Source organism: Amycolatopsis marina (assembly GCF_900111885.1).
Classification (GTDB): Bacteria; Actinomycetota; Actinomycetes; order Mycobacteriales; family Pseudonocardiaceae; genus Amycolatopsis; species Amycolatopsis marina.
On the sequence record NZ_FOKG01000001.1, the window covers coordinates 282017 to 335987 of the forward strand.

Sequence of the window (53971 nt, forward strand, 5' to 3'; positions counted from 1 at the left end):
CTGGCCGTCACCGGAGCCTCCGCAATCCTCGTCGCGGGACTGGGCGGTGCCGCTGCCGCTGAACCACCGGGCATTCCCAGCGGACCCACGGCCGAAGCGCAACTCGCCGAACTCACCGTGGCCGCCGACGGCCCGATGACCGGATACGACCGGGACAAGTTCCCGCACTGGGGCAGCCAGGGCGACAACTGCAACACCCGCGAAGTGGTCCTCGAGCGCGACGGCACGAATGTGCGTACCGGCACGGACTGCTATCCGACCTCGGGCAGCTGGCGCAGCGCCTACGACGGAGCCACCTGGTCGCAGCCGTCCGATGTGGACATCGATCACGTCGTTCCGCTCGCCGAGGCATGGCGGTCCGGCGCGGCGGAATGGACCACGGACAAGCGGAAGCAGTTCGCCAACGACCTCTCCGGCCCGCAGCTGATCGCCGTGACGGACAACGTCAACCAGGAGAAGGGCGACAAGGCGCCGGAGGACTGGAAGCCGCCGACGACGAGCTACTGGTGCACCTACGCCAGCATGTGGGTCGCGGTGAAACACAAGTGGGAACTCACGATCAGCACGGCGGAGAAGTCAGCACTGAGCGGCATGCTCGACCGCTGCTGAACGGGCACGGTCAGCGCATCCGCTCGATGATGTGCGCACCGTGCTGATAGAGCCGTTGCACACCGCCGATGGTGAACTCCGTGAGTAGTTCGACCAGTGCCTCCCGCTCCGGGGGATCACCGTCGGCGGTGAGCTTGACCAGCGCCTCGGTCATCGCGATGTACATCGCGGCCAGCGCGGTGTCAGTGCGGCCGGGGTCGATGCCGTGCTCGGCCCACCGCTTCCGGCTGGCCTCGGTGTAGAGCCCGGCCAGCTGGGAGCGCACCCGCGTCATCGCTGGATCCCCACCACGCTCGGCCTCCTGCAGCACCGGAAGTGCGTCGGGATACTCCTCGACGAAGTCGAATATCGCACCGAAGTTCGCGCGCGCCCACATACGCAGATCGGGTTCGTCGTTGCCGAGTGCCTGCGCTCCCATCCACTCGACCGCGAGTTCCTCGACCTCGGCGACGACGGCGGCGAACAGCGCCGATCGGTCACCGAAGGTCTCGTAGACGCTCTGCCTGCTCACGCCGGCCGCACGCGCGATCTGCTCGATCGTGGCCGACCGCTGTCCATGTGCGGCGAACTCCGTCCTCGCCGCACTCAGGACCAACTCCCGCAGTTCCTCCGGGGGAAGTTTTCGAGGCCGCCCTGGACGGCGACGATCGGCAGTTGACATCGTGCGCCACCTCACATAGACATATTTTCGACATCGCTGTCGAAAACTAAGCTCGACGAGGAGCAAGTATGCGCGCACCCGGCCGTGCCCATCGCCTTCTCGGCGCCCTGCTCAGCACGGCCGTGGGGTTCGCCCTGCTCACGGTCGCTGCGGCACCGGTTTCCGCCGAGCCATCCTTCTACGATCCTCCCTCACCGTTACCACCGGGCCAGCCCGGTGACGTCATCAAGAGCGAGCCGTCGGAGTTCTTCATCGACCCGGTCAAGCTCATCCGCGCCCCGGCACAGGTGCAGCGGATCATGTACCGCAGCAAGAACACCCACGGCGAGCCGATCGCGGTGACCGGCACCGTCCTCACCCCGGACGCCGAATGGTCCGGCGCAGGGGAGCGGCCGATCGTCGGCTACGCACCGGGGACCCAGGGTGTCGGCGACAACTGCGCGCCCTCCAAGGCACTCGCGGCGGGCCTGGAGTACGAGGGCCCGTTCATCGCGGGGATGCTCACCCGCGGCTTCGCGGTCGTGGTCACCGACTACGAGGGCCTCGGCACTCCGGGCATGCACACCTACGTCAACCGGGCAGCCGAAGGACACGCGGTACTCGACGCGATCAGGGCGGCGCAGCGGCTGCCGCAGGCGGACCTGCCCGACGCGGGACCGGTGGGCATCGCGGGCTACTCGCAGGGCGGCGGCGCCTCCGCCGCCGCGGCCGAACTGGCCCCGGAGTACGCGCCCGAACTCGACATCAAGGGCGCGTACGCGGGCGCGGTGCCCGCCGACCTCGCGAAGGTGGCGGGTGTGCTCGACGGGCACTATGCGGCCGGCTTCCTCGGCTACTCGGTGCTCAGCCTGGACGCGGCATACCCGGAGCTGAACCTTCCCGACCTGCTCAACGAGAAGGGGCGGCAACTGCTGGCCGAGGTCGCGACCCAGTGCACGCCGGAGGCGATCACCGCGCACGCGTTCACGAAGACGGCGACGCTGACGAAGGACGGCCGTCCGCTGGCCGCCTATCTCGACGAGGAGCCCTACGCCTCGCGGGTGGCGGAGCAGCGGATCGGCGAGCGGAAGCCGGAGGCGCCGACGCTGGTCGTGCACAGCGCGCTGGACGACATCGTGCCCTACGGCCAGGGCAGGCAGATGGCCAAGGAGTGGTGCGCCCAGGGCGCCACCGTGCAGTTCAGCACCTCGTTGGTGCCGTCCCACGTCGGTGGCGCGATCCGGGCTTACCCGGAGGCGTTCGCCTGGCTGGATGCACGGTTCGCAGGCAAGCGCGCACCGGACAACTGCGGTCGGTTCTGAGCTTGCAGGACCGGCCTCAGCTGAGGCCGGTCGCCGCGGCCGCGGCCGGGTCGGAATCGGCGAGGAACTTGGTGCAGCGCTCGTACTCCTCGCTCTCCCCGATCCGGCCCGCGGCCTTGGCAAGTACGGCGAGCGAACGCAGGAAGCCCTGGTTGGGGCGGTGCGACCACGGCACCGGGCCGAAGCCCTTCCAGCCGGCGCGGCGCAACTGGTCGAGTCCCCGGTGGTACCCGGTACGGGCGTAGGCGTAGGCGGCGACCGTCTCGCCCGCCTCGAAGGCATTGTGGGCCAGTGCGGCCCACGCCTCGCTGAAGTCGGGGTACTCCGCGGCGACCTCGGCGGGGTCGGTGCCGGAATCCATGGCGGCTTCGGCTTCGGTTCGCTCGGGCAGGTGGGTCGGCTCGGGGCCGAGCAGGTTGGCGTGCGTCATGCCACCATTCTGCGCCGACGTGGGGCACGGAGTTCCGTGCGGGGGTGAGCAGCGGCTACAGCAGCAGCAAGGCGAGCGTGGTGCTCGCGGCGGCGAGCACCAGTGCACCGACGAGAACGGCGGCGACCAGACGTTTGGGCATCATCGGGCGACACCCTGCCCGGCACTCAGCACGGCAGACAAATCCACCACTCCTATGGGTGAAGGGTCGGATGTCCCCAATGCCACATTGGGGAACTTGAAGTTCCCGAATGTGGCATTGGGGACAACCTGAAGGGCTGGCTCAGCTGAGTTTCTGGCCCGCGGACTTGAGGGACTCGGCCGCCTCGACCACGCGAGCCGCCATGGCGCCCTCGGCGGCCTTGAGGTAGCTGCGGGGGTCGTAGACCTTCTTGTTTCCGACCTCGCCGTCGATCTTCAGCACGCCGTCGTAGTTCTTGAACATGTGATCGGCGATCGGGCGGGTGAACGCGTACTGCGTGTCGGTGTCGACGTTCATCTTCACCACGCCGTACGACAGCGCGGCGTGGATGTCCTCGATCGACGAGCCGGACCCGCCGTGGAACACCAGCTCGAACGGCTTCGAGCCCTCGGCCAGCCCGAGCTTCTCGGCGGCGACGCGCTGACCGCCCTTGAGCACCTCGGGACGCAGCTTGACGTTGCCCGGCTTGTACACGCCGTGCACGTTGCCGAAGGTCGCCGCCAGCAGGTAACGGCCCTTGTCCCCGGAACCGAGCGTCTCGATGGTGCGGACGAAGTCACCCTCGGCGGTGTAGAGCTTGTCGTTGATGTCGTTAGCGACACCGTCCTCCTCGCCGCCGACGACGCCGATCTCGACCTCAAGGATGATCTTCGCGGCGGCCGCCTTCTCCAGCAGCTCCGCCGCGATCTCCAGGTTCTCCTCCAGGTCGATCGCCGAGCCGTCCCACATGTGCGACTGGAACAGCGGGTTCTGCCCACGGTTCACCCGCTCCTGCGAGATGTCGATCAGCGGCCGGACGAAGCCGTCCAGCTTGTCCTTCGGGCAGTGGTCGGTGTGCAGCGCGATGTTCACCGGGTACTTCTCGGCGACCACGTGGGCGAACTCGGCCAGCGCGGTCGAGCCGGTGACCATGTCCTTCACCTTCTGGCCGGACGCGAACTCCGAACCACCGGTGGAGAACTGGATGATCCCGTCGCTCTCCGCCTCGGCGAAGCCGCGCAGCGCGGCGTTCAGAGTCTCCGACGAGGTCACGTTGATGGCCGGGTAAGCGAACTCGTTCGCCTTCGCCCGGTCCAGCATTTCCGCATAGACCTCGGGGGTCGCGATGGGCATCGTTGTCCTCCTCGAAAACGCGGCAGCTTGTGCCCGCATCCTACGAGGCCCGGGTCGCGACCCCCTCAGCAGTCAGCGCAGCACCTTCGCCAGTTCCCGGTAGGCGGGCAGCGGGTCGGCGCCCTCCTCGGTGAGGACCTGGATGTTGACGTGGTCCGCGCCCGCGTCGAGGTGCGCGGTGACGCCGGCCGCGACGGTCTCGGCGTCGCCGTGCAGGGCCAGTGCGTCGATCAGGCGGTCGCTGCCACCGTCGGCGATGTCCTCCTCGCTCCAGCCGAGACGGCGCAGGTTCTTCACGTAGTTGACCAGCATCAGATAGGGGTAACGCACGGCCGGCCTGCCGATCGCACGAGCGCGTTCGGGGTCGGTGTCGAGGACGACCTTCTGTTCCGGCGCCAGCAGCGGGCCCGCGCCGAGGATCTCGCGCGCCTGCCGGGTGTGCTCCGGGGTGGTCAGGTACGGATGGGCTCCGGCGGTGCGCTCACCGGAGAGGCGCAGCACCTTCGGACCGAGCGCGGCCAGCACGCGACCTTCGACCGGGACGCCCGCCGCGTCCAGCTGGTCGAGGTACTCCACGATCTTGTCGTAGGGGCGGGTGTAGGTCTGCTGTGCCTCGGGGTGGCCGATGCCGACGCCGAGCAGGAACCGGTCGGGGTGCTTGGCGGCGATGCGCTGGTAGCACCGGGCCACGGTGTCCGCGTCGTCGGTCCACATGTTCACGATCCCGGTCGCGACCGTCAGTGTGCTGGTCGCGTCGAGCAGGCTCTCGGCGAGTTCGAGGTCACCGGGAGGCGAACCGCCGATCCACACCGCGCCGAAGCCGAGCGCCTCCAACTCGGCGGCCAGCTCCGGGGAGAGCCCACCCGCGAAACGCCAGATTCCGTACCTACCCAGATCAACAGCCATGTTCCAGCCAACCCGGGAACCCGTCGACGAATTCCCCGGGGAGCACGGTCTGTCGCACTTTCCCGGGAAAGTGCGACACCCGGCGTGTGCAAGTACAGCACTTTCCCGGGAAAGTGTTCTTACCGACGAGTAGCCTACCGGGAGTAAGTTGAGGTACGGTCCTGGTCATCAAGCACGACGGCGTGTCGAGGAGGCACCAGATGGCGAATCCGCTCTCCCTGCTGACCGGTGGCGGCAAGAACAAGGTCAAGGGCAAGGTCGTCCTGATCACCGGGGCGGCGCGCGGAATCGGCGCGGGCCTCGCCGAGCGGCTCGCCGCCGACGGCGCCAAGGTCGCCCTCGTCGGCCTGGAGGCCGAGGAACAGCGCGCGGTGGCGGAGAAGATCGGCCCCAGCGCCCACTCCTGGGAGGCCGACGTCACCAGCTGGGAAGCCCTCGAATCCGCGACGGCAGGCGTGGTCGAACGCTTCGGCGGGATCGACATCGTGATCGCCAACGCGGGCATCGCCACCACCGGCTTCGTCCGGTCGGTCGACCCCGCCGCGTTCGAGAAGGTGATCGAGGTCGATCTGCTCGGTGTCTGGCGCACGTTCCGTGTGACGATGCCGCACGTCATCGAACGCAAGGGGTATCTGCTGGCGATCTCCTCGCTGGCCGCTATCACCCACGCCCCGGGCATGGCCAACTACTCGGCGGCCAAGGCAGGCGTGGAGGCGTTCTGCAACAGCCTGCGCGCCGAGGTGCACCATCTCGGCGTCAAGGTCGGGGTCGCGCATCCGACCTGGATCCGCACCGACCTCGTGGACAGCGCCGACGCCCACCCGGTGTTCGGCAAGATGCGCGCGGGCATGCCTGGCCTGATCGGCAAGACCTACCCGTTGACGGTCGCACTCGACTGCCTGGAAGCCGGGATCAAACGCCGCGCCAGGACCATCCACGTCCCGCGCTGGGTCGGCGGGCTCAAGCTCATCCGCGCGTTCCTGCCGCCGATCATCGAGATCGGTTCGCGCAAGCTCGTGCCGGAGGCCGACCGGGGCGCGCTGGAGGACATCCGGACCCGCGGCGCACGCGAAGCCGCCGTGACGGGCCACGGCGGCCGCGCGGCCATCAGGTAACCCTGGTCAGACCGAGGCCGGGGGCACCCATGCGCCGATCAGCGGGGTGAACTCCCGGACCGTGCGCTCCTCGATGGCGCCCTCGATGTGGTACGGATCGGCGTCGATCACGGCCTGGAGGGCCTCGCGGTCCTCTGCCTGGCAGAGGAACATGCCGCCAGTTCCGTCCGCCAGCGGTCCGGCGACGGCGATGACGCCCTGCTCGGCCAGGTCCTCGAGGTAGTCCCGGTGGCGCGGACGCACCTCGGCGAACTTGTCCTGCACATAACGGATTTCCACCACAAACCAGGCCATCTGTCCTCCAGAATCGACGTGCGGGTGCCAGCGAACCGTAAGCGATCGAGGGACACCCGCGATCATCACGGTTCAACCACTAGCGCGCGCATGGGCACCCGATACGCTTTGCTGATGGGCAGACGGTCGCCCAGGACAGGTAGCGGACACAGGCCAGGGACGGGGACGTAGATGCAGGGCAGCGCGGAGAGCAGCGTCGAGCAGACGCTCGGCCACCTGCGCACGATGGACGCGCCGGTGCCGCCGGTCAGACCCACGGCACCGCTGACCCTGGAGGACCTCTACCGGACCCATCGGATGCGCCTCGTCCGGCTGGCGATCCTGCTGGTCGACGAGCCCGCCACCGCCGAGGACGTCGTGCAGGAGGCGTTCACCGGCCTGCACCGCAACTGGGGCAACCTGCGGGACGCCGCCGCGGCCGTCGGTTACCTCCGCACCGCGGTGGTGAACGGGTCCCGCAGTGTCCTGCGCAGGCGCAAGACCGCTCGCGAGTACGTCCCCCCGCACGCGGTCAACGCACGCTCCGCCGAAAGTCTCGCGATGCTCTCGACGGAGCACCAGTCCGTGGTGAACGCGCTGTCCAAGCTCCCACCACGGCAGCGCGAGGTGCTCGTGCTGCGCTACTACGGCGGGCTTTCGGAGGCCGAGATCTCCGAGGCGGCCGGCATCTCCAAGGGAACGGTCAAGTCGACCGCGAGCCGGGCACTCGAAGCCCTGCAGAAGGTGATGCGGGAACAGGGTCGTAACTAAGTAACGAGATAGCCTCGAAACGTGGTGGGTTGCCCACGTCCTGGTCTGGACCAATATGATGGCTGTCGTGAGTGGTGTCGAAGATTTCGTGCTGACCGGCGCTCGAATCGCCGGCCCGGATGGACTGATCGATTCCGGCTGGATTTCGGTCGCTGGTGAATTGATCACCGGGATCGGTTCCGGTCCCGCCCCTGCGGGCCGTCGAATCGATGTCTCGGGCTCCCTGATCGTCCCCGGATTCATCGACACCCACTGCCATGGCGGGGGCGGGGGCTCGTTCTCCACCACCGATCCCGCGGAGGCGAGCAACGCCATCGCCGCGCACCGCAGGCACGGCACCACAACTCTGCTGGCCAGCCTCGTCTCCGACCCCGTTCCCGTGCTGAACAGCCAGGTCGGGGCGCTGACCGAGCTGGTCGAGGACGGTGACCTCGCCGGAATTCACCTCGAGGGCCCGTTCATCGCGAAGTCCCGTTGCGGTGCGCACGACCCGGGAGCGCTGCGCGAGCCCGACACCGACACCGTCGACGCACTGCTGCAGGCGGGCAAGGGTCACGTCCGGATGGTCACCCTCGCTCCCGAACTCCACGGCGGCATCAAGGCCGTGCGCCAGCTCAGCGAGTCCGGCGTGCTCGTGGCGATCGGGCACACCGACGGCGTCGAGGAGCAGATTCGCCCCGCCATCGACGCTGGCGCCACCGTCGCCACCCACCTCTTCAACGGCATGCGCCCACTGCACCACCGGGAGCCGGGGCCGATCGGCGCGATGCTGGACGACGAACGGGTGACGATCGAGCTCATCTGCGATCTGGTCCACGTCCACCCGACCGTGCTCCGGCTGGCCGCCAAGCACGCCGGACTCGGCCGGACCGTGCTGATCACCGATGCGATGTCCGCCACCGACGCGGCCGACGGCACCTACACCCTCGGCAGGCTCGACGTCGACGTCACCGCCGGCGTGGCGACCCTGGCCAGCAACGGATCACTGGCGGGCAGCACGCTGACCATGGACGTCGCATTCCGGAACCTGGTCACCGGCGCGGGCCTGAGCATCACCGACGCCGTGCGCGCGACCTCGGGCAGGCCGGCCGAGTTGCTCGACCTCACCGGTACGACGGGTTCGCTGACCCCGGGCCTGCGCGCCGACCTGGTGGTACTGAACGACGAACTCCGCCCGGTCCGCGTGCTGCGCAGGGGAACGTGGATCGACGGAGTCGCGGCGTCGAAGTAGGCAGCTACGGACTGGCGCTCCGCAGCACGTTACCGAGGAGTGTGCGGATGTGGTCCTCGTCGGCCTGCCGTTCCCCGAGCAGGATGGCCGCGCACAGACCGTCAGCGAGCGCGATGAGGGCTTCGACCGCGTCGGGGTCGTCCGTCTGTGTCCTGGCGAGCTCCGCGACGTGCTCCCGCCAGCGCCAGGCCGCGGGCCGCAAGGCCGGGCGCCGTGCGGCCAACGTCGACAGCTCGCGTTCGGCGAGTGCGCGTTCCCGTCCCGGCCCGTCGGATTCGGCGATGAGCTGGGCCAGTCCCCGGAGTTTGTCCTCTTCGGAGTCGATGATCCGCCGGATGTGCTCGGTGTACGCGTCCGTGATGCTGGTCAGGGCCGCTACCAGCAGGTCGTCGAGGGTGGCGAAGTAGTAGAGCGTCAGGCTCGCCGGGATCCCGGCCTCCTTGGCGACGGTTCGGTGGGTCACCCCGGCAGCACCGTCGCGGCGGACGACGGCGAGCGTCGCGTCGATGATTTCCGCACGTCGGCGTTGCCCGCGCAACTTGCGTCCGTCGACCACGTGCCCCTCATCGGCCATCGCCTCTCCCATGGCTAGAGGGTATTGGCCCACTGTCGGGCGCGGCCGAGCCGAGTGGGCGGATGTGTCGCAGTGTCGTGAAACTGAGCAGCGACACGGCCGCGATGGCGATACCGGCGATGACAGCAGAAGCGTTGAGCCCGCTGACGAACGCGACGCGCGCGTGCTCGACAGCCGCGGCGGTCAACTGGTTCCCAGCCGACAGTGCCCCGGGGAGGCTGTCGGTGTACGCCTCGGCGGCAGCTGTCGGCAGGCCGGGTGGCGCCTCGATCGTTGTCCGGTAGATCGCCGTGGTCAGGCTGCCCAGCAGCGCCACTCCCACCGCGACACCCAGTTCCTGCACGGTTTCGGACAACGCTGCCGCCGATCCGGACTTCTCCGCCGAAACGGCCCCCACGACGATGTCGGTACCCAGGGCGGCGATGGCCCCGAGCCCGAGGTACACGAAGGCGAACCCGGCGGCCACGCTCAGCTTGCTGTCGGTGTCGGCGAGGGCGAGCAGGGCGTAGCCGACCAGCGACAGCACCAGGGTGGCGAACATGACGATTCCGGGTGACACGCGCCGGGCCAGCAGGGGCGCGCCGATGGCCGCGAGGAGCATGGCCAGAGCCGGAATTCCCGTCCACATGCCCGCGGTCGTGGGTGAAAGACCGCCGACGAGCTGCAGGTACTGGGTGACCAGGAGCATCACTCCACCCACGCCGACCAGGCCGATCAGCAGGACCGAAAGGGCGGCGACGAAAGCCCGGTTCGTGAAGAGTTTCATGTCCAGCAACGGCGCATCCAGCAGCAGTTGGCGGCGGACGAAGACCACCGCGGAACCACCGCCGAGCAGGACGGCAACCAGCACCCGGAGGTCGGGACCGTGCTCGGCGATGTGCTTGATCGCGTAGACGATCGCCAGCACCGCTGCCAGCGACAACCCGACACTGAGCAGGTCGAGCCTGCCGGCCGCGCGTGCCCGGAACTCCGGCAGCAGCACCGGGGCAACGGCCAGCACCAGCACCGCGACCGGAACCGCGAGCAGGAAGGCCGCACCCCACCAGAAGCTGCCGACCAGTAGCCCGCCCACCACCGGACCAGCGGCCATTCCCAGACCGAACATCGTGGCCCAGACCCCGATCGCCACAGCACGCTGCCGGACGTCGGTGAACATGGTGCTGATCAGCGACAGGGTCGAGGGCATGAGGGTCGCCCCGGCCACACCGAGCAGGGCCCGAGCCACGATCAGCCACGTGGTGGTCGGCGCGAACGCCGCGAGGACCGAGACCGCGCCGAACGCGGCCATCCCGATCATCAGCAGGCGCCTTCGGCCGATCCGGTCGCCCAACGTGCCCATGGTCAGCAGGAATCCGGCGATGAAGAAGCCGTAGGCGTCCATGATCCACAAGGCTTCTGCCGCATTGGGGCGCAGGTCCGCGGACAGACTCGGCAGGACGAGGTAGAGCGCCGTCACGTCGAGCCCCAGCACCAGCGTCGGCAACGCCAGCAACCCGAGGCCGCTCCACTCCCGCCACCCGGCCCGCACGGGCTCCCCCTGGCTCATCACGCCTCCTGAGATAAAATTGAACGTATGTACTACTTGTACCATAGTTCAACTTCATGGCCGGTCGTGCCGAGTGCGCAGTACTGATCGGCATGTCGCCCCCACTCCCTAGACTGCCCCGATGTCCGAATACCGGGTCGACGACCTCGCCCGCCTGGCGGGCACCACCGTCGGCAATGTGCGCGTCTATCAGGACCGCGGCCTGCTCCCGCCCCCGGCCCGGCGCGGGCGCATCGCGGTTTACACCGAGGCGCACCTCGCGCGACTCCGCCTGGTGCTCAACCTGCTCGAACGCGGCTACACGTTCGCGCAGATCCACGAGATGGTCTCCGCGTGGGAGGCCGGACGGGACCTCGGCGATCTGCTGGGGCTCGAGGAGGTGCTCACGCAGCCGTGGTCCGATGAGGTCCCGCTACAGCTGACGCTCGCCGAGCTGGCCACCGAGTTCGGCGGCCTCGCCGATGCGTCGACCCTGGACCGCGCACTCAAGCTGGGCATCTTCGAGCGCAAGGGCTCCGCGATCGTCGTCCGCAGTCCCCGGCTGCTGCAGGCGGGCCGCGAACTACTGGCCGCGGGTGTGCCGATGCCGACGGTGCTGGACATCGCGGAGCAGGTGCTCCGGCACACCGACGAACTGGCGGCGCTGTTCCTGCGCCTTGTCGACGACCACGTGCTGCCATCCAGCGAACCGGGCTGGACGCCGAGCGTCGCGGAGGTCCCCGAACTCACCGAGCAGGCCAAGCGCCTGCGACCACAGGCGCAGGCAGCGGTGTCCTCGGCCCTGGCCCAGTCGATGAGCCGGGAGCTGTCGGACTGGCTGGCCCGGCGCTTCGGCCCGCTACTGAGTCAGGAGGAAGACAAGACCGTTTAATCTTCCATTCTTTCATTGGCCGTTCTAACCTTTAGTCTTACCCGGCGAGAGGAACGGCCCATGGCCAGCCACACCGCACGGACCCCACCCGGCCGCGAGATCACGGCGAAGCGCCTGCAGACCTCCTCGGCACGGCAGTTCTACGATCCCGACGTCGACATCGACTGGGACGCCCCGCTGCATCCGGACAAGTACTTCGTGCCGGAGCAACTGGTCACGCTCTACGGCACCGAGCTGTGGCAGGCGATGAGCCAGCGGCAGCGCCTCGAACTGTCCAAGCAGGAAATGATCAATACCGTCAGTGTGGGCATCTGGTTCGAGACCATCCTCATGCAGATGCTGATGCGCCTCGCATATCGCGGCGATCCGACGTCGGAGCACGTGCAGTACGCGTACACCGAGGTCGCCGAGGAGTGCAGGCACTCGACGATGTTCGCCAAACTCATCGAGAAGGCGGGCGGCAGGCCGTACCGGCAGCATCCGCGCTGGTACCTGATCGGCCACACCCTCCCGTTCGTGCTGCGTGGCCCCTCGATGTGGGCGGCGACGCTGATGGGCGAGGAGGTGTTCGACGTCCTGCAGCGCGACACGATGCGCGACGAGAGCCTGCAGCCGCTCGTGCGTGCGGTGATGCGCATCCACGTCACCGAGGAGGCGCGGCACGTGCGGTACGCCCGGGAGGATCTGCTGCGCACGCTGGAGACGAGCAACCGGCTGGACCGGGAGTTCACCAGATACGTGGCCGCCCAGGGGGCGATGCTGCTGACCCGGTCCGCGCAGTACCGCCGTGCCGGGCTCGACCCGAGGCAGGCACGCGCGCAGGCAAGGGACAATCCGCATCATCGGGAGGTCAAGCGCCACGGGGCCGAACGAGTCGTCGCCTTCCTGTCCGATGCCGGACTCATCGGCGGGCCGACCGAGCGAATCTGGCGCAGGTCGGGCCTGCTCGGCTGATCCATCTCGGGTAGGGCGATACCCTGAGCCCGATGAGCGAGTCCGCCGATTCCGATCCCGAGCGCCTGCTGGCCGAGGCCCTGCGCGCCCAGGCACGGTCGGCCCCACCGCCTCCCTCGGCCAAGGAGGCGGAAACAACGCGGACCGAGCAACAGCCCGTGACCACGGGCGGGCCGGCCGACGAGGGTCTGCCGCACGGCTACGGACTGCTGTCGGGAACCGGTGCGAGTTCGCTGGAGCGGGAACGCGCCGCCCTCGACGACCTGCCCGCCCCGGCACCGGCGGACGAGGCGATCACCGTGGAGCAGCACCTCCCAGGTGACAAGGCCAAGGATGGTGCGGCGGCCGTGCCGCTGGCCACGCACTGGATCCTGGTGCTCGCCGTGGTCCTCGGCCTCGCGGCCGGATCCGTCGTCGGCCTGCTGACGCTGCTTTAGATCCACAGTTGCGGCACGCCGTCAGTCTGGGCACCTGACGACGGGGCGCACGGAAGCCAGCGTCTCGGCCGGCACCGCTACCCGCCGTCCACCGCTGGTCAGGATCAGGGCGGGCCCGTCGGACGAGTTCAACTCCCCACACCAGACGCGACCGGTGACGTCGCGAACCTCCACCAGCATCGCGGCACTGGTCGGCTGCTTCTCCGGCCACCACCCGGACAGGGCGGACAGCGTGACGGCGACGACGGCAGCGAGAGTCACGGCAATTCCCGCGCGCAGCCGTCGCGTCAGACCCGACGGGTCGGCGCCGGTATCGGCGTCCGCATCCAACGGCCACGCCACGAGGCCGACCAGAACGGTCGCCACACAGGCGAGCAGGAGTGCCACCACGGCGAGGATCCCGGCAAGCACATCGAGCCAGAACGGGCCGTCGGTCGTGACCAGCACGCCGCAAAGGCCGATGAACCCCAGGACGCCCAGCTGGATCCCCTGCCAGCCGCGAGCCGACGCCCGGACCTGACCTACCGGGTCGTCAGCGAGATCGCTCCTGACGGCTGGCCGCATCTCTCAAGGATGCGCCTCGCCGGTCCGATCGGCACTACCGAAACGGTCACGGCATCGCGAACATCGAGCCGGGGTTGAACAGGTTCTCCGGGTCGAGTGCGGCCTTGATCTGCTGGTGCACCCGCAGCCCGACCGGGCCGATCTCGCGCTCCAGCCACTCCCGCTTGATCTTGCCGACGCCGTGCTCGCCGGTCACCGTTCCGCCGAGGGACAGCCCGACCTCGAGGATCGCGTCGAACGCCCGCTGCGCGCGGGCGAACTCGTCCGCCGAGGTGGGGTCGTAGACGATCGTCGGGTGCATGTTGCCGTCCCCGGCGTGCCCGACGACGGCGATCCGCAGGCCGACCTCCTCGCTGATCCGCTGGCAGCCCGCGATCAGCTCGCTGATGCGGGTGCGCGGCACACAGACGTCATCGGTGAGCCACGAGCCGTAGAGCTCCAGTGCCGTCAGCACCACCCGCCGGGCCTGCAGCAGCATGTTGCCCTCGGCGAGGTCGTCGGTCGCGTAGGCCATATCGGCCCCGCAGTCGTTGCAGATCTGTTCCAACGCGGCCATCTCGCGCCGGGCCACCTCACCACCGGCATCCGACTGGCACAGCAGCAACGCCTGACAGTCCGAGCCCGCGCCGATGTCGGTCTTGAGATACGCCTCCGCCGCCTTGATCGAGGCCGCGTCCATGATCTCCATCAATGACGGCACCAGACCCTCGCGCACCACCCGGGCGACGGCCTCACCCGCGGCGGCGGTGCTGGTGAACCCGGCCACGAGCGTCGCGGGAGCCTGCGGCAGCGGCTTCAGCGCCACCGTGGCCCTGGTGATGATCCCGAGCGTGCCCTCGCTGCCGACGAACAGCCGCGCCAGGTCGTAGCCCGCGACCCCCTTCACGGTGCGCCGCCCGGTGTGCAGCAGCGAGCCGTCGGCGAGCACGACCTCCAGCCCGAGCACCGAGTCCGTGGTGACGCCGTACTTCACACAGCACAGGCCGCCCGCGTTGGTGGAGAGGTTGCCGCCGATGGTGCACCAGTCGTAGCTGGAGGGGTCCGGCGGATAGAACAGTCCGTGCTTCTCGACGGCGTTGCGGAAGTCCAGGTTCACCACGCCCGGCTGCACGACCGCGAGCCGGTTGCCCGCGTCGACCTCGACGATCTCGTTGAGCTTGGTCAGCACCAGCACCACGCAGCCGTCGATCGCGTTGGCCGCGCCGGAAAGCCCACTGCCCGCTCCACGCGGCACGATCGGCACCTTCGCCTCGGCGCACGCCCGGACGGTCGCCTGCACGCCGGCGACATCGCGCGGCAGCACCACGGCCAGCGGCGTCCCGGACGGCGCAAGCGGCATCATGTCGCGCGAGTAGCTTCCGGTGACGTCGGTGTCGGTGAGCACGGCCTCCCTGCCGAGGTCGTCACGGAGTCTGGCCAGCAGGGCATCATCGCTCATGGCTCCACCGTAATACCCGCGGAACGACTGGGAACCGGTCGATGGCCACCGCGCGATACTCCATCAGGCCTCGGTGGCGGTGGGTGTCCTCGCCTGATACCGCGGATTCCGCCGCCCAGCTGCGGGTACGCCGTCCGGTATGACTAGTTTCTTGGGCATTTACCTGAATGATCAGCTCGCGCTGGGAGTGCTCTGGCGGGAACTGGCCCGTCGCGCGCAGCGCAACAACCGCGGCACCGATTTCGGTGACGCGCTGGCGCACGTGTCAGAGGGGATCGCCGAGGACGTCGACACGTTCCGGACGATCATGCGCCGGTTGGGTGTGCCGGTGAATCCGGTCAAGGTGGCGTTCGCGATCGGAGCTGAGCGGATTTCGAGACTCAAGCTCAACGGCCGGCTGACGGGTTACTCCCCGTTGAGCCGGTTCGTGGAGCTGGAGATCCTGGTGATGGGTGTACAGGGCAAGAAGCAGCTCTGGGACACCTTGGGCGACCTGGCCGATCTGGGTTCCAGGCTGCCGGACGCCGATTTCCGGCAGCTGGCCGATCGGGCCGAGCGGCAACGCGCGGAACTGGAGCCCTACCGGATGCGCGCCGGGACCAGCGCGTTCCGCGATCGCCGTTGAGGTCCGCGCCGGCTGCGCGTGCGTGCTCACTCGGAGTCCACCGCGGACACCCGTCGCAGGAACGGGAGTACCAGTACTGCCAGCTCGTGGGTGGCGCTGTAGTTGGCGTTGTGCGGGCTTCCGGGGACGACGGCGAGTTCCCCCCGCGGTAGCAGGTCAGCGGCCTGCGCTGCCCACCGTTGCGGGACGACCGGTTCGACGGCGCCCCTGGTGACGAGAGTGGGTGCCGATACCGCGGGTAGCTTGCGCTCAATGGGGTCGCGCAACGCGATCCGGAGTGTGCCCAGGGCGCGGTCGATTCCGGCGTCACGGAGGTCTCGCAGGATTATCGGTAACTGGACAGGGTCCTCGTGCCGGAGGTTGCGCAGCCAGCGCAGGGCCTGCCGCGCCGCACCGCGAGCCCACGGGTCCATGGTCGGGCCGACGAGCACCAGGCAGCGGACCAGTTCGGGGTGACGAACAGCGAGGTCAACCGCGACCTGGCAGCCGAACGAGTTTCCGATCAGCGCGGCGGAAGCGCGACCGGTGGTGACCAACCAGTCCGCGAGCCAGTCGGCCAGTTCCGCGACGTCGAGCACGTGCCCGGGTTCGCCACTGAGCCCGAACCCGGGCAGGTCGACGGCAGAAACGGGATAGCTGGAGGACAGCCGTGCCGCGAGTGGCATCAGGTACCGGTGTGACACCGCCAGACCGTGGACCAGCACCACAGGGAGGGCGCCGGGAGAAACGGGGGCGCGAGATTGCCGGGAATGCACTCGGACGCCTCGAACACTCGTCCAGTGGCTTTCGAAGTCTCGATCCGCGTGCGGCGCCCGTGTCGCGAGAACGTACTTTTCGCACCTTCGACCGGCGGTGTCGCTCACTCGTTCGCCGGTGTCTGCCAGCGGTGCACGCCCGCGCCCTGAGCGTACGTGAGGTGGCCGCCCAGAGCGCCACCCGCGCTCACTGCGGTCAGCGCGAGCAAACTGATGATCTTGCCTGCGGTGCTACGGGCACTGTGCCCGCGAGCCAGGTAGGACGCGGTGAACAGTGCGACGGCAGCGGTGTTGGCCGGCGCGTGCACCAGGCCGACCCGGCGTTGGCGTTCGTCGAGCTCGGCGTAGTCGGCCAGCCCGAGCAGCATGGCAGGTGGTGTGGTGGCGAGACCGAAGGCGATCAGCTTCCGCGCCGTTTCGGGTGTGCCCACTCCGTAGTCGAACGCGGTCGAACACACCCAGGCGCCCAGCGGCACGACGACCAGCAGTGGGTGCAGGGGGTGGCCCAGCCAGGAACCGCGCAGGACACCGTCCGTCCGGGTCCTGCGCAGAACCCGGCGGACCGTTGTCGCCACCGAGGCGGCGGGACGGTCGACCGCTCGCAACGACTCAGCGCCCCGAAGGACTCGATGAACGTTCATTCATCCCGCATACCCGCCGACCTGGCCATCCACACCCGGCGAGATGGGCGGGTGTAAGTCCGCTTTGTCTGGGTAAGCGTTGGGTTCCCCAACCCAGAGGAAGGAGCCGTGATGGCTCAACCACGCCAGCCGGTCGCTACCGGGCGGACGCCGGTCCAGTTGGCCGCGATGATCGTTTCCGCGGTGTTCCTGGTGGTGGGCATTCTCGGGTTCGTCCCGGGCGTGACCACGAACTACGATGCCATGACCTTCGCCGGTCACGAGTCCTCGGCGATGTTGCTCGGAGTTTTCGCGGTATCGATCCTGCACAACATCGTTCACCTGCTCTTCGGTGTTGTCGGGTTCGCCATGGCTCGGACACCGGCCGCCGCACGTTGGTATCTCGTCGGTGGCGGTGCGGTGTACCTGGTGCTCTGGCTCTACGGGCTGCTGATCGACCTCGACTCGGCCGCCAACTTCGTGCCCGTCAACACTGCCGACAACTGGCTCCACCTGGGGCTGGCGATCGGCATGATCGGTCTGGGTGCGTTGCTCGGCTCTCGCGTGCGCGGCGGGTCCGCTGTCGGCCGCTGACCCAGCGCACGGGTCACGGTTCGGGCGCAATCCTCGCCGGGCGACGTGCCGGAGGCGGCGTTCGTTGTCGCGCTTGCTCGGCAACGAACGCCGCCGAAGCGGACACCGCGGATTCAGAGGTTGATGACCGCCGTCGTCTCGTTCTCGTCGGCCTGTTCGGCGCGGCGTGCCTGGGCCCTGCGCTCGATCAGGATCGCCACGACCACCACGACGAACCCGAGCGCCATCAGACCGAAGATCAGCGGCGCGTTGTCGGCAGGCGCCTGCAGATTGCGGTCCTCGTCCTGCCACGGCCACAACGCCCGCAGCGACCCGGCCAGCAGGCCGGTCATGACGACCAGGGTGGTGTGGTGGTGGTGCTCCAGCAGCCACTGCAGCAGCTTCACGAAGAACGCGAGTCCGAAGATCGCCCCGAGCGCGAAGGTCGCGATGTAGCCGAGGTCGCGAGCGTTGAGCGCGTCCATCGTTACCGTGTACAGCCCGAAGGTCAACAGCAGGAACGAACCGGACAGACCGGGCAGGACCAGCGCGCACACCGCGATTGCCGCCGCACCGGCGACCAGTACCGGGTTCGGCTCCACCTCGGCGGGCGGCAGTCCCGTCACTACGAACGCGGCAGCCGCGAAAGCCAGGGCCACCAGGTAGTGCACCGGTGTCCATCGCTGGCCCGAGCCGCGGAACGGCACCCAGAGCGAGGCCAGGACCAAACCGAAGAAGATGGCATACGACGGCTCCGGATGTTCCTCCACCAGGGGCGCGATCAGGCGAGCCATGGTCAGCACAGCGATCGCCATGCCCGCGAGGACCGCCAGCACCAGCGGCCACTTCACCTTGCCGAACTCCGCGGCCGCCCGCTCGTTCCCGCGTTTGCGGGGCAGGTCGGTGACCGCCATCCGGACCCCGCTCACGAGGTGCCCTGCGGAGATGATCAGGTCGTCGTAGATGCCGACGACCAGGGCGACGGTGCCGCCGCTTACGCCGGGCACCACTTCCGCGGTACCGATGAGCCCGCCGCGAACGGCGTTGAGCAGGTGGGTGCTGACTGACTTAGCCATGGCCTACGTTTCGTGTGCGCGAGCAGGAATTCCGACGGTTCTAGGATGGCAGAGCCGCGCTCGCCGCCGGTTTCCGGTCACGGTTGCGCAGCAGGACCATCGCTTGGATGCCGGCGTAGACCAGCAGCGCGGCACCGAAGTACGCGGTGACGTGCAGGCCCTGCACGAACGCCTCCTGAGCGCTGTGCAGCAGGCCCGCCGCCTCCGCGGGCGGCAGTTGCTCGGCCACCGCGGCCGCGCCGCCGAGGGTCTCCCGCGCGGCCTCCGGGGCCCCCTGCGGGATTCCGTCCCGGTAGATCGCGGTGGCGACCGTGCCGAGCACGGCGATACCGAGCGCGCCGCCGAGTTCGTACCCGGTCTCGGACAGCGCCGACGCGGCACCGGCGCGCTCCGCTGGGGCGGCCGAGATGATGAGGTCGTTGGCCAGCGCCTCCGACAGGGAGATCCCAACGCCCACCAGCACGAACCCGGCCACGAGCGCGGCCAGCCCGGAGTCGGTGCCGAGAGTGGCCAACAGGAGATACCCGGCCGCCGAGAGCAACAGGCCACCTCCGATCAGCGACGGTAGCGGCAACCACCTGGCCAGCCGGGCCGCCGTCAGCGCGCCGATCACTCCCGCGACCGAGGCCGGCAGCATCCACAGTGCCGCCGTCATCGGCCGGAGGCCGAGCACGAGCTGCAGGTACTGCGGCACCAGGAAGAGCAGGCCGACCATGGCGAAGACCCCGAGCACGTTCGTCACCAGTGAGACGCTGAAGCGCCGGTTGGCGAACAGGGTGAGGTCGATCATCGGGTCCGCCAGCCTGCGCTGACGGCGCAGGAACAGCACACCGGACCCGACTCCCACGAATATCCCGGCCAGGGCGGTGGCCGAGAGACCGTCCTCGGCGACCGTCTTGATGCCGTAGACCACCGGCAACGCGGTGGCCATCGACAGCAACGCCGAGAGCGGGTCGAACCGGCCCGGCTTCGGGTCCCGCGCCTCCGGCAGCAGCAGCGGCCCGAGCACCAGCAGCAGCACCATCACGGGCACGTTGATCAGGAACACCGAGCCCCACCAGAAGTGCTCCAGCAGCCAGCCGCCGACGACCGGTCCGAGCGCCATGCCTCCGGAGAACCCCGCGCTCCAGATCGCGATGGCGATCCGCCGCTGCGGTGGCTCGACGAACATCGCGCGAATCAGCGACAGCGTGGACGGCATCAACGTCGCCCCGCCGACCCCGAGCAGCGCACGGGCGGCGATGAGCATCAGCGCGCTGCCCGCGAAGGCCGCGAGGACCGAGGCGAGCCCAAAGGCCACCGCACCGACCAGCAGTAGTTTGCGCCTGCCGATCCGGTCGCCGAGGGTGCCCATCAGCACCAGCAGCCCGGCGAGCATGAACGAGTAGATGTCGACGATCCAGAGCTGCTGCGCGCTCGTGGGCCCGAGGTCCTCGCTGAGGTACGGCAGGGCAAAGCCCAGCACCGTCATGTCGACGCTGATCAGCAGCACCGGTAGCACCAGCACGCCGAGCGCGACCCACTGCCTGCGATCCCCCTGACCCACGATCCACTCCCAAAGTAAACAGTCCGGACGGTACAGTTACCACCCACTTCGAAAGTAAACCGTCCGGACGGTACAGTCAAGCGCATGCCGAAGCCGTCATCGCGCGACCGCATCCTGGACGCCTACGAGAACGTGCTGATCGCCCACGGCCCAGCCGGGGTGACGCTGGAAGGCGTCGCAGCCGAAGCGGGAGTGTCCAAGGGCGGGTTGCTGTACCACTTCGGATCGAAGGACGCCCTGCTCGACGGGCTGCTGGACCGGGTGCGACGGCTGAACGACGCCGACATCGAGCAGGCGCGGAAAGCACCGAAGGGCGTGGTGCACTACTACCTGCGGTCCTCGGTCAGCGACGTCACGAAGGACGAGGCACTGCACCGGGCCACGCTGGCGACGATCCGGCTCGCGGGCAACGAACCACGGGTGGACACCGCGATGCGCTCGATCATGGAGGCCTGGCGCGAGCTGCTGGCCGAGCACGTGTCCGACCCGTTGACGGCCGAACTGATCGCGGCGATCGGTGACGCCCTTTACCTGCGGGCCGCCTTCGGCGACACGAGCGACGCGATCGTGCGCAACCTCGACGAAGTGCTGGACCGGCTGGGCACCTGAAGCGCCGTGTTCGCCGTCCGCGTTCGCCTGGAGCACTCGGCGGTGTCGTAGCCGTCCTTTACCGTCGCCACCATGGACATCGAGGTCGCGAAGGGTGACGCCGACGACGTCGACCTGCTGGCACCGCTGTGGAAGGCAATGGTCGAACACCATCGTTCGGTCGCCGCAGACGACTGGCCGGTGCGGGAGCAGGAGCTGTCGTGGGACCTGCGCCAACGTGAGTACCGGAAGTGGCTCGAGGACAGCACCGGCTTCTTGCTCATCGCCAGGACCGGCAACGTCGAAGCCCCGGTCGGCTACGCCTTCGGCCGGCTCATGGCCTCAGGACCCACCTTCGATCTCGGTGGTATTCGTGGCGAGGTGGAGTCACTGGTCGTGGCCGCCGACGTGCGCAGTCATGGAGTCGGCACCGCCCTGCTCGACGCGTGCCGGGACGAGCTGCGTCGGCGTGGCTGCGGGTACTGGTCGGTCAGCGTCATGGAAGCCAACGCGGGAGCGGTACAACTCTACGAACGCCTCGGTTTCCGTCCATGGATCCGGGAGATGCTCGGGCACCTCGACGAACGCACGGAGGGACAGTCATGACAACTGATGGCCCCGACAGCGAACTTCCGCGCGCGATAGGCCGCCCGGCGACCAGGGCGCTGACCACCGCCGGATACACCAGGCTGGAGCAACTCACCGAGGCCAGGGAGGCCGACCTCCTGGCGCTGCACGGCGTCGGCCCGAAGGCGATCCGGATCCTGCGCGAGGAACTGGCGGCCAAGGACCTGGCGTTCCGCGAGTAGCGACCTCAGCCGCCTGCCATGCCGTAGACGCGCTCGACGCGCAGGCGCAGCACCAGCCTGCCTTCGGCGACCATCGCGGCGCGGTACTCGTCCCAGTCCGGGTGCTCGCCCTGGAGATCGCGGTAGAGCTGCACGAGCTCCTCGACCGCCGCGTCCTGCGGGTCGCGAGCGACCTCCGACAGCTCGGCGGTGCCCTCGGCGACGGCGTAGGCCCAGCCGTCCGCACTGGACACGTGCAGGCTGACGCGCGGGTCGCGACGTGCGTTCTTGGTCTTCGCCCTGCCGTCCGTGAGCGAAACGCGAACGACGCCCGCGTCCCGGTCGTAGTGGTGCAGGACGTTGGACAGCTGCGGCCGTCCGTCCCGCTTGAGCGTCACCAGCACGCTGAGCATGCGCGAGGCGAGAAGGTCGTGGAGCGCCTGATCCTGTGCCATGGCTCACTCAACGCGGGAATTCGTCGACGAATTCCCGGACGTTCGGACCCGCACTTTCCCGGGAAAGTGCGGGACACCAAGGGGGAGCGCCGCAAGAAGCTCCTGGACTCAAGCCTCGAACTGGGGCCCGCTGTCACCGCTACTACGGAACGTGCACGCGAAACCCGGCCCACCCACCGTCCGGAAGGCTGCCGGGTTCACTTCCTCCAGTCTACTGACCGGTGCGTGGCAAGCATATCGTCACCAGTAATTACACCATGACGCACGCACGGCGCCGTTCCGTTCGCATCCTCAACGCAATGCCGACCTGGGACTACTGGCAACGCATCGAATACCGCCGCGAACTCGCGAAAGGACACCGCCTGCACGAGCACACCGAGCTGGTGGAGGACGCCGGATGGACACTGAAGCACAAGGGCGTCACCCGCGAGCAGTGGTTCGCGCGCTACACCCGCGCCTGCGCGGAGGACTACCTCGCTCGTGCTCGCGCGCACCACGGCACGTGGGTGGTCGCGGTGTGGCGGACCGGCGTGACGTCGGCGGGCAAGGGTGAGCTGCTCGGTTCGATCCGGATGCGCTGGCGGGGCTGAGGTCAGCCGTGGCCGTCCGTCCCTCGCGCATGCTCAGCGTGCTGGTGACGCGGACGAATTTCCCGGAGGTTCCCGGTCACCACGATTCGATCAGGGGGACGTCGTGCTCGCGCCGACGCCATTCCTCGGTGAGGCGGCCGAGCCGGGCAGGGGAAGCCATACCGTGCACGGCCGCGATCTTGTCGCCACGAACCTCGAGGATCACCGCGCCCAGAACCCGGTCGTCGAGCGTCGCGATCACCGCTGGGGAGCCGTTGACGACGGAGGCGTGGATCGCGGGCGAGCCACCGGCCAGTTTCCGCTTCGCCGGTGTCGGTCTGAAGCCAGCTCGCAAAACCGAAGCAATACGCGCGGGGCCGGAAACACGCATCAGTTTCGTGGCCAACCCGGCGCCGTCCGTGACCGCGGTCGCGTCGTCGGTCAGCAAGGCCACCAGCCGTTCTGTGCGGCCCGAGGACGCGGCGTTGACGAATGCCTCGACGATTCGGCGCGCGGCGGCGCCGTTGACTTCAGTGACGTTGCGCTCGGTGGCGACATGGCGCCGGGCCCGGTGGGCGTGCTGCTGGCTCGCGGACTCGGTGATGTCGAGGATCTCGGCGATCTCGGCGTGGCTGTAGGAAAAGGCCTCGCGCAGAACATAGACGGCCCGCTCGATCGGCGGCAGGCGTTCCAGCAGCGTCAGCATTGCCAGCGTCACTGATTCCCGCTGCTCGACGGTGTCGGCCGGGCCCAGCATCGGGTCGCCCTCAAGGAGCGGTTCGGGTAGCCATTCGCCGACCGCGCGTTCGTGCCGCATCTTCGCCGAACGGAGCCGGTCGAGGGACAGGTTGGTGACTACCTTGGTCAGCCATGCCTCGGGCACCTCGATGTGGGCTTGGTCGGCCGCCTGCCAGCGAAGGAACGCGTCTTGCACGGCGTCCTCGGCGTCAGCGGCCGAGCCGAGCAGCCGGTACGCCAACGAGGCCAACCGGTCCCGGTTGGCCTCGAAACGCTCCACGGTGGCAGTGTCCATATAGGGCACGCTAGACGGCTGCTGCCTCAGCGGAGCGATCGGACGTGGTTGCCAAATGGTGCTTGCGGGCCGGCAGACCGTAGGTCGGGTGATTCATGTTCCACGCGGTGCCTCTGAGCACGGCTGCCTTGACATGCGCGGCCGGACGGCCGCGCAGGGACCAGGACTTCGACCGCGCATCGCCATCGACCACCTGGAAGATCGCGTCCTTCTGGCCAAGACTGATGCAGTTGCCGAGGTACGCGAGCGGGGTTTTCGAGATTTTGCGACCGGTCAGCTCGCCGATGATCGCGGCCGTCGCCTGCATCCTGGTGAACCCAGCCGAAGCGCAGGACATCGGCAGCGGTTGACCGTTCTCGCCCATGGCGTAGGCGCTGTCGCCCGCGGCGTAGACCTCCGGGTGCGAGACCGACCGCATCATGCGGTCGACGGTGATCCGGCCGTCGTCCTCGACGGCGAGACCGCTGGCTGCGGCGATGGGGTGGGCGGTGAAGCCTGCGGCCCACACGGTCGCGTCGGCCAGGAAGGTAGTGCCGTTAACGGCGACAGCTCCCGTCGCCTCGACACGGTCGATGGTGGTGTGCTCGTGGACCTGGACGCCGAGCCGGTCGAAGGCCCGCAGTAGGTGACGGCGAGCCTTCAGGCCGAGCCAACCCCCCAACTCGCCGCTGGTCGCGAGGGTGACCTGGAGTCCTGGCCGGAACTCGGCGATCTCGGTCGCGGCTTCGATCGCGGTCAGGTTGCCGCCCACAACCAGCACCGTTCCTTTCTCCCCCAACTCATCCAACCGCTGACGCAGGCGCAACGCCGCCTGCCGTCCAGCGATATGGAACGCGTGCTCGTTAACCCCCGGAACACCGTGGTCGGCGGCGGTGCTGCCGAGCGAGTAAAGAAGAGTGTCGTACTCGAGCTGCTCAGTGACCTCGCCGTCGGTCACGGTGACGACCCGGTGCTCGGCGTCGACAGCGGTTACTTGCGCCACTCGCAGTCGGATGCCCGTGCTCCCGAACATCTTCGCCAGTTCATAACGGCGCGGATCCTGGCCTGCGGCGAGTTGATGCAGCCGAATCCGCTCGACGAAGTCGGGTTCGGCGTTGACGACCGTGACCTCGAAGTCGCCGGGGTGGAGGTGGCGGGCGAGGTATCCGGCGGCGGAGGCTCCGGCGTACCCGGCTCCGAGGACGATGATGCGATGCCGCATTTTCCTGCTCCTGTCTGTTCGCTCGCCCCCTGAACGAGACAGCGCCCAAATCCCTGACAGAGCTACTGTGTGACTTGTACCACCCGTCTATGAGGTACCCAGGTGAACTCAGGTTCCGGCTCTTGACGTGCCGAGCTGAGCACGCGACACCTATGTACCGGCAAGCGACACTTTCCCGAGAAAGTGCGACCAGACCGCGGACGGGAGTACAAGGGCCACGGCACGTGGGTGGTCGCGGTGTGGCGGACCGGCGTGACGTCGGCGGGCAAGGGTGAGCTGCTCGGTTCGATCCGGACGCGCTGGCGAGGCTGAGGTCAGCCGTGGCCGTGGTGGTGTCCGTCCATGTCGAGTGTGCGCGGCACCTCGTCCTCCCGGCCGGGCTCGACGATCACGAACTGGCCCATCATGCCGTTGTCCTCGTGATAGAGCAGGTGGCAGTGGTACATGTACGGAACCTCGGGGTCGACGTCCGTGCCGAACTCCACCACGAGCCTGACCCGTTTGCCCGGCGGCAGATACACGGTGTCCTTGCGCCCGGCCAGCCAGGCGGGCGGCGGTTCGCCGTCGATATCCAGGATGCGGAACGCGACGTCGTGGATGTGGAAGCTGTGCGGGTTCCCGCCCCCGCGCACCTCCCAGACCTCGATGGCGCCCGCGGGCACCACCTCGTCGATACGCGCCATGTCCATCCGCTCGCCGTTGATGCGGCTGGTTCCGCCGAGCTTGAACTCGCGCACCCGCGCGTCCGGCGGCGCCGTGAGCCGCTCGCCCTCCGCGAGCTTCTCCGGGATGTCCTGGCTGGGCTCGAGCGTCGTCGGAGCACGTAGCTGGATGAGGTCGAACGTGTCATCGCCGCCCGACAGCCGGTCCTGGGGAAAACCGGCGCCGACACCGCCGGGGAAACTGCGCAGGACGGGAGACTCGCCCGGTTCCAAGCGCACCAACAGTTCCACCCGTTCACCGGGCGACACCACGACGCGCTCCCGCTCCTGCGGCGCGGGCAGCAGGCCGCTGTCGGTACCGATCACCCGGAAGCTGCGACCGTCGTCGAAACCGAGGTTGTAGATGCGGGCGGGCGAGCCGTTGAGCACCCGCAACCGGGTCAGTGTCCGGGACGCCTGGAAATGCGGATCGTGCGTCCCGTTGACCAGAATCGTGTCGCCGAGGATGCCGGTCTCCCCGGACACCGATTCGTCCAATATGGACTCGTTGCCGGAGGCCAGTTCACCGTCCTCGGTGAATTTCTTGTCCTGAATGACCAGCGGAATGTCGTCCACGCCGTACTCGTCCGGCAGTTCGAGCCCGTCGGATTCGGCGTCATCGACGAGGAACATGCCCGACACGCCCCGGTAGACGTGCTTCGCCGTCTTCCCATGGGGATGCGGGTGATACCAGAGACTCGCCGCGGGCTGTTTGACCGTCCAGTGTGGAGACCAGGTCGCGCCGGGCGCGACCTCCTGATGTGGGCCGCCGTCCATCTTCGCGGGCAGGCGCATGCCGTGCCAGTGCAGTGACGACGCCTCGGGCAGGTCGTTGCGGACGTGCATGGTGACGTCGTCACCGGTGCGCGCACGGATCGTCGGGCCGAGGTAGGCGCCGTTCACACCCCAGGTCTCGGTACTGCGGCCGGGCAGGAGTTCACTGCGGCCGGTCTGCAGACGCAGGTCGAAGTGCTTGCGGCCGTCGGCGTCCACTCGCGGTTCGAGCACCGGCGGAACGGCTACCGGGTTGTCGAACGCCAGTTCGCCGACGTTGCTGGTCTTCGAGTTGAGGTAGGTGACGGCGAACGCCCCGGCGACGAAAACGCCGGCCGGCACGAGGGCGAGCACCAGGAGCAGGACGAGCTTGCCGAACGGGCCGCGCCGGCGCCAGACGCGCCGGGGCCATGCGGGATTCGCTTTCACCCTTTGAGAAGACCAGCCGGATCGGTCCCGTCGCTTCGGGAAAAGCCCTGGTCAAGACCCGGAAATTCGACCCCTGAATCCCCCGTACTACTGCGGTTGTACATCGCCGGGAGGTTCAGTGCCCGAGGTAGCGGCTACATCGGCTGGGCCTAACACTTGCGTGTGACAACTAACGTGGCGTCGACCACAAAGCCTGTTATTTGACTTGCGCAACCATCTCCGCCGAGGACATCCTTGCCTCAGGCAACTAGTTGTAGTCGTCAATTAAGACATTCCTCGCACGAGAGACCCGCCATGACATCTTTCGCGACGCAGGGCTACGCGCCCGCGCACCAGCCCACCGAGGCCGATCTGGCCGGCGCCGACGAACTGGGCGGCCAGCTCGTCCGCTTCGTGCGGCTCATCACCTACGTGAAGTCCCAGGTCGCGAAGCAGGGGCCGGACGGGATCGAGCGTGCGGCCTACGCACTCCTGTTCACCCTCGTGCACGACGGCCCGCAGCGGACCAGCAAGCTCGCCGAGTCGTTGCACTCCGACATCTCGACGATCAGCAGGCAGAGCAGCGCCCTGGTGCAGCACGGCCTGATCGAGCGCACCGCCGACCCCGAGGACGGGCGCGCGTGCCTGCTCGACGTGACCGATGAGGGCATGCGGGTATTCGAGGAGAACCGCAGGCAACGCAACCTGTGGCTGGCCCGAATAGTCGCCGACTGGCCGGAGGGCGATCGAGCCACGCTCAACACCCTGTTCGACCGGCTCAACAGCGACATCGAATCCAGCATCCCGCATATCGCCGAACTCGCTTCGGCACAGCAGACGGACCAGAACCAGGGGGACCACGCATGAGCACCACCGCCGAACGATCGCCGGCGGCCGCACCGGACGAGTCGGACGGGCCGAACCTGACTCACCGGCAGATCGTCGTGATCCTGATCGGCCTGATGACCGGCATGTTCCTCGCGGCGCTGGACCAGACCATCGTCGGGACGTCGATCCGGACCATCGCCGACGACCTCGACGGGCTGAGCCTGCAGGCGTGGATCACCACCGCGTACCTGATCACCGCGACCATCGCGACCCCGCTCTACGGCAAGCTGTCCGATATCTATGGCCGCAAGCCGTTCTATCTGGCGGCCATCACGATCTTCGTGGCCGGTTCCGTCGCCGCCACCTTCGCGCAGTCGATGTACCAACTCGCCGCGTTCCGCGCCATCCAGGGTCTCGGCGCCGGTGGTCTGATGTCGCTTGCCCTGACCATCCTCGGCGACGTCGTGCCGGCCCGGCAGCGGGCCAAGTACCAGGGCTACTTCATCGCCGTGTTCGGCACCTCCACGGTGCTCGGGCCGGTACTCGGTGGCTTCTTCGCCGGAATTGACTCCTTCGCGGGCATCGAAGGCTGGCGCTGGGTGTTCCTGGTGAACGTGCCGCTCGGCGCTATCGCGCTGTTCGTCGTCGCCAAGGTGCTCAACGTCCCGCACCAGCGCCAGACCCACAAGATCGACTGGTGGGGCGCGCTGGCGCTGGTGATCGCCCTCGTGCCGCTGCTGCTGATCGCCGAACAGGGCCGCGAGTGGGGCTGGGACTCCGGCCGTGCCCTTGCCTGCTACGGCATCGGCGCGTTCGGCCTCGTGCTCTTCCTGTTCATCGAGAACCGGATGAAGGACGCCGCACTGATCCCACTCCGGCTGTTCCGTAACTCCACGTTCAGCGTCGCGATCGTCGGCGGCGTGATCGTCGGCGTCGCCATGTTCGGTTCGATCACGCTGATCCCGCAGTACCTGCAGATCGTCCAGGGCTTCACGCCGACAGAGTCGGGCCTGCTGATGCTGCCGCTGATGGTCGGCATCATGTCGGCGTCGGTGATCTCCGGTCAGCTCACCTCGCGAACCGGTCGCTACAAGATCTTCCCCGTCATCGGCACCGCGCTGATGACCGTCGGGCTGGTGCTGTTCGCCCAGGTCGAATGGAACTCCCCGATCTGGCAGCCGCTGACGTACATGCTGGTGATCGGGCTCGGGCTCGGTGGCTGCATGCAGACGCTGATCATCGCCGTGCAGAACGCGGGGCCCCGCCGGGACATGGGTGTCTCCACGGCCTCCGCCACGTTCTTCCGGCAGATCGGCGGCACGCTGGGTGTCGCGGTGTTCCTGTCGATCCTGTTCAGCACACTGACCGACAACATCAGGTCCGCCTTCGCCGACGCCGGATTCCCGGCCGGGGCGATCAACAGCGCGGGCGGCGACATCATGCAGGACTCCTCGTTCCTGAGCAGCCTTCCGATCGAGCAGGCGCGGCCGTTCTTCATCGGCTTCACCGAGTCGATCAGCACCGTGTTCTACATCGGTGCGGGCGTCGCGGCGCTGGCCTTCCTGGTGCTGCTGTTCATGAAGGAGATCCCGCTGGCAGGCGGCTCGACCGCCGCAGCGGCTCCCGTGGAGGGTGGCGAGGCACTGCTCGACGGGGAGACCGAGACCGCCACCGTGACCGTCATGGACAGCGAGGACGACCGCGAGCCCGAACTGGTCGCGGCGGGCAGGCACTGGCGAGCCGAGAGCAACGGGCACGGCGAGTACCAGGCCGCGGGCGCGCCGATCACCAACGGTGCCGGCGGAAGCACTGTCGACACCGGTGGGCAGCCGATCACCGGGCACGTCCGGCGACCGGACGGCTCCTCGGTGCCAGGTGCCGCGCTGACCCTCATCGACCAGCGCGGACGCCAGGTCTCCCGGGGCACCGGGCACGCCGACGGCAGCTTCGACGTGTCCACGCCGGGACCGGGCGCCTACGTGCTCATCGTCTCCGCCACCGGACACCAGCCGCAGGCCTCCAGCATCGTCGTCGGCGACACTCCGGCAGGCGTGGACATCACGCTGACCGGCTCCGGCGGCGTCACCGGCGTGGTGCGCCTCAGTGGGCAGGGCACCCCGCTGGCCTCGGCGACGGTGACCCTGACCGACGAGCGCGGCGAGGTCACCGGCGCCTACATCACCCAGGCCGACGGTCTGTACTCCTTCCACGGGGTGAGCGCCGGTACCTACACGCTGGTGGCCAGCGGCGAGCGGTTGCGGCCGGTGGCGACAACGCTGACCGTGCCGGACACCGGCGTGCTGAACCACGATGTCGAACTGGCCGGTGCCGTACTGCTGGCGGGTGTCGCCCGGACCGGAGATGACCGGCCGGTGCCCGACGCGCGGATCACCGTGCTCGATCCCGAGGGCAATGTGGCCGCCGTGACCAGGACGGACGGCGAGGGCCGCTACGCGGTCAGCGACCTGCCGATCGGTGAGTACACCGTGGTGGCCAGCGGCTACCCGCCCGCGACCAGCCAGGTCGCACTCGGTGCGGAGTCCTCCGGTGAGGTCGTCCACGACGTCCGCCTCGGTTACGACCAGGCGCTGGACGGGCTGGGTGCGGGAGCCGACCGCTGATGGGCGACGGGCTGCGGGTGCACGTCCGGACCAGCGAGGGCTTCGCGGTCGAGAACACGACGCTGACGGTGACCGACATGAGCGGCAAGCAGGTCGCCAGGGTCCCCGCGGACGCCACGGGGGCGGTGGTCACCGAACCACTTCCCCCCGGCGTCTACACCGCGGTGCTGACCGCGGCCGGGTATCTGCCGGTCGCCAGGACGGCGCAGATCCGTTCGGACGGCGGCGGCTCGCTCGGCGAGGTCGTCCTCGAACCCGCGGCGGGGGCGGTCAAGCTCCCGCCCGCGGGGCCCTGGGTGATCGACCCGATGCACTCCTCGGTCGTGGCCACCGCCCGCCACCTGGGGATCGCCAGCATCAAGGCCAGGTTCAGCGATCTCGCAGGGCGGATCGAGGTGGGCCGTCCGGTCGAACAGTCGTCCGTGCGGGCGCAGATCCAGGCCGCCGGGATCGACACCGGCATCAAGATGCGCGACGACCATTTGCGGTCGCCGGACTTCCTGGACGTCGACGTCTACCCGCTGATCGAGTTCACCAGCACCAGCATGCGCGCGACCGGGACGGACACCTGGGTGCTGCGGGGTGAACTGAGCCTGCACGGGCAGCGCAGGGAGATCGAACTCGACCTGCGCTACGGCGGCTTCGGGCCGGACCCGTGGGGCGGCGTGCGCGCAGCGTTCCACGCGGAGACCTTGTTGCGGCGCAACGACTTCGCCATCGACTACAACACCTTGGTGCGGGCCGGCGTGGCAGCGATCGGGACCACGGTGAAGATCGAGATCGACATCCAGGCGGTGCAGGGCGAGACGCTGCCCGTCCTCTGAGCGGAAGTAGTCCCCATCGGGGGCGAGAACCGTGTCCACACACCGCGTTTACTCGGTCGCAGAGCGTGTAGCACTGCCGCGTTAACGCGTTCCCGGCACGAGGCGTCCAAGATGGCACGTAGGCTCTTCGGTGTGAGTATTGTGCACGCTGAAGCGGCAGGAGTCGGGCTGGGCTGGTTGGACACAGCCGGTCCGCTGCTCGTCTGGATCATCGTGCTCAGTTTCGTTTTCATCGAGTGCGCCCTGATCGTGGGACTGTTCCTCCCCGGTGATTCGCTGTTGTTCGGCGCGGGTGTGGTGCTCGCTCAGCACGGCGCCGACAAGCACGCGTGGGGGCTGTCGATCGCGGCCCTCGTGGTCGCCATCATCGGCAACCAGGTGGGTTATCACGTCGGTAAACACACCGGCACGAGATTCATCGCCCGACGGGGCGGCAAGGTACTCAACAAGCAGAACCTCGAGCGGGCGAGATCCTTCCTCGACCGCAAGGGGTTCTTCGCCATAGTCGCCGCACGCTGGATTCCCTGGGTACGGACGCTGGCGCCGTTGATCGCGGGGGCCGCCAGAATGGACCCGCGACGGTTCATGCTGGCCACGGCCGCGGGCGGGCTGCTCTGGGTACCCACGCTGGTGCTGCTCGGGTACTACGGCGCAGGTCTGCTCGACGTGCTGCCGTGGCTGAAGACCGCTCTGGTCTGGGCAAGCGTGATCTTCTTCGTCGTCGGCACCGCATACGGCTTCTGGCGCTACCGCCAGGAGATGCGCAAGCCGATGGAGTACTCGGAAGAGGATGCCGCGCGCGCCTGAACCGGCTACTTCGGGTCGAGCCAGACCTCCAGCTGGATTCCGTCGGGATCGCGAAACACCACGACCTCCGAGCCCGGCATGGTGCGCGACGGGGCGGCCGGGGTGTAGGTCACGCCGTATTCGGCGAGGCGCTGCTCCCACTCCAGGAGTTCGGCTCGCGAACCGACCGTGAACGCCACGTGGTCGAGGCCGGTGCGCCGCTCGTCGAAAGCCACTCCCCAGCGCGAACCGCTGTCCGCACCGAGCGGCGGCCCCGGCCGGGCCGGATCCGGGTGCTGCACGAGTACCAGCGCGACACCGGAGTTGTGGTCGCCCCGTGCCCGCAGCAACACCTTGCGCAGGCCCGTCCGGTCGTCCTCACGGCGGGTGACTTCCTCGAGGTCGAGCACCCGCTCGTACCAGGGCACGCTGCGGTCAACGTCGGTGACCGTCAGGGCGAGATGATGCACATATGTCAGTGCCGCCATGCTGACCGCCCGTCCTTTCTCACCCCTCTCGGGCCCGTTATCCAAGTACCTGCACGGCGCCACTGTCACCTGTATCCGGTGAACTTCCGGTGATCGTTATTTTGTTCCCAGCCTGTGGACAACCACGATCGTTGTCCACAGCGCCTGTGGATAACTTCGTCAGCGGCCCCCGCCGACCGTCAGCACTGCGCCGACCGCGTAGGACGAACGCGCGGACAGCAGCCACAAGACCGCCTCGGCGACCTCCTCGGGAAGACCGGGCCTGCCCAGTGGGATGGACGGCGCGAGACGCTGCGGACGATCAGGCATCCCCGCCGCCGCGTGCAGACCGGTCTCGACCGTGCCCGGCGCGACCGCGTTGACGCGGATGCCCTCGCGGGCCACCTCCTGCGCGAGCCCCACCGTCATGGTCTCGACCGCGGCCTTGCTCGCCGCGTAGTGCACCCACTCGTTCGCCGAGGCAGTGCGCGCCGCGGTGGAGGAGATGTTCACGATCGTGCCGCCGTCGCCGCCGTACCGGGTCGACATGCGGCGCACCGCCTCCCTGGCACACAGGAACGTGCCGGTGACGTTGACGTCCAGCACCCGGCGAAAGGCCTTCGCATCCTGCTCGTCCAGCCGGCCAGGAGTGTTGCCGGTGATCGCGGCGTTGTTCACCAGCCCGGTGAGCGGACCGAGAGCCACGGCCGCGTCGAACAGGGCGAGCACCTCGTCCTCGTTCGACACATCGGCGCGGCTGGTGACGCAACGCCGCCCCTTCGCCCGCACGCGATCCGCGACCGTCTCGGCCGCGAGGTCGTCGGCGGCGTAGTTGACCACCACGTCGTACCCGTACTCGGCGGCCAGCTCACAGATGGCCGCACCGATTCCGCGGGCCCCGCCCGTGACGACGAGAACTCCGGCTTCGCCCATGACCTAGACCGCAAAATTCTGCAGGTGCATGTCCTCCACCACCACGTCGGCCCTCGACGCGGTGGGCTGGATGAGGTCCGCGTTGCGCTGGTCGGAGCCGAGGGCGCGCTGCTTGGCCTCCACCAGTGAGCGGCCGTAGTACCGGTGCCTGCTGACCAGCCGCTCCAACCGCTCGTCCTCGTTCGGGGCGAGGAACCACGCCTCGTCCAGCAGTGCCCGCAACTGGTCCCACGGCTCGGTGTCGAGCAGCAGGTAGTTGCCCTCGGTGATCACCACCTGCACCTCGGGCGACACCGGGACGGCGCCGGCAATCGGCTCCTCGATCTCCCTGCGGAACTCGGGCGCGTAGACCGGCTCGGTGCCGTCGCTGAGCCTGCGGACGAGATGGACGTAGCCGTGCGCGTCGAAGGTTTCCGGCGCGCCCTTCCGGTCGGTGCGGCCGAGCCGGGACAGTTCGACCTGGGCCAGGTGGAAGCCGTCCATACCGACAACGGCGGCCCGGGTGCCCAGCGCGTCGGCGATGCGCCAGGCGAGCGTCGTCTTGCCGGAAGCCGGGGCGCCGGTGATGCCGAGGACGGTGCGCTTGCCCGAGTCCGCAAGCGCTTGTGCCCTGCTCAGCAAATCGTCGAAGGACGTCATTTCTCTCCCATTCCGGCCCGTATCGGGCCTACCCAGCTTCGTGCTCCAGAATGACGCACCCGCTCGGCGGCCACCTCGTTCGCGAACTCGATCGACTGTCGTGGGCTCAGCCTGCCCCATGCGTGGGCGAGCGCGCCGTGCCACACGTCGCCCGCGCCGAGCGTGTCACGCGCGTGCACCGTGGGGACCGGGACCTCGCCATGTTCCGTCCGGGACCGCCAGCGCACCGGATCCGGTCCTGCCGTGGTGATCACGTACGGCACCTCGTCGAGCGCTCCGGCCGGGGCCTGGAAGTGTGCCGAACAGGCCGCGACGTCCACCAGTGGCAGCAGTTCGGTCAGCACCGGTTTCCAGCTCCCGGCGTCGAGCAACACGGGTACGCCGTGCGCACGCGCCCACCGCGCTACGGTCAGCGCCACCTCGCCGTGGTGCCCGTCCACAAGCACCGCCCGCACTTTTCCGGGAAAGTGCGCATCCTGAGCCGGCACTTTCCCGGGAAAGTGCGGGGCTGCGGCAGCATTGTGGGACACGACCGTGCGCTCCCCGTCGCGCTCGCGCACGGCGACGGCGCTGACGGCAGGCGGGGAGGAGTGCTCCGGCAGCAGATCGACGACCTCCACCCCGCAGGCAGTCAGGTCGGCGCGGGCCAGTTCGGCGAGCGGATGTGCGCCGAGAACGGTCAGCAGCCGGGCGTGCTCGCCGAGCGCGGCAACGGTGACCGCGGCATTGGTCGCGGGGCCGCCCGCTGCGATGTCCACCGAGCGGGACTGCACCTTCTCACCGGGAGCGGGCAGGTCCTTCACCCGCTGCACCAGGTCGATGGTGCACAGGCCGGCCAGCAGGATCATGGGTTCGCGCTCCTCCACATCGCGGACCGTCCCGGATGAACCGGAAGTTAGCCACAGATAGGGTAAGGCGCAAGCGTTTGCGCAAACGATTGCCGTACCGACGCGGAGTAAGGGGGCCGTCCATGCCGCCGCAACGATCGTCCAGACCGACCCAGCGCGATATCGCGGAACTGGCCGGGGTGTCGATCACCACCGTCTCACACGTCGTCAACGGGACGAGGGCGGTCGCTCCAGAGACGAGAGCCGCGGTGCTCGCGGCCGTCGAGTCCACCGGCTACACCGGGGACGTGATCGCCCGATCCCTGGTCACCGGGGGCACTCGCTCGATCGGAGTGGCCATCTCGCTGCTCGCCAACCCGTATTTCGCGGTACTGATGCAGGCCATCGAGCGGGAGGCCGCCGAGGCGGGATACACGGTGCTGCTGGCCGACACGCACGACACGGCGGAGACGGAACAGTCGACCGTACGGGCGCTGCGGGCGCGGCGCGTGGAGGGACTACTGCTGACTCCCGCCCCTGGTGACGGCAAGGTGATCGGAGAACTCGTCTCGCTCGGTCTGCCGACCGTGCTGGTCGACCGGGTGGCGACTCGCGGCGACGTCGACCAGGTGGGTGCCGAAAGTATCCAGGCGACCTCGGCGCTCACCGAGCACCTCGCCGCGCTCGGGCACCGGCGGGTCGGACTGATCTCGGGCGCACCAGGCCTGACCACCAGCGAAGAACGCAAGCTCGGGTACCGGCTGGGGCTGGGCAGGGGCGGACGCACCTGGAGTTCAGATCTCGTTGTTTGTGGACAGTCCTCACGCGACGGTGGTGCGGCCGCCTTGGGTGCGCTGATGGACTCCGCCGACCGACCGACCGCGGTAGTGGTGGCCAACGACTCGATGATGGTCGGGGTCCTGCACGAGGCCCGTCGACGTGGCCTGCGAGTGGGCCGGGACGTCGCGATTGTCGGGTACGACGACGCCGAATGGGCCGACCTCGTGGAGCCGCCACTGACGACGATGGCGCAGCCGGTGGAGGACATCGGCCGGAACGCGGTCAGGTTGCTGCTGGCGCGTATCGCCGACCCCGAACGTGAACCGGAGACCGTGCGCCTGCCACCGACCCTGCGACACCGCCAATCCTGCGGCTGCACCCCCTGACCACCACTCTCCTGACCCAACCGCTCCCGCAGTCGGTCCGCTGAGGGCGGGAGGGGCGGGAGAGCCGCGAGGAGCTATTCCAGGGAGGCCGCTGCTTCCAGGAGCAGCCAGCCCCCGAGTTGCACGGACAGATCGCGGGCCCGGTGCTGACGTAGGTCGTCCGAAGCGGGCGCGGGCTCGCTCCATTCCGGACCGAACAGTGGACCACCAGGAGCCGCGATTGCGTTGTCCCAGCAGGCTTGCGCGGAACCGAGCACCAGTGCGCGTGCGGCATCAACGGCGACACCCGACGGCAACCTGAGCGCGGCGAGGGCCAGGTACCTGGCGAGGACACCGGCGAACAGCCCACCATCCCCGCCACCCTGACCTCGCAGCACCCCGCCAGGAGCGCAGTTCGCCGCCACCGCGCCGACCGTTCGCGCAGCTTCCTCCACTTCGGACAGTTCAAGACAGGCGCCCAGATAGACGCCCTGACAGTAGGTGTAGATGTAGGTCTCCACCTCGCCGGTGTCGACCCGCACCCCGTCCCACACCAGTCCGCTGGAAGGGTCGACCAGCGTAGCGCGCATCCACTCCGTCAATTCTCTGGCTCTGCCGATCTGCCCCGCCCGCGCGTGCGCTATCGCGGCGGGTCCGTTTGCCGGCGCGTTCTTGAACGTATCGCCACGCCGCCACCAGATCCCACCGCCCGCGTCGGAGCTCCAGCCTTCCCCCAGCCGCGCGAAAATCGGCCGCAACGCGCCGTTCAGGTCGATGCCCGTCACCCCCGATACCCGTTGCAGTGCCAGCGCGAGCCAGGCGATGTCGTCGTAGTAGTCGTTGATCCAGCTGCCGAAATTGCGCAGCCGTACCGTGCGCACGAAACGGCGCAGTGTGGCCCTGCGCCCCGGATCGGGATCGCGCAGTTCCGCATCGACGAGACAGTCCAGCAGATGCGCCTGCCACCAGTAGTTCCAGTTCCGGTGCAGTCGATCGCCGAGGGTGGGCGGCCAGCCACTGCGGCCGAGCACGGTGCCCGGCAATCCCCACAGCCGCCGCAGATGGCGATGCCGGATCGCGTGCTCGGCGGCCGCTGCCCGATCTGCCCAGACCATGGCCTCATCCTCGCGCAGGCCTCGACATACCGCTCGGTATGTATACGATGCTTCAATGACGACAGCACACGTCACGTGCCCGCTCTGCGAAGCGACCTGCGGGTTGTCGGTCACTGTTGACGACAGTCGCGTCACCGGGGTACGCGGTGACGCCGACGACGTCTTCTCCCACGGCTTCATCTGTCCGAAGGGCGCGTCGATCGGGGCGCTGCACCACGACCCGGACCGGCTGCGTGCCCCGCTGGTGAAGCGGAACGGCGAGTTCGTCGAGGTGTCCTGGGACGAGGCCTTCGCCGAGATCGATGCCCGGTTGACGCCGCTGCTCGCCGAGCACGGCCGCGACGCCGTCGCCGTCTACGCGGGCAACCCGGGCGTGCACAACCTGGCGAGTGCCCTTTACGGCCGAGTGCTCTACAAGGCGCTCGGCACGAAGAACTTCTACACCGCGGGTTCGGTGGACCAGATCCCGAAGCACTACTCGTCCGGCTACCTCTTCGGCGACCCCTTCTCGATTCCGGTGCCCGACCTCGACCGCACCCAGCACCTGCTCGTGCTCGGGGCGAATCCGCTGGTGTCCAACGGAAGCCTGATGACCGCTCCAGACGTGCGCGGACGGCTGCGCGGGATCCGGAAGCGGGGCGGGAAGGTCGTCGTCGTCGATCCCCGGCGCACGCGCACCGCCGAACTGGCCGACGAGCACCACGCCATCCGGCCGGGCACCGACGCACTGCTGCTGTTCGCGATGGTGCACGTGCTGTTCGCCGAGGATCGCGTGTCCCTCGGCAGGTTGGCCGAACACGTCGGCGGACTGGACGAGCTCCGCGAACTCGCCGCTCCCTTCACACCTGAGGCGGTGGCCGGGACAACCGGGCTGGCAGCGGGCGAAATCCGTCGCCTTGCCCTCGAACTCGCCGAGGCGGACCGGGCAGCGGTCTACGGCCGGATCGGCACGACCACGCAGGCCTTCGGCACGGTCACCAGCTGGCTGGTCGACGTCCTCAACGTGCTCACCGGAAACCTGGATCGCGAGGGCGGGGCGATGTTTCCGCTTGCCGCGGCCGGCCAGGCCAACTCCGGCGGGCGGCGCAGGCCGTTCGCCGCGGGCCGGTGGCGAACTCGGGTACGCGGACTGCCCGAGGTGTTCGGCGAGGCGCCCGTGGCGACCCTGGCCGACGAGATCACCACACCGGGGCAGGGTCAGGTACGGGCGCTGCTCACCGTCAGCGGCAACCCCTGCCTGAGCGCGCCGAACGCGGGCCGGATCACGGAAGCCTTGCAGGGCTTGGACTTCATGGTCTCCCTGGACGTCTACCTGAACGAGACCACCCGCCACGCCGATGTCATCCTGCCCGGGCCGACGCCCCTGGAGCGGCCGCACTACGACATCGCCCTCTACCAGCTCGCGGTTCGCAATGTGGCGAACTGGACCCCGGCCGCGATGCCGTCCGATGTCCCGCAGGAGTGGGAGACGATGCTGCGCCTGACCGGAATCGTCACCGGTCAGGGCCCGAAGGCGGATGTCGCGGGGTTGGACGAGTTCGTCGCGGCAGAGGTCGCCCGTAGGGCCGGGATCGATCCTGCTCTCGCCGGTGAGCGGACCGGCCCGGAACGAGTACTCGACCTGATGTTGCGAGCGGGGCCGTACGAGCTGACCCTCGCCGATCTCGAAGCGGCCCCCCACGGTGTCGATCTCGGCCCACTGCGTCCCCGAATGCCCGAGGTGCTCAGCACCGCCAGCGGGCGGATCGAGCTGGCACCGCCCGAGCTGACCTCGGACGTTCCCCGGCTGCGCGCCGAACTCGCGACAGCGCCGGACGAGCGGCTGGTGCTCATCGGCAGACGGCACCTGAGCTCGAACAACTCGTGGATGCACAACGTCGAGTCATTGGTGCGGGGCAGTAACCGCTGCTCGGCGCACATCCATCCGGCCGACGCGAAGCGGCTCGGCCTTGTGGACGGCGGGACCGCCGTGGTCACCGGAAAGAACGGGAAGGTCGAGCTGCCGGTGGAACTGACGGACACGATCCGGCCCGGCGTGATCAGCATTCCGCACGGCTGGGGACACGACGTCGAAGGGACGCGCACGGCGGTGGCGCGGGCCCACGCCGGGGTCAACTCGAACGTGGTGGCCGACGACGAACTGCTCGACGCGCTCTCCGGCACCGCCGTGCTCAACGGAATCCCCGTCGACGTCGCCCCTGCGTGATCGCACTTTCCCGGGAAAGTGCGCGTTGAGAAGCGCGTGAGCTGGGACGGGGCCACCCGGGGCTCGCACTTTCCCGGGAAAGTGCGAGGGGGGTTACCAGGCTTGGGTGGGGTCGGCGTGCTGACGGATCCAGCTGTGCATCACGATGCCCGCCGCGACACCCGCGTTGATCGAGCGGGTGGAGCCGAACTGCGCGATCGACACCACCAGCGACGCCGCCTGCTGCGCCTCCGCCGAAAGGCCGGGGCCCTCCTGACCGAAGAGCAGAACGCAGTCGCGCGGTAGCTCCGCGGACTCCAGGGGGAGCGCACCAGGCGTGTTGTCCACCGCCACCACCGCGAGCCCCTGCTCGGCCGCGAACGCGGCGAGCGCACCGACGTCACCATGGTGGTGAACGTGCTGGTAGCGGTCGGTGACCATCGCGCCGCGACGGTTCCACCTGCGGCGCCCGACGATGTGCACCGCGGCCGCCGCGAAGGCGTTGGCCGTGCGGACGACGGTGCCGATGTTGTGGTCGTGCTGGAAGTTCTCGATCGCCACGTGGAACGGATGCCTGCGGCTGTCCAGGTCCGCGACGATCGCCTCGCGACGCCAGTAGCGGTAGACGTCGACGACGTTGCGCCGGTCACCGTGCTCCAGCAGTTCCGGGTCGTACCGCGCCGCGTCCGGCCCGGTCGGCCACTCGCCCGGCCAGGGGCCCACCCCGACCTCACGTGCGGACCACTCGGTCGGGCCCTTCTCCTCGCTCACGAGGAGACAGTAGGCAACCGCCTCAGCCCAGCCGGACCCGGTGCTCCCCGACGTCCTCCTGCTGGCTGTCGCGCCAGCGTAGGTAGGCGCCCACGTAGGAGACCACGAACACCACCAGCGCGATCGCCCCGGCCAGCGGCAGTAGCCACCTGGGGATCAGCTCGCCGTAGATGTAGTACTCGTTGAAGCCGTTCGGCAGCGGGCCGAGTCCCTGCAGACCACGGAAGTGATCCTCCAGTGCCGTCAGCGGACACGCCAACGGGAAGGCGACCACGAGAAAGCCCCACGCGGCGAAGAAGACGTGCACGAGGATGCTCCTCGGCCAGCGCCAGGCCAGAAACCCACCGAAGCCGATGTAGATCAGCGCCGCGAAATGCACCACAGCCGTGGCGCCCGCCAGAAATCCCGCCATGACACCCCTCGTTCCCCATTACCCCCGCTTCACACCCCACGGTACTCCTGTGATCAACGAAAATCCCGGGTGTGGGAGCAACGACGCAGGTCAGGGCCGGAGGTGGATCACCGCGCCCGTGCGGGAGCCCGGTTGGTGAGCCGGAACTCGACCTGCGAAGGCAACGACTCGAGATCGAGCGCCTGCCGCAACCTCGGCACCGCATCCTGCTCGATCCGCTGCCGGAGCTCACCGAGGTTCGCGCCCCGCTCCGCGCCGACCACCAGGTACAGCACGGCGTCCTGCCGCTCGCCGGACAGCGAGGCACTCGCCCAGTCCACCCCGGAAACGGCCTCGATCTCCGCGACCAACGGTCCGGTCGCGACGTCGGCGTCGAGCCGGGTGCTGCCCTGCTCGGGCTGCTGGTGCAACTCCCAGGTGCGGGTCTTCGGCCGGCGGGCGGCCTGCGTGAGCAGCCAGCGCAGCGCGAGCAGACCGAGCAGCACAGCTCCCGCGGCGACGACGTAGTAGACCCAGGTGGGTGGCGCACCGGTGCCGGGCACCAGCGGATCGGCAGGGTCCAGCACCCGCAGCACGCCGAAGTGGGTGAACAGCACGAAGACGCCGCCGGCCAGCAGAAGCGCGCCGATCAGGGCAAGCAGGGCGCGATTGAGCCGTGCGGGACGGTTGAGGCTGGTCATCGATCCCTCCTCGGTGCGGAAACACGGACCCGCACCTTCGGCCGCCGTGCCGGTGCGACCTCGTCGAGGCGCTGCTCGATCGCAGTGCGCACGGCCTCGGCGAGACCGTCGCTGTTCGTGCGGTTGGTGGTGACGCGGACACTCGCACGCCCCTTGTGCAGGGTGAGTTTCGCGCCGGAGACACCGTCCACCGCCGCCGCTGTGGAACGCATGTCCGCGCGGAGACCGCGGCGCGTGGCACCGGAGTCCAGCGATGACCCTGCGGCGGCCAGCGGCAACACCACGGGTCTGCCCGGCAGTACCGCGAACAGCACCAACACCAGCCCGAGTGCGGCAAGGACCACGCCGCCGACCGCGACCGGCGCCTCGTTCCAGGACAGCTCGTGCAGCGCGGAGGCTGCCTTCGCATAACTGAGCAGTGGCCGCTCACCGAGCAGCAACTGGATCGCGGACGTGGCGACGAGCACGCAGATGCCGAGCAGGACCAGGGAGACCAGGGTGGCCGGCACGGTTCTGCGCGGACGGCGAATCATCGCACCCTCCTGTTGTCGACCACGGGGCCGCGCAGCCCAGCGACGACGATGTCCACTCTGGACACCCTGAGTCCGGTCAGTTCCGTGGCACGGCGGACCACGTGCTCCCGGGCGCGTTCGGTGGTGGCGGTGACCGACGCGGGGTACGTCACCGACAACCGCACCTCCAGGGTGGTGGTCTCACCGTCGAGCCGGGCGCTGGCTCGCGCCGACCCGGCGATTCCGTCCACCTCGGAGACCGCGTGAGCCACGATCCGTTCCACCGCACGCTCCTCCACTGTGGTGCGGCCCCGGTCCGTGTCCGTGTCCGAGCCGGAGCCGGCCGACAACGAGGGCGCCCTGCGGTCTGTTTCGGGGACCGTGTCCAGGGTGGTCATCGCCTGCCCCGGTCCTTCGCGGAACCGACAAGCGCGGACAGATCCAGTTCGCCGTCGAGCCAGCGGCCGACGAGCAGGCCGACGGCGCCGAGCACGAGCACGGCGACAAACGCGCCGAACCCGCCGAACGCTGCGGCGAAGCCGAGTGCGATTCCAGCGATGAGTCCCAGCAGTGTGGCGTTCATGGCTCCTCCATGAGGGGCATCGGGGCCGCCGCGTGATCGCGGCACGCGGCGGCCTGCCTTGGCAGGATCACGTCACGCGATCACTGCACGCGGTCGGAGGATTCTTCGGACTCGTCGTCATCGCCGGGAATGTGCACGTCGTTCACGTTGATGTTGACCTCGACGACCTCGAGCCCGGTCATCTGCTCGATCGCGTTGATGACGTTCTTGCGAATCGAGCGGGCCAGATCGGCGATGCTCACGCCGTACTCGACCAGGATCTGCAGGTCGACGGCTGCCTGCTTCTCACCGACCTCCACCGAGACGCCCTGACCCGCGCTCGCGCTGGCTCCCGGGATGCGCTCGCGCAGCGCGCCGAACGCCCGTGCCGCCCCGCCGCCGAGGGAGTGGACACCGCTCACCTCTCGTGTTGCCAGCCCGGCGATCTTCTGCACCACGGTGTCGGCGATGTGCGTGGCGCCCTGCTTGGTCACCAGTGCGCTGTTGTCCGTTCCCGTTTCGGTCTTGCTGACGTTCTTCTCCGCGGTGGCGTTCGTCATCGAGGGCTCCCTTGTTCGCGATCCGGCTCGTGTGTTGGGCCTATTGCCCACTTACCGGATAGACACCACGGAAATGCGGAAGTCACGACCCGATCGTGTGACCGTCGCCGCACCCGTCAGACCGCGTCGCGATCGAGATCGGTAACCACGAGCCGCAAGGTCGCTGCCTCCCACTGGGTGCCCACGAGCACCGGCCGGAGGACGTCGGCCGCCGAGCGCAGCAGTGGGGGCAGCGGCAGCCGGGTGGCCACCAGCCGGATCCGGACGACGTCGTCGTCCAGATCGATCGCGATGCCGTCCCAGTCCCAGGGGATACGTGCGGCTGTCGACTCGGCGGTCGGAGTGGCCGGACGAAGGCCGGGCACGGTGCCGAGAGCGGCGAGCAGTTTCTCCGTGATCTCGCCCCGCACCGTCACATCAGCTCCGGTTCGATGTCCAGAATGGACACCGACACCCCGGCCACCCGGAGACCGACATCCTCGGCGATGGCTCGCGCCACGCCGCGTTGTACCGCCTGGCCGACCGCGGCGGCCTGGTCCGCACCGGAGACCACGATGTCCACCCGCACCGAGAGCTCGTCACCGGAGGACTGAACCGTGACCCCTTCGGCCGGGGCTGGTGTGATGCCCTTCCACCTGCCGCGAGCGGCCCTGCTCCAGGCCACGACGAGTCCGGTCAGACCTGGTTCGAGCCGGACGACTCCCGGTGTGCCTGCCGCTGCCCGCGCGGCCACCCCCGCTATCACCACGTCGTCGATGACGAACTCGGTCACGGCGTCCGGACTCATCCCAGTTCCCCGCGATCCGCACCGTAGATGTCGTCCACGACCAGGTCGAGCGACACGAGCTGAAGCCCCACCCGCGCCGCCGCCGCAGCCGTGACCCTTGCGCGCACCTCGGTCAACGCCGCAACCGTCTCCGGGTTGCGGTAGTCCACCGCGAGGGTGAGCTCCACTTCGACCATGCTCTCTCCGGCCTGCCCCACGCCGACCGTGTTGATCCGGCACCGGCGGGCCCGCACGCCGGGCACCGCGTCGGCGGCGAAGCGCAGCACCACGGCGATCGCCTGCGCGCTGACCTCGACCAACCCCGGCTCGCTGGTGGGCAGCCGGACCATGTGTCCGCGCCGGACCTCGGCCCGGACGGCCGACATGATCTTGCCGAACAGATCCGGTGGCGGCTGCTCGGCGTCCTCGATCAACTCGGCGGTCGCCTCGCGCAGTGCGCGCAGGCTCTCCCGCGCGGTCCGGCAGTGCGGACAGGTCCGCTCGTGCTCGTCCGCTCCGTCGATATCCGCGGTGCCGGTGCCGAGGTGCTCCCACACCTGCTCCAGCTCGCGCTCGCACGGCAGTTCGTATTCGCTGCCCGCGGAGTTCGCCGAGTTCATCGCCATGGCTTCATCACCTCTGCCAGTTGGGCCCGTGCCCGCGCGATGCGGCCGCGTACCGCGGTAGTGCTCGATCCGACGATCGTGCCGATCTCCTCGTAGGAGCGGCCGTGCATTTCGCGCAACAGCCAGCAGGCGCGCTGTTCCGCGGTCAACTGCTGCAGCGCGCTGTTCAGCGCGGCCAGCTGCTCGCTGACCTGCGCCGCCTGCTCCGGCCGGACGTCCTGGCGTGGCGACTCGGCCTCGGCATCCAACTCGACCTGCGGGCGACGCCCGCGCAGCACGTTCAGGCAGCGGTTGGTCGCGGTGCGGTAGAGCCAGCCGACGAAGGCCGCGTCCTCCTGCAGCTGTCCCAGCCTGCGCCAGGCGACCAGGAACACCTCCTGGGTCACGTCCTCCGCGTCCCCGCGGTTGGCCAGCATCCGCAGGGCGAGCCGGTAAATCGGTCCCTGGTATCGGAGCACGAGCTGCTCGTAGGCACGGACGTCGCCCTCGCGCGCCCTGCTCACCAGGGTCACATCGTCGAGGGCGGGTTCGGCACCCCCCGCTGTCGTCGAGGTCGTCATCACACCTCCCGCATCTAGGACGCACGGGGGCGGAAAACGTCACGCGCGACTTTTCGGCGCGGGACGAGCGCGGGTCAGCTCAGGCCGAGGTCGTGCAGATCGAGGAGGTGACGGTAGGTGAGGCCATCCTTCTCGATGGCCTCACGGGCACCGGTGTCGCGGTCCACCACGGTGGCGACGCCGACGACGGTCGCCCCCGCCTCCCGCAGGGCCTCGACGGCCGTGAGCACGCTGCCACCGGTGGTGGAGGTGTCCTCGACGGCGAGTACACGCTGACCTGCCACCTCCATGCCCTCGATGCGGCGCTGCATGCCGTGTTCCTTGACGGACTTTCGCACCACGAAGGCGTCGAGCACCATCCCGTCCGCCGCGGCGGAGTGCAGCATGGCGGTGGCGACCGGATCGGCACCGAGGGTCAGCCCGCCGACGGCGACGTAGTCCCAGTCGGCGGTGAGCTGGCGCAGCAACTTGCCGATCAGCGGGGCGGCGGCGTGGTGCAGGGTGGCCCTGCGTAGGTCGATGTAGTAATCCGCCTCCTTGCCGGAGGCCAACGTCACTTTCCCGTGCTCTACGGAGAGTTCGTTCACCAACCTGGCGAGTTCGAGCTTGGCGGCTTGATCCAATCCGGAGTTCACGCCCCGGAGTTTGTCACACCCGTGCGGAGAATCAGGTGCGGCCTCGTCCGGCGAGCCGCCCCGCGATGCGCTGCAACAACGCCGTGGGCAGCAGTTTCGCCACGGCGACGACCACCTTGTACTGCGGGCTGGGGATGGAGATCACTTTTCCGCGGCGCAGGTCGGCCAGCCCCTCGGACACCACCCTCGACGCATCGAGCCAGAAGAACTTGGGTCCCGGCTTGTCCAGCCCGGCACGCTGGTGGAACTCGGTGTTGGTGAAGCCGGGGCAGAGGGCGATCATGCGCACGCCGGTTCCCGGCAACGCCCCAGCGGTGCCCTCGGTGAACGAGGTGACCCACTTCTTGCTGGCTGTGTAGGTGGATCCCCGGCCGGAGAAGAACCCGGCGACGCTCGACACATTGATGACGTCCCCGCGCCTGCGCTCGAGCATGCCGGGCAGGACGGCCCTGGTCAGTCGCAACACCGCGGTGACGTTCACGTCGAGCTGATGCTGCAGGTCGTCCATCGAGGCGTCCCACAACTCCCCCGCGAGGCCGAGGCCCGCGTTGTTGACCAGCACGTCCACCGGCTGGTCTCCGTCGGCGAGCACCGCCTCGACGGAGGCGCGTCCCTCGGCGGTCGAGAGGTCGGCCGGTAGCGCCCTGACCTGGACGTGGTGCGTGGCGGCGAGTGCGGTGGCCGCCTGCTCGAGGCGGTCCTTGTCCCTGGCGACGAGGACGAGGTCATGTCCTTCGGCGGCGAGGGCGCGGGCGAACTCCGCGCCGATTCCTGCGGTCGCGCCGGTGATCAATGCGGTGGGCATGCCCTGACCGTACCGTCACCTGACACCACTTGAAGGTCACCGACCGTGCTCGGGTAAACCCTTCCGTGGACGTACTACGAGCGGACACCATCCTCATGAATGATGAGAACGGCTCAGGCGACTACATCTCGTTCATCAAAGGCTTCTCCGCCGCGATGGACACCGGGACGTGCGACGAGGCGAACAGCGGGACCGGGATCGAACTGGACACCGGCGCGTACGCGATGGGCTACGCGGCGGCGGTCGAGGAGCGCGTATCGCGGCCGCGCTATCTCGAACTGAGCGCCACTGCGCCGATCCAGCGGGAGAGACCCAGGGCCAACGACGTTCCCGACCAGGGCACGTTCAGCGGCAGCCTCGACCTCGGAGAGCTCGACTCCTAGAACGGGTGCTGCCTGCTCGGCAGGTCGTCGGTACCCGAGATCAGGTCGGCATCCGGATCACCGGCGTCACCGAGGGCGGCCGCTCCGTCTCCGTTCTCCTGCCAGTGCCTGCCGGGAAGGGCGTCCTCGTCGAACGGGTCGACGATGTCGGCGATCTCGCCGAGGTCGCGCAGCAACCGCTCCAGCCTGGACGGGCCGACATTGGGGGCGACGCTGGCCAGCACCCAGTCGCCCTCCAGCCAGGCGACACCGACGTCGCCTCCGAGCGCGTCCGCGGCGTCGACGAGTTCCTGGGTGATCAGGCTGCGAGCACCGGCGATGTCGTCGGCGAAGGCGTAACGCTGGCCGACCGGGCCGAGCAGCTCGGGCATCTCGGCCCGTTGGAACGGCACGCTCGCCAGCCAGAGTTCGAGCAGCACGGGGTGCACGTGGTTGCAGCGGACCGCGACGATCACGGCGGGGATCACGCCGTCGGACTCGACGTCGAAGACGAAGACCGAGCGCCTGCCGTCGGAGGTGAAGGTCGAGCCCGCGACGACGTTGACCGCGGCCTCGGCGCCGAAGTACCCGATGGCACCGGCGGACCAGCGCTGCGGCAGCCGCTCGTCCTCCTCGACGAACTGCCATCCGCGCAGGTCGGCCCATCGGGCACGCTCGCGGTTCCGGGAACCTTCCTTGGCCCGGTCGACAGCCAGCAACGCCAGGCCGGCCACTGCGGCAGCGACGGCGATGACGAACCAGATCCACGCTGGAATACCCACGGGCACCAGGGTATCCCCCACACGGTTCGGACCAAGATCAGCAGGCCGTGTCGGGCCCACCCGTTCGTGCCAAACGCGGTGCACTTTCCCGGGAAAGTGACGTTGTTGCGCACGCACCTACCGCGCACTTTCCCGGGAAAGTGCGCGGCTCCGGCCCGGCGACGTGCGGGAACGCGTCAGGGGGTGACACTTTCCCGGGAAAGTGCGATGCCCGAGTCCGCGCTTTCCCGGGAAAGTGCGAGGTGGTTACTCCGCGCGGGTGACGGTGAGGGTGTGGCCCGCCTCCGCCAGGGACGTGTCGACATTTACCGTGTCGCCGTCGCGGATCTCTCCGGCCAGCAACTGCTTCGCCAGCTGGTCACCGATCGCCGACTGCACCAGCCTCCGCAGCGGGCGCGCTCCGTATATCGGGTCGAACCCGTTCATCGCGAGCCACTCCCGCGCCGCGGGGGTGACTTCCAGAGCGAGTCTGCGCTGCGCCAGCCTGCGGCCCAGCCGCTCGATCTGGATATCCACAATGGACGTGAGCTGCTCGGTGTCGAGCGCGTGGAACACCACGATGTCGTCCAGCCGGTTGAGGAACTCCGGCTTGAAGTGCCGCTGCACCACAGACAGCACGGCCTCCTTGCGCTCCCGCTCGTCCAGTGCGGGATCGGCGATCGCCTGTGAGCCGAGGTTGGAGGTCAGGATCAGGATCGTGTTGCGGAAGTCGACCGTGCGGCCCTGCCCGTCGGTCAACCGGCCGTCGTCCAGCACCTGCAGCAGCACGTCGAACACGTCCGGGTGCGCCTTCTCCACCTCGTCGAGCAGCACCACCGAGTACGGCCTGCGGCGGACCGACTCGGTCAGCTGGCCGCCCTGGTCGTAGCCGACGTAACCGGGTGGGGCCCCGACCAGGCGAGCCACGCTGTGCTTCTCGCTGTACTCACTCATGTCGATGCGCAGCATCGCCCGCTCGTCGTCGAACAGGAACTCCGCCAGCGCCTTGGCCAGCTCGGTCTTGCCGACACCGGTCGGACCAAGGAAGAGGAACGAGCCCGTCGGACGGTCCGGGTCGGCGACACCGGCCCTGGTCCGGCGCACCGCGTCCGACACGACCCGAACGGCCTCGTCCTGGCCGACCACCCGCCGGGCCAGCTCCTCCTCCATCCGCAGGAGCTTGCCGGTCTCGCCTTCGAGCAGCCTGCCCGCCGGGATTCCGGTCCACGCGCTCACGACCTCGGCGACGTCGTCGGCGCCGACCTCCTCCTTGAGCATCACGTCGACCGATCCGCCCGATGTCTCGGTCGCGGCCGTCGCGCTCTCGAGCTCCTTCTCCAGCGCCGGGATCTTGCCGTAGCGGAGCTCGGCCGCCCGGCCGAGGTCACCGTCGCGCTCGGCCCGCTCCGACTCACCGCGCAGCTGCTCCAACTGCTCTTTGAGCTCGCGGACCTTCTCGATGGAGCCCTTCTCGTTCTGCCAGCGGGCAGTCAGCGCGCTGAGCTGCTCGCGCTTCTCGGCCAGCTCGGCGCGCAGTGCGGCCAGCCGCTCCCCGGACGCGACGTCGTCCTCTTTGGACAACGCCATTTCCTCGATCTCCATCCGGCGGACCGCCCGCTCGACCTCGTCGATCTCGACAGGCCTCGAGTCGATCTCCATCCGCAACCTGGACGCGGCCTCGTCGACCAGGTCGATGGCCTTGTCCGGCAGGAAGCGGGCGGTGATGTAGCGGTCGGACAGGGTGGCGGCCGAGACCAGCGCGGCGTCGGTGATCCGCACACCGTGGTGCACCTCGTAGCGCTCCTTGAGCCCGCGCAGGATGCCGATGGTGTCCTCGATCGACGGCTCGCCGACGACGACCTGCTGGAAGCGGCGCTCCAACGCGGCGTCCTTCTCGATGTGCTGGCGGTACTCGTCCAGCGTGGTCGCGCCGACCATCCGCAGCTCGCCCCTGGCGAGCATCGGCTTGATCATATTGCCCGCGTCCATCGCGCCCTCGCCGGTGGCACCCGCACCGACGATCGTGTGCAGCTCGTCGATGAACGTCACGACCTGCCCCGCGGAGTCGGTGATCTCCTTGAGAACGGCCTTGAGCCGCTCCTCGAACTCACCGCGGAACTTGGCGCCGGCCACCATCGACCCGAGGTCCAGCGCCACCACACGCTTCCCGCGCAGCGACTCCGGCACGTCCCCGGCCACGATGCGCTGGGCGAGGCCCTCGACGATCGCGGTCTTGCCGACGCCGGGCTCGCCGATCAGCACGGGGTTGTTCTTGGTCCGGCGGGAGAGCACCTGCACAACGCGGCGGATCTCCGTGTCCCTGCCGATCACCGGGTCCAGTTCACCGGCCCTGGCCCGCTCGGTCAGGTCGATGCCGTACTTCTCCAGCGCCTGGAAGGTGCCTTCCGGATCCGGGCTGGTCACCCGCGCCGACCCGCGCACCTTGGTGAAGGCTTCCTTCAGTGCGTCCGGCGTCGCGCCATGCCGGGTGAGCAGGTCCCCGACGGGACCGCCCTCGGCCGCGAGGCCGACGAGCACGTGCTCGGTGGAGACGAACTCGTCACCGAGTTCGGTGGCGAGCTTCTGGGCGTGGGTCAGTGCCTTCACCGCGGCCGAGTCGAACTGCGGGCTGGACACCGTCGCACCGGTGGCGGAGGGGAGACCGTTGATGATCGGTTCCAGCTCCTTGTGCACCTGATCGGGGTCGGCCCCCACCGCGGTCAGCAGCGGGTGGGCGAGTCCGTCGCCCTGAGCCAGCAGCGCGCCGAGCAGATGCGCGGACGCGACGTGCGGATTGCCCGCCATCGTCGCGGCCTGCGCGGCCGACGAAATCGCCTGCTGGGTCTTCGTGGTCGGGTTGAAAGCGTCCATCCCCTCACCTCTGTGTCAGTCGCCGTCCCTGATGACAGCGTCTCGCAAACACCATCGCTATGCATAACGTCAGGAAAGTTGAGCGTGTTCCGCTCAACCCACGGCTACTCCGTCCGTCGTAGCACCTGCTGACCAACCGCAATAATCCGATCACACACAGTCGCAGAGCCTCGACCTCGGTAAACAACGTGCGCAAACTGGTAACTAGATCGGCCCGAACACTTGTATTTGCGGGCAACTTTGGGTCCACTACCGGACCATGTCAGTCATCAACGCCGGTCTGTCGGCCACGAGCTCGCCACCGGGTTCAACTACACAGGTCCTCGCCGCGGAAGGCGGCACCCTCGCCTCCATCGAGGACTGGATCAACAATACGTTCAACCCGATCAAGGACGTCGTCTACAACTTCGTCTTCGCAGAGGTCACCGTCTTCGGCGCCACGTTCCCGTGGATCGTGGCCTGGCTGGTCATCGCGGCGACGGTCTTCACCATCTACTTCGGCTTCATCCAGTTCCGGAGTTTCAAGCTCGCACTGCAAATCGTGCGCGGAAAATGGACCCGCAAGGACGAACCGGGCGAAATCACCCACTTCCAAGCGCTGAGTTCGGCCGTCTCCGGCACGGTCGGGCTCGGAAACATCGCCGGTGTGGGCGCGGCGGTCACCATTGGTGGCGCGGGAGCCACCTTCTGGATGATCCTGGCCGGCCTGCTCGGCATGTGCACCAAGTTCGTGGAGTGCACGCTCGGTGTGAAGTACCGGGAGTTCAACGCTGACGGCAGCGTTTCCGGCGGGCCGATGCACTACCTGCGCAAGGGAATCGCCGAACGCTTCGGCAACAACTTCGGCGTCATGCTCGGCAAGGTGCTCGCGGTACTCGCCTCGATCATGATCCTGTTCTTCGGTATCGCAGGCGGCAACATGCTGCAGGCGAACCAGACCTTCGCGCAGCTGCGCGACGTGACCGGCGGCGAAGACGGCTTCCTCGGCACGGACGGTGCCGCGCTGATCTTCGGCCTCGTGCTCGCAGCGGTCGTTGGTGCCGTCGTGATCGGCGGAATCAAGTCGATCGGTGCCGTCACCAGCCGCCTTGTGCCGTCGATGACGCTCATCTACGTCACCGCGTGTCTCATCGTCATCCTGGTCAACTTCACCGACGTCCCCGGCGCGATCGGTGAGATCATCACCGGCGCCTTCGCTCCGGAGAGTGTGGCTGGTGGCGCGATCGGTGCGCTGATCGTCGGTTTCCAGCGCGCCGCGTTCTCCAACGAGGCGGGTCTCGGCTCGGCACCCATCGCGCACTCCGCGGTGAAGACGAAGCACCCGGTCACGGAGGGCTACGTCGCCCTGCTCGAGCCGTTCATCGACACGGTGATCGTCTGCACCATGACCGCGCTGACCATCGTCATCGCCAAGACCCAGTTCTGGACCGACGGCAAGGCAACCGTGTTCGCGGGCGGAGAGGTCCCGGACGGCGTCACCGTCACCTCGGAGTCCTTCGCCACGGTGCTGCCCTGGTTCCCCTACGTGCTCACGGTCGCGGTCGTTCTCTTCGCGGTCTCCACGATCATCACCTGGGGTTACTACGGCGAGCGCGCCTGGGTCTACCTGTTCGGCAGCAGCATGGTCGTCAAGCGGATCTACCACTTCGTGTTCTGCTTCTTCGTGGTGGCCGGCTCCGTGCTCACCCTCGGCGCGGTGCTCGACTTCGCCGACGCGGTGCTGTTCCTGCTGGCGCTGTTCAACATCATCGGTCTGTACCTGTTGATGCCGGTGGTCAAGCGTGAACTGAAGTCGTTCCGCGAGAAGATGCGCACCGGCGAGGTGCGGCGAACGGACCGCGAGGACGAGCCCGTCGGCTGACCAACAGCCATCGACCAACTGATACAGGGCGGGCGTGCCGTGGCTCCACGGCACGCCCGCCCTTCCGCTCATTCAGCCGTGTCGAGTGTGGTGCGCAGCGGTGTTTCGCGGATGAACACCACGGCGACCAGGGTGACCAGGGCGACGCACGCGGCGATCAGGAAAATCGTGCCGGTGGCATCGCCGTAGGCAGCCCGGACGATCTCCTGGACCGGAGCGGGCAGCGACTCGACATCGAGGGTGCCTCCGCCGCCCGTGGTGGCGCCCTGGCTGGAGATTCCCATTCGGGCCAGTGAGTCGGTGATCCGGGACGCCACCTGCGTGGCCAGCACCGCGCCGAGGGCGGAGACGCCTGCCGAACCGCCGAGCGTCCGGAAGAAGGTCACCACGGACGAGGCCGAACCCATGTCCCGCATGCTGACCGTGTTCTGCACGACCAGCACCAGGTTCTGCATCAGCGAACCGACCCCGATCCCCATCAGCGCGAGATAGCCGCCCATCAGCGTGAGATCGGTGGTGTGATCGACCGTGCTGAGCAGGCCGAGCCCGAGCAGCAGCACGACCGCCCCGCCGACCAGGAACGGCTTCGTACGGCCGGTACGGGAGATGATCTGCCCGGCGATGGTGGAGGAGAGGAACAGGCCCAGCACCATCGGCAGGGTCATCAGCCCGGCGTGCGTTGGCGAGTAGCCCCTGGCGATCTGGTAGTACTGCCCGAGGAAGACCGCGCCACCGAACATGGCCGTGCCGACCGCGAGAGTCCCGAGCACGGAGAGCGCGAAGGTGCGGCTGCGGAACAGCCGCAACGGCACCACCGGCTCGCTCACCCTGGACTCCACGAGCACGGCGAGCGCCAATGCGGCCACGGCGCCACCGATGTAGAGCATCGAGGTCGCCGACACCCAGTCGAAGCTCTTGCCCGCCAGCGAGATCCAGATGAGCAGGAGTGCCACACCGCCGACGAGCAGCTTCGCGCCGAGCCAGTCGATCTTGACCTTGCGGCGGACCACCGGCAGGTGCAAAGTCCTGCCCAGCACGATGAAGGCCGCGATCGCCAGTGGCACGCTGACCCAGAAACACCAGCGCCAGCCGAGCGGGCTGTCCACGATGATTCCGCCGAGGATGGGACCGGACACCGTCGCGACGGCGAAGGTGGCGCCGATGTAGCCGCTGTAGCGCCCCCGATCCCGCGGGGGGATCATCGCGGCGATCACCACCTGGATCAGCGCCTGCAAACCGCCCATTCCGATGCCCTGCAGGGCGCGGAACGCGATCAGCTCGGGCATCGACTGGGCGATACCACCGAGCACCGAGCCGACCGTGAAGATGACGATAGCCAGCTGGTACAGCAGTTTCTTGCTGAACAGGTCGGAGAGCTTCCCCCAGATCGGGGTGGTCGCGCAGGCCGTCAGCAGCATCGCCGTGACCACCCAGGTGTACTCACTCTGCGAGCCGTTCAGGTCGGCCAGGATCGTCGGCAGCGCGTTGGACACGATCGTCGAGGACAGGATCGCGACCAACAGCGCCAGTAGCAGGCCGGAGAGGGCCCGCATGATCTGGTTGTGACTCATGGGCGTGTCGACGGGACCGCTGTCGCCGGCCTCGATGGCGGCGGCCGGTGCGGCGGCCTCGGCCGTGGCAGTGGCTTTGTACATCGCTATCTACTCTGTTCCGTGTTGATTACGGGTGGTCGCCACTCGTGACTCCTCGTCAGCCGCCAGCACCGCCCGCAGGTCCTCGTTGACGGCGGCGAGCCGCTCGGCGACCACTCGCACGTCGTGTTCGTCCCATTCCCCCAGCGCCCTGCGGAAGAGTTCGAGGTGCATTCGGCGCCACCGCGCCAACTCCTGCGCACCCCGCTCGGAGACGCGGACCAGTGCCGCGCGCCCGTCCTCGGGAGCCGGCCTGCGCTCGACCAGTCCCGAACTCGTGAGCTGGGTGATCTGCCTGCTCACGACCGAGAAATCGACCATTCTGCGTCTGGCCAGTTCGGACGGGCGAACCTCGCCGCAGCGGTCCAGCTCGGCGAGCAGGGCCGCCGCGGCCGGATGCAGGCCCATATCGGCCTGCCAGAGCTGGGTCGTCCAGGCGTGCTGGAGCTGCCCCGAGGTTCTGAGCCGCCGAATCAGCTCGAGGCTTGCGTCGTCGG

62 protein-coding genes (2 of these 62 cut by a window edge) are annotated in these 53971 nt (G+C 68.6%); 23 read left to right on the forward strand and 39 right to left on the reverse strand.

Annotated features, from left to right (window positions below; genetic code table 11):
- Nucleotides 1-609, forward strand: the 3' portion of a protein-coding gene (locus tag BM199_RS01385; protein ID WP_177242430.1) for an HNH endonuclease family protein. It extends 48 nt beyond the left edge of the window; the window shows 609 of its 657 coding nt (coding positions 49-657); the start codon falls outside the window, past its left edge; the stop codon is at nt 607-609.
- A gap of 10 nt (nt 610-619) precedes the next feature.
- On the opposite strand, the gene BM199_RS01390 is transcribed toward BM199_RS01385, so the two are convergent.
- Nucleotides 620-1270 carry a TetR/AcrR family transcriptional regulator gene (locus tag BM199_RS01390; protein WP_091668224.1) on the reverse strand — a complete coding sequence of 217 codons (651 nt, stop codon included), beginning with the start codon at nt 1268-1270 and terminating at the stop codon, nt 620-622.
- 68 nt (nt 1271-1338) lie between these two features.
- Between BM199_RS01390 and BM199_RS01395 the strand changes: the two genes are divergently transcribed.
- Nucleotides 1339-2571 carry a lipase family protein gene (locus tag BM199_RS01395; protein WP_091668227.1) on the forward strand — a complete coding sequence of 411 codons (1233 nt, stop codon included), beginning with the start codon at nt 1339-1341 and terminating at the stop codon, nt 2569-2571.
- Nucleotides 2572-2587: 16 nt separating this feature from the next.
- Here the strand turns inward: BM199_RS01395 and BM199_RS01400 are convergent, their stop codons facing one another.
- From BM199_RS01400 to BM199_RS01410, 3 genes are all read right to left on the reverse strand, one after another.
- Nucleotides 2588-3001: a DUF3151 domain-containing protein gene (locus BM199_RS01400; RefSeq protein ID WP_091668230.1), complete on the reverse strand. Its 414-nt coding sequence runs from the start codon at nt 2999-3001 to the stop codon at nt 2588-2590.
- Between the two features lie 283 nt (nt 3002-3284).
- A complete protein-coding gene (gene fbaA / locus BM199_RS01405; RefSeq protein WP_091668234.1) occupies nt 3285-4316 on the reverse strand; it encodes a class II fructose-bisphosphate aldolase in 1032 nt (343 codons plus the stop codon).
- A gap of 72 nt (nt 4317-4388) precedes the next feature.
- Complete coding sequence (locus BM199_RS01410) at nt 4389-5222, reverse strand: LLM class F420-dependent oxidoreductase (protein ID WP_091668237.1); 834 nt, start codon at nt 5220-5222, stop codon at nt 4389-4391.
- 200 nt (nt 5223-5422) lie between these two features.
- On the opposite strand from BM199_RS01410, the gene BM199_RS01415 reads away from it, so the two are divergent.
- Complete coding sequence (locus tag BM199_RS01415) at nt 5423-6337, forward strand: SDR family oxidoreductase (RefSeq protein WP_091668239.1); 915 nt, start codon at nt 5423-5425, stop codon at nt 6335-6337.
- Nucleotides 6338-6343: 6 nt separating this feature from the next.
- Here BM199_RS01415 and BM199_RS01420 read toward each other — a convergent pair whose 3' ends face one another.
- Nucleotides 6344-6631, reverse strand: coding sequence for a YciI family protein (locus BM199_RS01420; RefSeq protein ID WP_091668242.1), 288 nt, complete (start codon nt 6629-6631; stop codon nt 6344-6346).
- A gap of 171 nt (nt 6632-6802) precedes the next feature.
- On the opposite strand from BM199_RS01420, the gene BM199_RS01425 reads away from it, so the two are divergent.
- Together BM199_RS01425 and nagA are read left to right on the forward strand one after the other, a co-directional pair.
- Entirely contained in the window at nt 6803-7381 is a 579-nt protein-coding gene (locus BM199_RS01425) for a SigE family RNA polymerase sigma factor (RefSeq protein ID WP_091668247.1), read from the forward strand.
- An 88-nt stretch (nt 7382-7469) separates the two neighbouring features.
- A complete protein-coding gene (nagA, locus tag BM199_RS01430; RefSeq protein WP_091669607.1) occupies nt 7470-8612 on the forward strand; it encodes an N-acetylglucosamine-6-phosphate deacetylase in 1143 nt (380 codons plus the stop codon).
- Between the two features lie 4 nt (nt 8613-8616).
- Here the strand turns inward: nagA and BM199_RS01435 are convergent, their stop codons facing one another.
- Together BM199_RS01435 and BM199_RS01440 are read right to left on the reverse strand one after the other, a co-directional pair.
- Nucleotides 8617-9198: a TetR/AcrR family transcriptional regulator gene (locus BM199_RS01435; RefSeq protein WP_245788069.1), complete on the reverse strand. Its 582-nt coding sequence runs from the start codon at nt 9196-9198 to the stop codon at nt 8617-8619.
- Nucleotides 9176-10732, reverse strand: a complete 1557-nt coding sequence (locus BM199_RS01440) for an MFS transporter (RefSeq protein ID WP_091668252.1) — start codon at nt 10730-10732, stop codon at nt 9176-9178. Before BM199_RS01440 ends, BM199_RS01435 begins: the two co-directional genes overlap by 23 nt.
- A 121-nt stretch (nt 10733-10853) precedes the next feature.
- Here BM199_RS01440 and BM199_RS01445 point away from each other — a divergent pair, with 121 nt between their 5' ends.
- From BM199_RS01445 to BM199_RS01455, 3 genes are read left to right on the forward strand one after another with little or no spacing between them, the layout of a single operon-like run.
- Complete coding sequence (locus BM199_RS01445; RefSeq protein WP_091668255.1) at nt 10854-11603, forward strand: MerR family transcriptional regulator; 750 nt, start codon at nt 10854-10856, stop codon at nt 11601-11603.
- Nucleotides 11604-11663: 60 nt separating this feature from the next.
- Entirely contained in the window at nt 11664-12557 is an 894-nt protein-coding gene (locus BM199_RS01450) for an AurF N-oxygenase family protein (RefSeq protein WP_091668257.1), read from the forward strand.
- A gap of 32 nt (nt 12558-12589) precedes the next feature.
- Nucleotides 12590-12994: a hypothetical protein gene (locus BM199_RS01455; RefSeq protein ID WP_091668260.1), complete on the forward strand. Its 405-nt coding sequence runs from the start codon at nt 12590-12592 to the stop codon at nt 12992-12994.
- Between the two features lie 21 nt (nt 12995-13015).
- Here the strand turns inward: BM199_RS01455 and BM199_RS01460 are convergent, their stop codons facing one another.
- Together BM199_RS01460 and BM199_RS01465 are read right to left on the reverse strand one after the other, a co-directional pair.
- Nucleotides 13016-13558 (reverse strand): hypothetical protein, encoded by a 543-nt coding sequence (locus tag BM199_RS01460; protein WP_091668262.1) that lies wholly within the window; start codon nt 13556-13558, stop codon nt 13016-13018.
- 46 nt (nt 13559-13604) lie between these two features.
- Complete coding sequence (locus BM199_RS01465; RefSeq protein ID WP_091668265.1) at nt 13605-14996, reverse strand: FAD-binding oxidoreductase; 1392 nt, start codon at nt 14994-14996, stop codon at nt 13605-13607.
- 139 nt (nt 14997-15135) lie between these two features.
- On the opposite strand from BM199_RS01465, the gene BM199_RS01470 reads away from it, so the two are divergent.
- On the forward strand, nt 15136-15621 hold the full coding sequence (locus tag BM199_RS01470) for a hypothetical protein (RefSeq protein WP_091668267.1): 486 nt from the start codon (nt 15136-15138) through the stop codon (nt 15619-15621).
- Between the two features lie 26 nt (nt 15622-15647).
- Here the strand turns inward: BM199_RS01470 and BM199_RS01475 are convergent, their stop codons facing one another.
- Nucleotides 15648-16484, reverse strand: a complete 837-nt coding sequence (locus BM199_RS01475; RefSeq protein WP_342741684.1) for an alpha/beta fold hydrolase — start codon at nt 16482-16484, stop codon at nt 15648-15650.
- Nucleotides 16481-17017, reverse strand: a complete 537-nt coding sequence (locus BM199_RS01480; RefSeq protein WP_091668272.1) for a DUF2231 domain-containing protein — start codon at nt 17015-17017, stop codon at nt 16481-16483. Before BM199_RS01480 ends, BM199_RS01475 begins: the two co-directional genes overlap by 4 nt.
- A gap of 111 nt (nt 17018-17128) precedes the next feature.
- Between BM199_RS01480 and BM199_RS01485 the strand changes: the two genes are divergently transcribed.
- Nucleotides 17129-17590 (forward strand): DUF4383 domain-containing protein, encoded by a 462-nt coding sequence (locus BM199_RS01485; RefSeq protein WP_091668275.1) that lies wholly within the window; start codon nt 17129-17131, stop codon nt 17588-17590.
- Between the two features lie 113 nt (nt 17591-17703).
- On the opposite strand, the gene BM199_RS01490 is transcribed toward BM199_RS01485, so the two are convergent.
- Nucleotides 17704-18645, reverse strand: coding sequence for a DUF368 domain-containing protein (locus BM199_RS01490; RefSeq protein WP_091668277.1), 942 nt, complete (start codon nt 18643-18645; stop codon nt 17704-17706).
- A 40-nt stretch (nt 18646-18685) separates the two neighbouring features.
- On the reverse strand, nt 18686-20191 hold the full coding sequence (locus tag BM199_RS01495; protein ID WP_425425480.1) for an MFS transporter: 1506 nt from the start codon (nt 20189-20191) through the stop codon (nt 18686-18688).
- 84 nt (nt 20192-20275) lie between these two features.
- Here BM199_RS01495 and BM199_RS01500 point away from each other — a divergent pair, with 84 nt between their 5' ends.
- The 3 genes from BM199_RS01500 to BM199_RS01510 all read left to right on the forward strand — a co-directional run bounded on the left by BM199_RS01500 (nt 20276) and on the right by BM199_RS01510 (nt 21588).
- Complete coding sequence (locus BM199_RS01500; protein WP_091668282.1) at nt 20276-20800, forward strand: TetR/AcrR family transcriptional regulator; 525 nt, start codon at nt 20276-20278, stop codon at nt 20798-20800.
- Between the two features lie 72 nt (nt 20801-20872).
- Nucleotides 20873-21385, forward strand: a complete 513-nt coding sequence (locus tag BM199_RS01505) for a GNAT family N-acetyltransferase (protein WP_091668285.1) — start codon at nt 20873-20875, stop codon at nt 21383-21385.
- Complete coding sequence (locus tag BM199_RS01510) at nt 21382-21588, forward strand: helix-hairpin-helix domain-containing protein (protein WP_091668287.1); 207 nt, start codon at nt 21382-21384, stop codon at nt 21586-21588. The genes BM199_RS01505 and BM199_RS01510 overlap by 4 nt, the downstream gene beginning before the upstream one ends.
- 5 nt (nt 21589-21593) lie before the next feature.
- Here the strand turns inward: BM199_RS01510 and BM199_RS01515 are convergent, their stop codons facing one another.
- The gene (locus tag BM199_RS01515) at nt 21594-22022 is read right to left on the reverse strand and encodes a PPOX class F420-dependent oxidoreductase (protein WP_091668290.1); all 429 of its coding nucleotides are present in this window, start codon (nt 22020-22022) and stop codon (nt 21594-21596) included.
- A 299-nt stretch (nt 22023-22321) separates the two neighbouring features.
- Between BM199_RS01515 and BM199_RS01520 the strand changes: the two genes are divergently transcribed.
- The gene (locus BM199_RS01520) at nt 22322-22612 is read left to right on the forward strand and encodes a hypothetical protein (protein WP_143101740.1); all 291 of its coding nucleotides are present in this window, start codon (nt 22322-22324) and stop codon (nt 22610-22612) included.
- A gap of 76 nt (nt 22613-22688) precedes the next feature.
- Here BM199_RS01520 and sigJ read toward each other — a convergent pair whose 3' ends face one another.
- Together sigJ and BM199_RS01530 are read right to left on the reverse strand one after the other, a co-directional pair.
- The gene (gene sigJ, locus BM199_RS01525) at nt 22689-23624 is read right to left on the reverse strand and encodes an RNA polymerase sigma factor SigJ (RefSeq protein WP_091668295.1); all 936 of its coding nucleotides are present in this window, start codon (nt 23622-23624) and stop codon (nt 22689-22691) included.
- Between the two features lie 10 nt (nt 23625-23634).
- On the reverse strand, nt 23635-24825 hold the full coding sequence (locus BM199_RS01530; RefSeq protein ID WP_091668298.1) for an NAD(P)/FAD-dependent oxidoreductase: 1191 nt from the start codon (nt 24823-24825) through the stop codon (nt 23635-23637).
- Nucleotides 24826-25008: 183 nt separating this feature from the next.
- Between BM199_RS01530 and BM199_RS34890 the strand changes: the two genes are divergently transcribed.
- Nucleotides 25009-25137: a hypothetical protein gene (locus BM199_RS34890; RefSeq protein ID WP_281245646.1), complete on the forward strand. Its 129-nt coding sequence runs from the start codon at nt 25009-25011 to the stop codon at nt 25135-25137.
- A gap of 2 nt (nt 25138-25139) precedes the next feature.
- On the opposite strand, the gene BM199_RS01535 is transcribed toward BM199_RS34890, so the two are convergent.
- A complete protein-coding gene (locus BM199_RS01535; RefSeq protein ID WP_245788070.1) occupies nt 25140-26729 on the reverse strand; it encodes a multicopper oxidase family protein in 1590 nt (529 codons plus the stop codon).
- Between the two features lie 294 nt (nt 26730-27023).
- On the opposite strand from BM199_RS01535, the gene BM199_RS01540 reads away from it, so the two are divergent.
- The 4 genes from BM199_RS01540 to BM199_RS01555 all read left to right on the forward strand — a co-directional run bounded on the left by BM199_RS01540 (nt 27024) and on the right by BM199_RS01555 (nt 31788).
- On the forward strand, nt 27024-27575 hold the full coding sequence (locus tag BM199_RS01540; protein ID WP_091668300.1) for a MarR family winged helix-turn-helix transcriptional regulator: 552 nt from the start codon (nt 27024-27026) through the stop codon (nt 27573-27575).
- Nucleotides 27572-30157, forward strand: a complete 2586-nt coding sequence (locus BM199_RS01545) for an MFS transporter (RefSeq protein WP_091668303.1) — start codon at nt 27572-27574, stop codon at nt 30155-30157. The genes BM199_RS01540 and BM199_RS01545 overlap by 4 nt, the downstream gene beginning before the upstream one ends.
- Nucleotides 30157-30981: a YceI family protein gene (locus tag BM199_RS01550; protein WP_091668306.1), complete on the forward strand. Its 825-nt coding sequence runs from the start codon at nt 30157-30159 to the stop codon at nt 30979-30981. Before BM199_RS01545 ends, BM199_RS01550 begins: the two co-directional genes overlap by 1 nt.
- A gap of 132 nt (nt 30982-31113) precedes the next feature.
- Nucleotides 31114-31788, forward strand: coding sequence for a DedA family protein (locus tag BM199_RS01555; RefSeq protein ID WP_091669613.1), 675 nt, complete (start codon nt 31114-31116; stop codon nt 31786-31788).
- 5 nt (nt 31789-31793) lie between these two features.
- Here BM199_RS01555 and BM199_RS01560 read toward each other — a convergent pair whose 3' ends face one another.
- From BM199_RS01560 to BM199_RS01575, 4 genes are all read right to left on the reverse strand, one after another.
- On the reverse strand, nt 31794-32255 hold the full coding sequence (locus BM199_RS01560) for a VOC family protein (RefSeq protein ID WP_091668309.1): 462 nt from the start codon (nt 32253-32255) through the stop codon (nt 31794-31796).
- A gap of 159 nt (nt 32256-32414) precedes the next feature.
- Entirely contained in the window at nt 32415-33167 is a 753-nt protein-coding gene (locus BM199_RS01565) for an SDR family oxidoreductase (RefSeq protein WP_091668312.1), read from the reverse strand.
- A 3-nt stretch (nt 33168-33170) separates the two neighbouring features.
- Nucleotides 33171-33806 (reverse strand): nucleoside/nucleotide kinase family protein, encoded by a 636-nt coding sequence (locus BM199_RS01570; RefSeq protein ID WP_091668315.1) that lies wholly within the window; start codon nt 33804-33806, stop codon nt 33171-33173.
- Nucleotides 33803-34654: a PfkB family carbohydrate kinase gene (locus BM199_RS01575; protein WP_091668318.1), complete on the reverse strand. Its 852-nt coding sequence runs from the start codon at nt 34652-34654 to the stop codon at nt 33803-33805. The genes BM199_RS01570 and BM199_RS01575 overlap by 4 nt, the downstream gene beginning before the upstream one ends.
- A 122-nt stretch (nt 34655-34776) precedes the next feature.
- Between BM199_RS01575 and BM199_RS01580 the strand changes: the two genes are divergently transcribed.
- Nucleotides 34777-35799 (forward strand): LacI family DNA-binding transcriptional regulator, encoded by a 1023-nt coding sequence (locus BM199_RS01580; protein ID WP_091668320.1) that lies wholly within the window; start codon nt 34777-34779, stop codon nt 35797-35799.
- A gap of 74 nt (nt 35800-35873) precedes the next feature.
- On the opposite strand, the gene BM199_RS01585 is transcribed toward BM199_RS01580, so the two are convergent.
- Nucleotides 35874-36893 carry a glycoside hydrolase family 76 protein gene (locus BM199_RS01585; protein ID WP_091668323.1) on the reverse strand — a complete coding sequence of 340 codons (1020 nt, stop codon included), beginning with the start codon at nt 36891-36893 and terminating at the stop codon, nt 35874-35876.
- Between the two features lie 55 nt (nt 36894-36948).
- Here BM199_RS01585 and BM199_RS01590 point away from each other — a divergent pair, with 55 nt between their 5' ends.
- Nucleotides 36949-39099 carry a molybdopterin-dependent oxidoreductase gene (locus tag BM199_RS01590; RefSeq protein ID WP_091668324.1) on the forward strand — a complete coding sequence of 717 codons (2151 nt, stop codon included), beginning with the start codon at nt 36949-36951 and terminating at the stop codon, nt 39097-39099.
- 93 nt (nt 39100-39192) lie between these two features.
- Here the strand turns inward: BM199_RS01590 and BM199_RS01595 are convergent, their stop codons facing one another.
- The 13 genes from BM199_RS01595 to BM199_RS01655 form a co-directional block, all read right to left on the reverse strand.
- Complete coding sequence (locus BM199_RS01595) at nt 39193-39849, reverse strand: TrmH family RNA methyltransferase (RefSeq protein ID WP_091668327.1); 657 nt, start codon at nt 39847-39849, stop codon at nt 39193-39195.
- Between the two features lie 22 nt (nt 39850-39871).
- Entirely contained in the window at nt 39872-40261 is a 390-nt protein-coding gene (locus BM199_RS01600) for a DUF2784 domain-containing protein (RefSeq protein ID WP_091668330.1), read from the reverse strand.
- A 107-nt stretch (nt 40262-40368) separates the two neighbouring features.
- Complete coding sequence (locus BM199_RS01605) at nt 40369-40941, reverse strand: alkaline shock response membrane anchor protein AmaP (RefSeq protein ID WP_091668332.1); 573 nt, start codon at nt 40939-40941, stop codon at nt 40369-40371.
- On the reverse strand, nt 40938-41474 hold the full coding sequence (locus BM199_RS01610; protein ID WP_091668335.1) for a DUF6286 domain-containing protein: 537 nt from the start codon (nt 41472-41474) through the stop codon (nt 40938-40940). Before BM199_RS01610 ends, BM199_RS01605 begins: the two co-directional genes overlap by 4 nt.
- On the reverse strand, nt 41471-41851 hold the full coding sequence (locus BM199_RS01615) for an Asp23/Gls24 family envelope stress response protein (RefSeq protein WP_245788071.1): 381 nt from the start codon (nt 41849-41851) through the stop codon (nt 41471-41473). The genes BM199_RS01610 and BM199_RS01615 overlap by 4 nt, the downstream gene beginning before the upstream one ends.
- The gene (locus tag BM199_RS01620; protein WP_091668338.1) at nt 41848-42036 is read right to left on the reverse strand and encodes a hypothetical protein; all 189 of its coding nucleotides are present in this window, start codon (nt 42034-42036) and stop codon (nt 41848-41850) included. The genes BM199_RS01615 and BM199_RS01620 overlap by 4 nt, the downstream gene beginning before the upstream one ends.
- An 80-nt stretch (nt 42037-42116) precedes the next feature.
- Complete coding sequence (locus BM199_RS01625) at nt 42117-42575, reverse strand: Asp23/Gls24 family envelope stress response protein (RefSeq protein ID WP_091668340.1); 459 nt, start codon at nt 42573-42575, stop codon at nt 42117-42119.
- Between the two features lie 116 nt (nt 42576-42691).
- Entirely contained in the window at nt 42692-42991 is a 300-nt protein-coding gene (locus BM199_RS01630) for a hypothetical protein (RefSeq protein WP_091668343.1), read from the reverse strand.
- Complete coding sequence (locus tag BM199_RS01635) at nt 42988-43362, reverse strand: Asp23/Gls24 family envelope stress response protein (protein ID WP_091668347.1); 375 nt, start codon at nt 43360-43362, stop codon at nt 42988-42990. Before BM199_RS01635 ends, BM199_RS01630 begins: the two co-directional genes overlap by 4 nt.
- A complete protein-coding gene (locus tag BM199_RS01640; protein ID WP_091668350.1) occupies nt 43359-43967 on the reverse strand; it encodes an anti-sigma factor in 609 nt (202 codons plus the stop codon). Before BM199_RS01640 ends, BM199_RS01635 begins: the two co-directional genes overlap by 4 nt.
- Nucleotides 43958-44527, reverse strand: coding sequence for an RNA polymerase sigma factor (locus tag BM199_RS01645; protein WP_091668353.1), 570 nt, complete (start codon nt 44525-44527; stop codon nt 43958-43960). The genes BM199_RS01640 and BM199_RS01645 overlap by 10 nt, the downstream gene beginning before the upstream one ends.
- A gap of 74 nt (nt 44528-44601) precedes the next feature.
- Nucleotides 44602-45162: an orotate phosphoribosyltransferase gene (gene pyrE / locus BM199_RS01650; RefSeq protein WP_091668356.1), complete on the reverse strand. Its 561-nt coding sequence runs from the start codon at nt 45160-45162 to the stop codon at nt 44602-44604.
- A 31-nt stretch (nt 45163-45193) separates the two neighbouring features.
- Nucleotides 45194-45967: an SDR family NAD(P)-dependent oxidoreductase gene (locus tag BM199_RS01655; RefSeq protein WP_091668358.1), complete on the reverse strand. Its 774-nt coding sequence runs from the start codon at nt 45965-45967 to the stop codon at nt 45194-45196.
- 95 nt (nt 45968-46062) lie between these two features.
- Here BM199_RS01655 and BM199_RS01660 point away from each other — a divergent pair, with 95 nt between their 5' ends.
- Entirely contained in the window at nt 46063-46350 is a 288-nt protein-coding gene (locus BM199_RS01660; RefSeq protein WP_091668361.1) for a hypothetical protein, read from the forward strand.
- Here BM199_RS01660 and BM199_RS01665 read toward each other — a convergent pair.
- A complete protein-coding gene (locus tag BM199_RS01665) occupies nt 46347-47111 on the reverse strand; it encodes a type III secretion system chaperone family protein (protein WP_245788072.1) in 765 nt (254 codons plus the stop codon). The two genes, BM199_RS01660 and BM199_RS01665, sit on opposite strands and share 4 nt — an antisense overlap.
- Before the next feature lie 246 nt (nt 47112-47357).
- Complete coding sequence (gene clpB, locus BM199_RS01670) at nt 47358-49961, reverse strand: ATP-dependent chaperone ClpB (protein WP_091668364.1); 2604 nt, start codon at nt 49959-49961, stop codon at nt 47358-47360.
- 259 nt (nt 49962-50220) lie between these two features.
- Here clpB and BM199_RS01675 point away from each other — a divergent pair, with 259 nt between their 5' ends.
- Complete coding sequence (locus BM199_RS01675) at nt 50221-51822, forward strand: alanine/glycine:cation symporter family protein (protein WP_091668367.1); 1602 nt, start codon at nt 50221-50223, stop codon at nt 51820-51822.
- 68 nt (nt 51823-51890) lie between these two features.
- Here BM199_RS01675 and BM199_RS01680 read toward each other — a convergent pair whose 3' ends face one another.
- Together BM199_RS01680 and BM199_RS01685 are read right to left on the reverse strand one after the other, a co-directional pair.
- Complete coding sequence (locus BM199_RS01680; protein WP_218160283.1) at nt 51891-53393, reverse strand: MDR family MFS transporter; 1503 nt, start codon at nt 53391-53393, stop codon at nt 51891-51893.
- Between the two features lie 90 nt (nt 53394-53483).
- Nucleotides 53484-53971, reverse strand: the 3' portion of a protein-coding gene (locus BM199_RS01685; RefSeq protein ID WP_091668372.1) for a MarR family winged helix-turn-helix transcriptional regulator. The gene runs 10 nt beyond the window's last position; only the last 488 of its 498 coding nucleotides appear in the window; the start codon falls outside the window, past its right edge — the gene reads right to left on this strand; its stop codon occupies nt 53484-53486.

Bases quoted from the DNA above. Each gene is read 5' to 3' on its own strand.
- BM199_RS01480 (WP_091668272.1), bottom strand. From the start codon at position 17,017: ATGAACGTTCATCGAGTCCTTCGGGGCGCTGAGTCGTTGCGAGCGGTC.
- BM199_RS01515 (WP_091668290.1), bottom strand. From the start codon at position 22,022: ATGGCACAGGATCAGGCGCTCCACGACCTTCTCGCCTCGCGCATGCTC.
- BM199_RS01465 (WP_091668265.1), bottom strand. From the start codon at position 14,996: ATGAGCGATGATGCCCTGCTGGCCAGACTCCGTGACGACCTCGGCAGG.
- BM199_RS01585 (WP_091668323.1), bottom strand. From the start codon at position 36,893: ATGGTCTGGGCAGATCGGGCAGCGGCCGCCGAGCACGCGATCCGGCAT.
- BM199_RS01620 (WP_091668338.1), bottom strand. From the start codon at position 42,036: ATGAACGCCACACTGCTGGGACTCATCGCTGGAATCGCACTCGGCTTC.
- BM199_RS01505 (WP_091668285.1), top strand. From the start codon at position 20,873: ATGGACATCGAGGTCGCGAAGGGTGACGCCGACGACGTCGACCTGCTG.
- BM199_RS01485 (WP_091668275.1), top strand. From the start codon at position 17,129: ATGGCTCAACCACGCCAGCCGGTCGCTACCGGGCGGACGCCGGTCCAG.
- BM199_RS01605 (WP_091668332.1), bottom strand. From the start codon at position 40,941: ATGACCAGCCTCAACCGTCCCGCACGGCTCAATCGCGCCCTGCTTGCC.
- BM199_RS01680 (WP_218160283.1), bottom strand. From the start codon at position 53,393: ATGAGTCACAACCAGATCATGCGGGCCCTCTCCGGCCTGCTACTGGCG.
- BM199_RS01545 (WP_091668303.1), top strand. From the start codon at position 27,572: ATGAGCACCACCGCCGAACGATCGCCGGCGGCCGCACCGGACGAGTCG.
- BM199_RS01660 (WP_091668361.1), top strand. From the start codon at position 46,063: ATGAATGATGAGAACGGCTCAGGCGACTACATCTCGTTCATCAAAGGC.
- BM199_RS01435 (WP_245788069.1), bottom strand. From the start codon at position 9,198: ATGGGAGAGGCGATGGCCGATGAGGGGCACGTGGTCGACGGACGCAAG.
- BM199_RS01600 (WP_091668330.1), bottom strand. From the start codon at position 40,261: ATGGCGGGATTTCTGGCGGGCGCCACGGCTGTGGTGCATTTCGCGGCG.
- BM199_RS01410 (WP_091668237.1), bottom strand. From the start codon at position 5,222: ATGGCTGTTGATCTGGGTAGGTACGGAATCTGGCGTTTCGCGGGTGGG.
- BM199_RS01640 (WP_091668350.1), bottom strand. From the start codon at position 43,967: ATGGCGATGAACTCGGCGAACTCCGCGGGCAGCGAATACGAACTGCCG.
- BM199_RS01615 (WP_245788071.1), bottom strand. From the start codon at position 41,851: ATGACCACCCTGGACACGGTCCCCGAAACAGACCGCAGGGCGCCCTCG.
- BM199_RS01580 (WP_091668320.1), top strand. From the start codon at position 34,777: ATGCCGCCGCAACGATCGTCCAGACCGACCCAGCGCGATATCGCGGAA.
- BM199_RS01570 (WP_091668315.1), bottom strand. From the start codon at position 33,806: ATGACGTCCTTCGACGATTTGCTGAGCAGGGCACAAGCGCTTGCGGAC.
- BM199_RS01415 (WP_091668239.1), top strand. From the start codon at position 5,423: ATGGCGAATCCGCTCTCCCTGCTGACCGGTGGCGGCAAGAACAAGGTC.
- BM199_RS01520 (WP_143101740.1), top strand. From the start codon at position 22,322: ATGCCGACCTGGGACTACTGGCAACGCATCGAATACCGCCGCGAACTC.
- BM199_RS01420 (WP_091668242.1), bottom strand. From the start codon at position 6,631: ATGGCCTGGTTTGTGGTGGAAATCCGTTATGTGCAGGACAAGTTCGCC.
- fbaA (WP_091668234.1), bottom strand. From the start codon at position 4,316: ATGCCCATCGCGACCCCCGAGGTCTATGCGGAAATGCTGGACCGGGCG.
- BM199_RS01625 (WP_091668340.1), bottom strand. From the start codon at position 42,575: ATGACGAACGCCACCGCGGAGAAGAACGTCAGCAAGACCGAAACGGGA.
- BM199_RS01590 (WP_091668324.1), top strand. From the start codon at position 36,949: ATGACGACAGCACACGTCACGTGCCCGCTCTGCGAAGCGACCTGCGGG.
- BM199_RS01540 (WP_091668300.1), top strand. From the start codon at position 27,024: ATGACATCTTTCGCGACGCAGGGCTACGCGCCCGCGCACCAGCCCACC.
- BM199_RS01550 (WP_091668306.1), top strand. From the start codon at position 30,157: ATGGGCGACGGGCTGCGGGTGCACGTCCGGACCAGCGAGGGCTTCGCG.
- BM199_RS01655 (WP_091668358.1), bottom strand. From the start codon at position 45,967: ATGCCCACCGCATTGATCACCGGCGCGACCGCAGGAATCGGCGCGGAG.
- BM199_RS01390 (WP_091668224.1), bottom strand. From the start codon at position 1,270: ATGTCAACTGCCGATCGTCGCCGTCCAGGGCGGCCTCGAAAACTTCCC.
- BM199_RS01450 (WP_091668257.1), top strand. From the start codon at position 11,664: ATGGCCAGCCACACCGCACGGACCCCACCCGGCCGCGAGATCACGGCG.
- BM199_RS01440 (WP_091668252.1), bottom strand. From the start codon at position 10,732: ATGAGCCAGGGGGAGCCCGTGCGGGCCGGGTGGCGGGAGTGGAGCGGC.
- BM199_RS01460 (WP_091668262.1), bottom strand. From the start codon at position 13,558: ATGCGGCCAGCCGTCAGGAGCGATCTCGCTGACGACCCGGTAGGTCAG.
- BM199_RS01635 (WP_091668347.1), bottom strand. From the start codon at position 43,362: ATGAGTCCGGACGCCGTGACCGAGTTCGTCATCGACGACGTGGTGATA.
- BM199_RS01510 (WP_091668287.1), top strand. From the start codon at position 21,382: ATGACAACTGATGGCCCCGACAGCGAACTTCCGCGCGCGATAGGCCGC.
- BM199_RS01610 (WP_091668335.1), bottom strand. From the start codon at position 41,474: ATGATTCGCCGTCCGCGCAGAACCGTGCCGGCCACCCTGGTCTCCCTG.
- BM199_RS01470 (WP_091668267.1), top strand. From the start codon at position 15,136: ATGACTAGTTTCTTGGGCATTTACCTGAATGATCAGCTCGCGCTGGGA.
- clpB (WP_091668364.1), bottom strand. From the start codon at position 49,961: ATGGACGCTTTCAACCCGACCACGAAGACCCAGCAGGCGATTTCGTCG.
- BM199_RS01400 (WP_091668230.1), bottom strand. From the start codon at position 3,001: ATGACGCACGCCAACCTGCTCGGCCCCGAGCCGACCCACCTGCCCGAG.
- BM199_RS01575 (WP_091668318.1), bottom strand. From the start codon at position 34,654: ATGATCCTGCTGGCCGGCCTGTGCACCATCGACCTGGTGCAGCGGGTG.
- BM199_RS01565 (WP_091668312.1), bottom strand. From the start codon at position 33,167: ATGGGCGAAGCCGGAGTTCTCGTCGTCACGGGCGGGGCCCGCGGAATC.
- BM199_RS01530 (WP_091668298.1), bottom strand. From the start codon at position 24,825: ATGCGGCATCGCATCATCGTCCTCGGAGCCGGGTACGCCGGAGCCTCC.
- BM199_RS01490 (WP_091668277.1), bottom strand. From the start codon at position 18,645: ATGGCTAAGTCAGTCAGCACCCACCTGCTCAACGCCGTTCGCGGCGGG.
- BM199_RS01675 (WP_091668367.1), top strand. From the start codon at position 50,221: ATGTCAGTCATCAACGCCGGTCTGTCGGCCACGAGCTCGCCACCGGGT.
- BM199_RS01395 (WP_091668227.1), top strand. From the start codon at position 1,339: ATGCGCGCACCCGGCCGTGCCCATCGCCTTCTCGGCGCCCTGCTCAGC.
- BM199_RS01445 (WP_091668255.1), top strand. From the start codon at position 10,854: ATGTCCGAATACCGGGTCGACGACCTCGCCCGCCTGGCGGGCACCACC.
- BM199_RS01560 (WP_091668309.1), bottom strand. From the start codon at position 32,255: ATGGCGGCACTGACATATGTGCATCATCTCGCCCTGACGGTCACCGAC.
- BM199_RS01500 (WP_091668282.1), top strand. From the start codon at position 20,276: ATGCCGAAGCCGTCATCGCGCGACCGCATCCTGGACGCCTACGAGAAC.
- BM199_RS01425 (WP_091668247.1), top strand. From the start codon at position 6,803: ATGCAGGGCAGCGCGGAGAGCAGCGTCGAGCAGACGCTCGGCCACCTG.
- BM199_RS01645 (WP_091668353.1), bottom strand. From the start codon at position 44,527: ATGACGACCTCGACGACAGCGGGGGGTGCCGAACCCGCCCTCGACGAT.
- BM199_RS01455 (WP_091668260.1), top strand. From the start codon at position 12,590: ATGAGCGAGTCCGCCGATTCCGATCCCGAGCGCCTGCTGGCCGAGGCC.
- sigJ (WP_091668295.1), bottom strand. From the start codon at position 23,624: ATGGACACTGCCACCGTGGAGCGTTTCGAGGCCAACCGGGACCGGTTG.